General features: G+C 46.4%; 46 protein-coding genes and 1 pseudogene (1 of these 47 running past the window's edge). 14 read left to right on the top strand and 33 right to left on the bottom strand.

Features of this window, described 5'->3' with window-relative positions:
* The 5 genes from ACO1NT_RS08225 to ACO1NT_RS08205 form a co-directional block, all read left to right on the top strand.
* Positions 1 to 505 carry the 3' portion of an amino acid adenylation domain-containing protein gene (locus ACO1NT_RS08225; protein WP_449048080.1) on the top strand. It extends 4778 nt beyond the left edge of the window, so 505 of the gene's 5283 nt are visible here — the last part of the coding sequence; its start codon lies beyond the left edge, outside the window; it ends in the stop codon at positions 503 to 505.
* A gap of 47 nt (positions 506 to 552) precedes the next feature.
* Positions 553 to 1875, top strand: a complete 1323-nt coding sequence (locus tag ACO1NT_RS08220; RefSeq protein WP_449048079.1) for a flippase — start codon at positions 553 to 555, stop codon at positions 1873 to 1875.
* Between the two features lie 146 nt (positions 1876 to 2021).
* Positions 2022 to 3446, top strand: coding sequence for a hypothetical protein (locus ACO1NT_RS08215; RefSeq protein ID WP_449048078.1), 1425 nt, complete (start codon positions 2022 to 2024; stop codon positions 3444 to 3446).
* A 115-nt stretch (positions 3447 to 3561) separates the two neighbouring features.
* The gene (locus ACO1NT_RS08210) at positions 3562 to 4413 is read left to right on the top strand and encodes a glycosyltransferase family 2 protein (protein WP_449048077.1); all 852 of its coding nucleotides are present in this window, start codon (positions 3562 to 3564) and stop codon (positions 4411 to 4413) included.
* 183 nt (positions 4414 to 4596) lie between these two features.
* On the top strand, positions 4597 to 5487 hold the full coding sequence (locus tag ACO1NT_RS08205) for a glycosyltransferase family 8 protein (RefSeq protein ID WP_449048076.1): 891 nt from the start codon (positions 4597 to 4599) through the stop codon (positions 5485 to 5487).
* A 7-nt stretch (positions 5488 to 5494) separates the two neighbouring features.
* Here the strand turns inward: ACO1NT_RS08205 and ACO1NT_RS08200 are convergent, their stop codons facing one another.
* From ACO1NT_RS08200 to ACO1NT_RS08150, 11 genes are all read right to left on the bottom strand, one after another.
* Positions 5495 to 7189 (bottom strand): GMC oxidoreductase, encoded by a 1695-nt coding sequence (locus ACO1NT_RS08200; RefSeq protein WP_449048075.1) that lies wholly within the window; start codon positions 7187 to 7189, stop codon positions 5495 to 5497.
* A complete protein-coding gene (locus ACO1NT_RS08195; RefSeq protein WP_449048074.1) occupies positions 7158 to 8252 on the bottom strand; it encodes a nitroreductase family protein in 1095 nt (364 codons plus the stop codon). The genes ACO1NT_RS08200 and ACO1NT_RS08195 overlap by 32 nt, the downstream gene beginning before the upstream one ends.
* Before the next feature lie 4 nt (positions 8253 to 8256).
* Positions 8257 to 9174 (bottom strand): glycosyltransferase, encoded by a 918-nt coding sequence (locus ACO1NT_RS08190; protein ID WP_449048073.1) that lies wholly within the window; start codon positions 9172 to 9174, stop codon positions 8257 to 8259.
* Between the two features lie 323 nt (positions 9175 to 9497).
* Positions 9498 to 10745, bottom strand: a complete 1248-nt coding sequence (locus ACO1NT_RS08185; protein WP_449048070.1) for a polysaccharide pyruvyl transferase family protein — start codon at positions 10743 to 10745, stop codon at positions 9498 to 9500.
* Between the two features lie 9 nt (positions 10746 to 10754).
* Positions 10755 to 12269, bottom strand: a complete 1515-nt coding sequence (locus ACO1NT_RS08180) for a lipopolysaccharide biosynthesis protein (RefSeq protein ID WP_449048069.1) — start codon at positions 12267 to 12269, stop codon at positions 10755 to 10757.
* Between the two features lie 22 nt (positions 12270 to 12291).
* Positions 12292 to 12894, bottom strand: a complete 603-nt coding sequence (locus tag ACO1NT_RS08175) for a gluconate 2-dehydrogenase subunit 3 family protein (RefSeq protein WP_449048067.1) — start codon at positions 12892 to 12894, stop codon at positions 12292 to 12294.
* The gene (locus ACO1NT_RS08170) at positions 12884 to 14065 is read right to left on the bottom strand and encodes a glycosyltransferase (protein ID WP_449048066.1); all 1182 of its coding nucleotides are present in this window, start codon (positions 14063 to 14065) and stop codon (positions 12884 to 12886) included. Before ACO1NT_RS08170 ends, ACO1NT_RS08175 begins: the two co-directional genes overlap by 11 nt.
* Complete coding sequence (locus tag ACO1NT_RS08165) at positions 14062 to 15261, bottom strand: glycosyltransferase (RefSeq protein ID WP_449048065.1); 1200 nt, start codon at positions 15259 to 15261, stop codon at positions 14062 to 14064. The genes ACO1NT_RS08170 and ACO1NT_RS08165 overlap by 4 nt, the downstream gene beginning before the upstream one ends.
* Positions 15262 to 15374: 113 nt before the next feature.
* Positions 15375 to 16805 carry an O-antigen ligase family protein gene (locus ACO1NT_RS08160; protein WP_449048064.1) on the bottom strand — a complete coding sequence of 477 codons (1431 nt, stop codon included), beginning with the start codon at positions 16803 to 16805 and terminating at the stop codon, positions 15375 to 15377.
* Between the two features lie 30 nt (positions 16806 to 16835).
* Positions 16836 to 18983 carry an exopolysaccharide transport family protein gene (locus tag ACO1NT_RS08155; protein WP_449048063.1) on the bottom strand — a complete coding sequence of 716 codons (2148 nt, stop codon included), beginning with the start codon at positions 18981 to 18983 and terminating at the stop codon, positions 16836 to 16838.
* An 18-nt stretch (positions 18984 to 19001) separates the two neighbouring features.
* On the bottom strand, positions 19002 to 19682 hold the full coding sequence (locus ACO1NT_RS08150) for a TolC family protein (protein WP_449048061.1): 681 nt from the start codon (positions 19680 to 19682) through the stop codon (positions 19002 to 19004).
* Between the two features lie 260 nt (positions 19683 to 19942).
* Between ACO1NT_RS08150 and ACO1NT_RS08145 the strand changes: the two genes are divergently transcribed.
* Positions 19943 to 21550, top strand: coding sequence for a hypothetical protein (locus tag ACO1NT_RS08145; RefSeq protein ID WP_449048059.1), 1608 nt, complete (start codon positions 19943 to 19945; stop codon positions 21548 to 21550).
* A 26-nt stretch (positions 21551 to 21576) separates the two neighbouring features.
* Here the strand turns inward: ACO1NT_RS08145 and ACO1NT_RS08140 are convergent, their stop codons facing one another.
* The 5 genes from ACO1NT_RS08140 to ACO1NT_RS08120 all read right to left on the bottom strand — a co-directional run bounded on the left by ACO1NT_RS08140 (position 21577) and on the right by ACO1NT_RS08120 (position 28992).
* Positions 21577 to 22914: a PQQ-dependent sugar dehydrogenase gene (locus ACO1NT_RS08140; protein ID WP_449048057.1), complete on the bottom strand. Its 1338-nt coding sequence runs from the start codon at positions 22912 to 22914 to the stop codon at positions 21577 to 21579.
* 1103 nt (positions 22915 to 24017) lie between these two features.
* The gene (locus ACO1NT_RS08135; protein ID WP_449048056.1) at positions 24018 to 25061 is read right to left on the bottom strand and encodes a UbiA family prenyltransferase; all 1044 of its coding nucleotides are present in this window, start codon (positions 25059 to 25061) and stop codon (positions 24018 to 24020) included.
* A gap of 22 nt (positions 25062 to 25083) precedes the next feature.
* Positions 25084 to 26058 carry a glycosyltransferase family 2 protein gene (locus tag ACO1NT_RS08130; protein WP_449048054.1) on the bottom strand — a complete coding sequence of 325 codons (975 nt, stop codon included), beginning with the start codon at positions 26056 to 26058 and terminating at the stop codon, positions 25084 to 25086.
* Positions 26059 to 26069: 11 nt separating this feature from the next.
* Positions 26070 to 27278, bottom strand: a complete 1209-nt coding sequence (locus tag ACO1NT_RS08125; protein ID WP_449048053.1) for a glycosyltransferase family 4 protein — start codon at positions 27276 to 27278, stop codon at positions 26070 to 26072.
* Positions 27262 to 28992 carry an ABC transporter ATP-binding protein gene (locus ACO1NT_RS08120; protein WP_449048052.1) on the bottom strand — a complete coding sequence of 577 codons (1731 nt, stop codon included), beginning with the start codon at positions 28990 to 28992 and terminating at the stop codon, positions 27262 to 27264. Before ACO1NT_RS08120 ends, ACO1NT_RS08125 begins: the two co-directional genes overlap by 17 nt.
* A 281-nt stretch (positions 28993 to 29273) precedes the next feature.
* Between ACO1NT_RS08120 and ACO1NT_RS08115 the strand changes: the two genes are divergently transcribed.
* On the top strand, positions 29274 to 30134 hold the full coding sequence (locus ACO1NT_RS08115; protein WP_449048051.1) for a beta-1,6-N-acetylglucosaminyltransferase: 861 nt from the start codon (positions 29274 to 29276) through the stop codon (positions 30132 to 30134).
* 2 nt (positions 30135 to 30136) lie between these two features.
* Here the strand turns inward: ACO1NT_RS08115 and ACO1NT_RS08110 are convergent, their stop codons facing one another.
* The 4 genes from ACO1NT_RS08110 to ACO1NT_RS08095 form a co-directional block, all read right to left on the bottom strand.
* A complete protein-coding gene (locus ACO1NT_RS08110; protein ID WP_449048050.1) occupies positions 30137 to 31228 on the bottom strand; it encodes a sugar transferase in 1092 nt (363 codons plus the stop codon).
* Positions 31212 to 31601, bottom strand: coding sequence for a response regulator (locus ACO1NT_RS08105; RefSeq protein ID WP_449048049.1), 390 nt, complete (start codon positions 31599 to 31601; stop codon positions 31212 to 31214). The genes ACO1NT_RS08110 and ACO1NT_RS08105 overlap by 17 nt, the downstream gene beginning before the upstream one ends.
* 190 nt (positions 31602 to 31791) lie before the next feature.
* Positions 31792 to 35199, bottom strand: a complete 3408-nt coding sequence (locus ACO1NT_RS08100) for a family 16 glycoside hydrolase (protein ID WP_449048048.1) — start codon at positions 35197 to 35199, stop codon at positions 31792 to 31794.
* 19 nt (positions 35200 to 35218) lie between these two features.
* A complete protein-coding gene (locus ACO1NT_RS08095; RefSeq protein ID WP_449048047.1) occupies positions 35219 to 36490 on the bottom strand; it encodes a Gfo/Idh/MocA family oxidoreductase in 1272 nt (423 codons plus the stop codon).
* Between the two features lie 253 nt (positions 36491 to 36743).
* Between ACO1NT_RS08095 and ACO1NT_RS08090 the strand changes: the two genes are divergently transcribed.
* On the top strand, positions 36744 to 37919 hold the full coding sequence (locus tag ACO1NT_RS08090; protein ID WP_449048046.1) for an ROK family protein: 1176 nt from the start codon (positions 36744 to 36746) through the stop codon (positions 37917 to 37919).
* 3 nt (positions 37920 to 37922) lie between these two features.
* Positions 37923 to 38684, top strand: coding sequence for a 4'-phosphopantetheinyl transferase family protein (locus ACO1NT_RS08085; RefSeq protein ID WP_449048045.1), 762 nt, complete (start codon positions 37923 to 37925; stop codon positions 38682 to 38684).
* 10 nt (positions 38685 to 38694) lie between these two features.
* Here the strand turns inward: ACO1NT_RS08085 and ACO1NT_RS08080 are convergent, their stop codons facing one another.
* Together ACO1NT_RS08080 and ACO1NT_RS08075 are read right to left on the bottom strand one after the other, a co-directional pair.
* Positions 38695 to 39882, bottom strand: a complete 1188-nt coding sequence (locus ACO1NT_RS08080) for a glycosyltransferase family 2 protein (protein WP_449048044.1) — start codon at positions 39880 to 39882, stop codon at positions 38695 to 38697.
* 78 nt (positions 39883 to 39960) lie between these two features.
* Positions 39961 to 40428 carry an NUDIX domain-containing protein gene (locus ACO1NT_RS08075; protein ID WP_449048043.1) on the bottom strand — a complete coding sequence of 156 codons (468 nt, stop codon included), beginning with the start codon at positions 40426 to 40428 and terminating at the stop codon, positions 39961 to 39963.
* Between the two features lie 101 nt (positions 40429 to 40529).
* On the opposite strand from ACO1NT_RS08075, the gene ACO1NT_RS08070 reads away from it, so the two are divergent.
* Positions 40530 to 41525 (top strand): acyl-ACP desaturase, encoded by a 996-nt coding sequence (locus ACO1NT_RS08070; protein WP_449048041.1) that lies wholly within the window; start codon positions 40530 to 40532, stop codon positions 41523 to 41525.
* A gap of 13 nt (positions 41526 to 41538) precedes the next feature.
* Here ACO1NT_RS08070 and ACO1NT_RS08065 read toward each other — a convergent pair whose 3' ends face one another.
* The 4 genes and pseudogenes from ACO1NT_RS08065 to glmM form a co-directional block, all read right to left on the bottom strand.
* The gene (locus ACO1NT_RS08065; protein WP_449048040.1) at positions 41539 to 42102 is read right to left on the bottom strand and encodes a DUF1543 domain-containing protein; all 564 of its coding nucleotides are present in this window, start codon (positions 42100 to 42102) and stop codon (positions 41539 to 41541) included.
* Positions 42095 to 43027 (bottom strand): citrulline utilization hydrolase CtlX, encoded by a 933-nt coding sequence (gene ctlX / locus ACO1NT_RS08060; protein ID WP_449048038.1) that lies wholly within the window; start codon positions 43025 to 43027, stop codon positions 42095 to 42097. Before ctlX ends, ACO1NT_RS08065 begins: the two co-directional genes overlap by 8 nt.
* A 16-nt stretch (positions 43028 to 43043) precedes the next feature.
* The gene (locus tag ACO1NT_RS08055) at positions 43044 to 44489 is read right to left on the bottom strand and encodes an arginine deiminase family protein (RefSeq protein WP_449048037.1); all 1446 of its coding nucleotides are present in this window, start codon (positions 44487 to 44489) and stop codon (positions 43044 to 43046) included.
* Positions 44490 to 45002: 513 nt separating this feature from the next.
* A pseudogene (gene glmM / locus ACO1NT_RS08050) lies at positions 45003 to 46385 on the bottom strand (phosphoglucosamine mutase).
* 90 nt (positions 46386 to 46475) lie between these two features.
* Here glmM and ACO1NT_RS08045 point away from each other — a divergent pair.
* Positions 46476 to 47060: a phosphatase PAP2 family protein gene (locus ACO1NT_RS08045; protein WP_449048036.1), complete on the top strand. Its 585-nt coding sequence runs from the start codon at positions 46476 to 46478 to the stop codon at positions 47058 to 47060.
* Positions 47057 to 47800, top strand: coding sequence for a ZIP family metal transporter (locus tag ACO1NT_RS08040; protein WP_449048034.1), 744 nt, complete (start codon positions 47057 to 47059; stop codon positions 47798 to 47800). Before ACO1NT_RS08045 ends, ACO1NT_RS08040 begins: the two co-directional genes overlap by 4 nt.
* A gap of 16 nt (positions 47801 to 47816) precedes the next feature.
* On the opposite strand, the gene ACO1NT_RS08035 is transcribed toward ACO1NT_RS08040, so the two are convergent.
* From ACO1NT_RS08035 to ACO1NT_RS08015, 5 genes are all read right to left on the bottom strand, one after another.
* The gene (locus ACO1NT_RS08035) at positions 47817 to 48290 is read right to left on the bottom strand and encodes a MarR family winged helix-turn-helix transcriptional regulator (protein WP_449048033.1); all 474 of its coding nucleotides are present in this window, start codon (positions 48288 to 48290) and stop codon (positions 47817 to 47819) included.
* Positions 48287 to 49054, bottom strand: a complete 768-nt coding sequence (locus tag ACO1NT_RS08030) for a menaquinone biosynthetic enzyme MqnA/MqnD family protein (protein ID WP_449048032.1) — start codon at positions 49052 to 49054, stop codon at positions 48287 to 48289. Before ACO1NT_RS08030 ends, ACO1NT_RS08035 begins: the two co-directional genes overlap by 4 nt.
* Positions 49055 to 49060: 6 nt before the next feature.
* Complete coding sequence (locus ACO1NT_RS08025) at positions 49061 to 49681, bottom strand: histidine phosphatase family protein (protein WP_449048031.1); 621 nt, start codon at positions 49679 to 49681, stop codon at positions 49061 to 49063.
* A 10-nt stretch (positions 49682 to 49691) separates the two neighbouring features.
* On the bottom strand, positions 49692 to 50900 hold the full coding sequence (gene mqnE / locus ACO1NT_RS08020) for an aminofutalosine synthase MqnE (protein WP_449048029.1): 1209 nt from the start codon (positions 50898 to 50900) through the stop codon (positions 49692 to 49694).
* A gap of 72 nt (positions 50901 to 50972) precedes the next feature.
* The gene (locus ACO1NT_RS08015; protein ID WP_449048028.1) at positions 50973 to 52790 is read right to left on the bottom strand and encodes an ABC transporter ATP-binding protein; all 1818 of its coding nucleotides are present in this window, start codon (positions 52788 to 52790) and stop codon (positions 50973 to 50975) included.
* A gap of 108 nt (positions 52791 to 52898) precedes the next feature.
* On the opposite strand from ACO1NT_RS08015, the gene ACO1NT_RS08010 reads away from it, so the two are divergent.
* Both ACO1NT_RS08010 and ACO1NT_RS08005 read left to right on the top strand, forming a co-directional pair.
* Positions 52899 to 54080 (top strand): pyridoxal phosphate-dependent aminotransferase, encoded by a 1182-nt coding sequence (locus tag ACO1NT_RS08010; protein ID WP_449048026.1) that lies wholly within the window; start codon positions 52899 to 52901, stop codon positions 54078 to 54080.
* 18 nt (positions 54081 to 54098) lie between these two features.
* Positions 54099 to 54938 (top strand): prephenate dehydrogenase, encoded by an 840-nt coding sequence (locus ACO1NT_RS08005; protein WP_449048025.1) that lies wholly within the window; start codon positions 54099 to 54101, stop codon positions 54936 to 54938.
* Between the two features lie 69 nt (positions 54939 to 55007).
* On the opposite strand, the gene ACO1NT_RS08000 is transcribed toward ACO1NT_RS08005, so the two are convergent.
* Together ACO1NT_RS08000 and ACO1NT_RS07995 are read right to left on the bottom strand one after the other, a co-directional pair.
* Positions 55008 to 56957: an OmpA family protein gene (locus ACO1NT_RS08000; RefSeq protein ID WP_449048023.1), complete on the bottom strand. Its 1950-nt coding sequence runs from the start codon at positions 56955 to 56957 to the stop codon at positions 55008 to 55010.
* A 43-nt stretch (positions 56958 to 57000) separates the two neighbouring features.
* A partial coding sequence (locus ACO1NT_RS07995; protein WP_449048022.1) for a PorP/SprF family type IX secretion system membrane protein occupies positions 57001 to 57671 on the bottom strand: 671 nt, incomplete at its 5' end.

Raw genomic sequence — 57671 nt, 5'->3', positions numbered from 1 at the left:
TTTTGCCGACCCGCCAAACCAGCAATCAACAGGCGTTGGAAAATGGTTGCAAAGGGCTCGTGAGCTGTCCATAAAGGTTTTTTACACGAGCTATATGTTGGTTAAAGACCCCCGGGATACGTTCCATTACAAATGGAAAAATATGAAACGTCTGGCTAAACGGACGTACTGGAATCTAACCGGAAAGGCCGATGAGGTGATTGGTGTCTTCGGATACTTAAATAAGATCGATAAGATCAATACAGAAGCGAAAAGACGGTACATTATGCAACCAATAGACATTGAAATTGATGTCTTTCGAGCAAAAACCCAGCGATTTCATGCAAAAGACATGCTGTATCTCGGATGGCGTGATTACGCAAAAAATGGCGTGATGGTGCATAGCATCGATGGCGACCATAATCAAATTTTCAAACCGCCTTATAGCGAAGGACTCGGCAACGCACTCAGAAAAGTAATCGCTACAAAAATTAATTCCAATGATAATTTCGCCAACCGCAAGTAATTTCATATATAGCTATGGATTGAACTTTTTCAGGTAAAAGACAAGTGTTGCGAAAAAATTATTGGATACGTTCAGGAACCATCAGTTTATTGCAGCAAGCCTGTAATTTTATTGTCGGATTCGCAAGTTTCTTCTTTTTGGTGAGGCTAACGTCGAAGGATGACTATGGTACATGGATTCTCTTTCTTTCCACGGCATCGCTTATCGAAATTACACGTAATGAACTTATCCAAAATGCATTGATAAAATACGTTTCCGTAGCTGTGGAGGCCGATCGCGGGAACGTCATCTCTACGTCTTTTATCATTAACGCGGTTATGACCGCGTTGCTTGCTCTTCTATTGGCGGGTATTGCGCCGCTCCTGGCGCACATCTGGAATACTCCGGTAATCCGCGACATGCTATGGCTTTATCTCATCTCGTTCTTTATCGTAGGGATACAAATCCAATTCAATAGCATCGAACAGGCACTACTTAGTTTCAAAAGCTTATTTCTGTCGACTTTTCTAAAGCAATTTATTTTCCTCATCGCCATTATCGCCGCCTATTTCCTAAATTATAGGTTAACGCTTATCCAACTGGTAGAATTCAACATCATCGCTGCCGTCGCCGGTACATTCGCTTCTTGGAGTTATGTGCGGAAGCACTGGATATTCAACTGGAAATTCGATTTTAAATGGGCGAAAAAGCTATTGAATTATGGCAAATACACCATGGCCACTTCCCTGCATGCCACGTTTTCCAATGTGATGGATCAAATGATGCTTGGCGGCATGCTTTCTCCCGGTGCCGTTAGTTCTTTTAACATCGCCAACCGCATCAGTAACATGGCGCATATTCCCACGAACGCCATGGCAATCATCGTATTTCCTCAAGGGGCCATCCGGTTCGAGTCAGAGGGAAAGGACGCTATGAAGGTGTTATATGAAAAATCAGTAGGTTCCGTATTAGCTATCCTCACACCAGCGGTGATCATGCTCTATCTTTTTGCCGAACCCATCATTCATATCATCGTGGGCGAAAAGTATTTGGATGCAATCCCACTCCTTCGCGTCACGTTACTCTACTGCTTCCTCATACCTTACGGCAGGCAAACCGGAACGATCTTGGAATCTACCGGGAATACCAGGTTGAATTTTCTACTGGTACTATTCACCAGTAGCTTTAATATTATTTTGAATATTCTTCTTATTAACAAATTTGGCGTGATGGGAGCTGTGTATGGCGCATTATTGGCCCGGATACTATTTTTCGTGGTCGCTCGTCATTACCTGAAAAAGCTCTTTAAAATCAACCTTTGGGCACCTTGGAAATACGCTATCCAATTTTATCCCGATACCTACCACAAGTTATTTCATAAAGACAAATAGTCGTCAAAAAACCATTCAAGCTATTTCTACTCGTACCGAAACGGCTCGAAATCGCTACTGGGAAGAAAAAAAATAAAATTAAAATTTAAAAAGTTAAATGATTTCTTTTAATTTGTAGCGTTTTTACTACAAATAATTTTTTATCTGTGCGTTACACCCCCTGTAATCTGCTTGTCTCAAGCAAATTTCTCGTCATCACCATCATTTGTGCTACACTAGGTGTGTTGCTTTCTTCGTGTAAAAAGGATGCTATTGCTGCCGAGGAAATTATCGTCGAAACACCGCCGGACACGGAACAAGGAACTACCGATGACGAAGAACCGTCAGCCATTTCCAAGGTTATACTTTCCGGCGATGCAAACGGAAAATTGGTCATCGATGGTAGTCGTGAAGATTACAATTGCCAAACTGCAATTGCCATCAAAGAGGGAATCTACACAAATATCGAGATTAAGAATTTAGAAGGTCAGGAAGGATGTCCGATTCAGATTATTAATGATGGACTAGTTGAGATCGTCGGTTTTCGGGCGCACATGTCCATTTCTAATGTTTCGCACGTCGCTATCCGCGGAAATGGAAATTCTGAAATTGAAAGAGGATTTTTATTCAGGGACAATGATTACCGTGCTATGATATTGAATGGCACGATAAATAATATGGACGTTACCCACATTGCATTTAAAAACATTGGAAATTACGTTATTTCCTATAATAACGAGACGGTATACGATGGCAGTCCCGACTCGTACTCCAGCAACCTTACTTTTTCAGACTTAACAGCTGACAATACGGGGGCATTAATCAATTTCAGTGGAGGAATCAGTGATTCCGCTATTCAGGGGCTTGTAAAAAACCTCGAAATTTCACACATTGTATTTACGAACGCTCCCGCACCAAAGTATGCTGTATACGTCGGCATGGCAGTCGATTACAATATCCACCATAATGAATTCCGAAATGTGAATATGGAAAACGATAACCACAATGCCATGTTTTGCATACGTGGAAATGGTCGTTTCTATAACAATTATATAAATGGCCACCAAGGCAACGCACTCCGCGCGTGGGGAGTCAGTATCGGTTCTACCCCAAAAACAATCTTAATCTACAATAATATCGTAGTGAACTCAAGAAAATATTCAGCCTTTGAAGTGCAATCATTTGCAGATGATATAGTTGTAGGGAAAACCACGTTTGTGAATGCCCAGATTTTCCATAACACATGCGGTAACCTGAATCTATCGCGAGATTGGTATGGTGTCGTGGTCGATGCCTACCGACTCTTTGGCGGATCATGCCAAGTATTCAACAACCTTGCCTTTAATCTGCCCGCGCCCCATCCTGCAAGTAATTTCGTAAGTTTTATGTCTATCGAAGAAGGTATGTTAACCGCAACGAACAACCTATACTTCAATACGTCGGAAGCCGCGGGGATTATCAACGAAAAAGAATTCCGGCTCAACACTTCATCAGAAGCCAAAGGGAGCGGGAGAAAAACAAACCTTACAACTCTTGACTTTTACAATACTTCCCGCAACATCAGTGCACCCTCAATCGGCGCAGTCGAATAACATGGTCGTAGTGTAGTGCTTGTACTACAAACTGGCATTTCTAGCCATTTTCCTGTGTAGAGTAACTATGGTAATAATTACTTTTGAATGGAAGTACCGCAACAATCATTCAAAGATGTTCACCATACCACGCTGGATTCAACAACACAACAATAAATTCCAATCATTCGCGGAGATTCCGGAAGATAAATTTGGCGAAATTAATCGACGGTTAGCTTTACACAAGCGTTCTACAGTAGTCGTTTCCATCCTCATTGCGGCCTGGAATGAGGAAACAAACATTCTAAATTGTATTTCCAGTCTGTCTGTACTCGAAACCCAGATACCATTTGAAATCATCGTCATCAATAACAATTCAACGGATAAGACGCAACAAACATTGGACCGGTTAGACGTAATCAGCCTTTTCCAACCCATCCAGGGCTGTGGGCCTGCTCGGCAATTGGGACAAGAGCAAGCGAAAGGCAAGTATATTCTATTAGCTGATGCTGATTGTATTTATCCACCGTGTTGGTTGGATGAAATGATGGCAGTCCTTACCAAGAAGAATGTAGTATGTGTGTATGGCCGATATTCGTTTATTCCAGAAGTAAATTATCCTCGTTGGAAACTTTTTCTACTTGAACGGATGAAAGACATTATTACCGAAGTAAGGCACTTCAAACGACCTTATCTAAATGCTTACGGTATCAGCATGGGCTATATCAAAGAATTTGGTCTCAAAGTGGGCTACGTGATGTACAAGGTATGGGGGGACGATGGTCGCATCTGTTTTGACCTCATGCAGTATGGTGAGGTGAGGCAAGTAAAGAACAATCGTTCCCGGGTTTGGACAAGCCCGCGGACATTGCATCGCGATGGCAGCTTTTCAAAAGCAATGATTGCACGCGTCAAAAAGGAACTCAAACGCCTTTCTTCGATGATCAGGCCATTACCACCGCACGACACCAAAACTTCGAAAAATTAATTCTCCATATGCCAATATAAAACGACACCTCTAATGGCATTAAGCCATTATTACTCACAAAAATCCTACCTGAGGTCTCGGTACGATGGAAAGAGTCAATTGCTATTATTAAAACTATCCGAGATAGCGATCATTAGATTAGACACAATTGAGACAACTATTTGCAATAAGAAGATACTTTCTATGATTTCTAACCAAACGATTTCCATTATAGTAGCAAGCAACAACCATTATGCTATATTGATTGCAGCGCTTCTTAAATCGATTGATACAAACCACAAAAGGAGCGAACCAATCGATTTCTATATCATCGACGACAATATAACGGCAGCAAATAAGCAAAAACTGAATCAAACAGTTGATCCCAACCGTATTTCTCTAATTTGGATAAATCAGAAAAGTATCGTTCCAAACGGATTGGTGCTGCCACCAGACAGTTCAAGTTTTCCCGAAACCATCTATTATCGCATATTTGCACCATATGTTGTGAATCAGAGCGTGGATAAATTAATATATATCGATGTCGATACTATTGTCAGAGTGGACATAGCTGAATTATGGGACACCGACCTTGGCAAGCACATTGTTGGTGCCGTACAAGATATTGGTAAAACGGTAACCAGCCGTTGGGGAGGAATCCCCAATTATGAACAACTAGGTTTATCAAGCGATACACCTTATTTCAATTCGGGCGTACTGGTCATCGATACTAAAAAATGGCGCGAGCAGTCCATATCCAGTCAAGTGATTGATGTACTTATCAAGTATAAACAACATGTAGTACTCCCAGATCAATATGGATTAAATGTGGTTTTTGCCAATAAATGGCATATGCTTGATTCGCGATGGAACTGGTCAGCTTCCGCCGAACATGAACACCCGTATCTTCTTCATTTCTTACACATCAAACCGATTTTCAGCTCCTGCTACTCAAAAGAACGGTGGAAAAAGGAATTTTTCAGCTATCTTAATCAAACTCCGTGGAAGGGATTCAAACCGATTAATGAATACAGAAGAAAATTACAATTGGCACTTAACATCGCAAAAAAATACTTCCGAAAATTGACTTATTAACCCCTGTCTAGAGTGCCTTATTCTTAATCTGGTCCACGGCATATGCACATGCTCTCGCAGTTAGTGCCATATATGTCAAAGACGGGTTTTGGCAAGCAGATGAACTCATGCAGCTCCCATCGGTAATAAATACATTTTTTACTTCATGCAACTGATTATATTTATTAAGTACGGACGTTGTAGAATCATGGCCCATACGGGCTGTCCCCATCTCATGCACCGTACTACCACCTGGTTTTTCGTAGTTGAAGTCCCTAACGTTTCGAAATCCGGCGTATTCCAGCATTTCCGCACAGCTGCTGCTAATATCGGCCTGCATCGCCAGCTCATTTTCACCAAATGTAAAGTCCACCATAATCCTGGGCATTCCCCATTTATCCCGTTGGCTTTCGTCCAATGTAATACGATTATCCGGATTGGGCAAACATTCTCCCCAGCCCCCCATCCAAACACGCCAATTTCCAGGGGTTAACAATTGTTCCTTAAAGTTCTTTCCAAATCCAAGCTCTCCGTTTCGTTCCTGCCATCCTTCACGGATACCTACTCCCTGTACTTGGTATCCCCGTAAAAAGTCGGCTGATGAGCTACCTTCCAGGTTCCGGTACCTGGGTATAAGGAAACCACCAGGCCTCCTGCCTTTATAAAAGCGATCTTTAAACCCATCATACACCCCTTCCGCACCGGCAGAAGAATGATGGTCCATTAAGTTTCGACCAAGTTGGTCACTATCGTTACCCAATCCATTTGGGAAACGATTCGATTTCGAAGCGAGAAGTAAGGCAGCCGTGTTGATCGTGGATGCATTAACAAATACAATGCGGGAATAAAATTCAACTTCTTCAAGTGTCACCGCATCCACTATGCGGACGCCCGATACCCGCTGGTTTTCTTCATCGAAAATGAGTTCCTTAGCTACGGAAAATGGCCGTAACGATAGGTTCCCCGTTGCAAACGCAGCCGGAATCGTTGCACTGTTACTACTGAAATAACCACCATAGGGACAACCCCGAGCACACAAGTTCCTGTATTGGCACGGACCTCTTCCTTTCCATCCTTTGGTAAGGTTGGCTACACGTGCAACTGTCAATATACGGTCCATTTTGAGGATGCTACCGGCTAAGTATTCTTCTATGCAGTTCAATTCCATTGGCGGAAGAAATTGGCCATCCGGCAATTGAGGTAACCCTTCCGCTTTTCCACTGATCCCTACAAATGCTTCCACATAATCGTACCATGGCTTTAAATCAGCATAGCGGATGGGCCAGTCTACTCCAAATCCATCCAGACTATTGGCTTCAAAATCCAAATCACTCAATCGGTAACACTGCCTTCCCCAAATCAACGACCTCCCCCCTACCTGATAACCGCGGAACCAGTTGAACGGCTTCACTTGGCTATAGGGATGTTCATGGTCATCCACATAAAAATGTTTGGTACTTTCATCAAACCCCGCGCTCTGTATAGGGCTTCTTCGCACATCGTCCAATGTATTTTTAAGGCGGAACCGGAAATCCCAAGGATTCAACATCGCCGTGGGATAATCCACGGGATGTCGAACGTCTCTCCCCCGCTCAAGCACCAGTGTCTTGAGCCCTTTCTCGCACAATTCTTTAGCCGCCCAGCCGCCACTGATACCTGAGCCGATAACAATGGCATCGTAGGTGCGTTGCTTAATCGACGGTAGCGAGATCATGCCCTTCATTATATTTAATCAGTACATCTGGCGCTTTTTTTTGCGAAAAAGGGATCTTACCCTGCTGATCCGCATAACCTACGCCGATTAATAGGAGAGGCCGTTCATCGCTACCCAACGTAATGGTCCCTTCCATTTGTTTTTCAAACTCCTCGATATCGGGCCAATTTATTGGGACGGAACTCAACCCTAGAGTCTCTAACGCCAACATGAAAGACATGGCAGCCAATCCGCCATCAATGTAGATGACATGCCGGTCCCGTTCGCTGAGATACGCACTTAATTTCCCTACAAGCACAACAAAAACCGGAATCTGTTTATGGAAAGGCCTGATTCCCATCGGAATTCCACCGACTTGGTTCTTCATCGATTCTTGGTCGTAAATCCGGAACTCAAACGGTTGGCGATTACAAGCACTAGGTGATAGTGAGGCAATAGACACGGCCTTTTCAATCAGTGCGCGATCAACGTCTCGCGCTTGGTACCAACGAACCGAACGTCGCTGAATTGCAAGGCTTAACAAAGCTTCATAGGTCACCTCGGCGGGCCGCACATCAGCCCTCAAATAAGGAATACGCTGCAAGGTTTCACAACTATCCTGTCTACACAGTGTACCTGTACCATTAGATTCGAATAAGGTCCGTGCAGCGTCGACAGTCGGATGCGTGGCCACAACTGCGAAGTAATTTCGCAATACTTGTTCTGTCCAACGCAGTAAATCGTCGTCAGCGCCAATCGCACCCGTCGCCATATCCGCCGCAATGGTCTTATAACTTCTTACGGTATGTAGGATATAATCAAGGGCGAATAATCCCCTCTTTTCCTTCATAATCAGCCCCTTTTCCAATCGATGTACCTGCCTCCTCAAATGAAAAGCATTCGGGCGCTGGTCCTTCAGCGCTTTCAAATGCATATATTTCCCTTGAAGCACCTTCTGATGTTCCCTAGAAAATTCATTTGAAAAGCATAGGTAATAGAGATCGCTCAGAAACCTTGATTTCCGACATACCGGTATGAGATAATTGTTTTTAACCCATTCCTTTTTCAAGTACAATCGATGTCTGAGTCCCATAAACTTATTTATTATTACAATTATTTTTGAGGAACGGCATTATAATCCCCAACACTCGGTCGGTAATAGAAGGCCAACTGTGTGATCTAGCCACGGACACTCGCCGACTTATGTCATCTTCAGCATTACCATTCGCTAACGCCTCCTCAATTTTTCCCAGAAAATTGCGGTGGTCCTTTGCCAGATATGTCACTTGGCTAAACACCTCCCGCATCACGTTGGTTTCTGTGGCAACGACGGGACGCCCCATGGCCAAATACTCATCAATTTTGAGTGGATAGTTGTCGTTCGTTATAGCGTTGATGCTTTGAGGGTTAATACAAACATCAAAATGCTGTAAATACGCAGGCGTCAACTCGGTATCTTTCTTCCCTAAGAAATAAACATTAGCTAATTGATTCAATACACTGTGTTTAAACGCATCATCCGGTTCGCCGATAAGAATAAAGTTCCACTTAGGGCGGGATTTTCCCAAAAATTCCAATAATGAAATGTCCAACCGCATCTCTAACAACGCTCCTACATACCCAATCACCGGCCTGTTCTTTAGCGGCTCGAGGTCTTTCGGGATGGGGTGATGTATGCTATAATCGAATCGCTCCATATCACAACCATTTCCGATGTAATAAGATTGGGTATTAAACTGAAGTGCCCGCTTCCGAAAACCTAAAGAATTACACAAGATGACGTCTGATTTCCGCATTAATTCGGGCTCCAATTTACCACCATGTCTTTTCCAGTACCCCATCCCAACGATATAGTCCCGATCAAGATAGATATATTGTGATGGCTTCATTATTTCTTTGAGGTAAAAACTCCTGAAAATATCTTTATCGTTAACGATAATATATTCTTGGAAACCAATTTGCTCCGCCGCTATCCGAATCTCCTTTGCTATTCGGGCATTATTTATATGGTTCAATTGTGAGAATAGGGGTGTGAATGGAATCCAGTTTATCGACTCAATGATTCTTCTCGGATACAAGACCCATAGATTATTCCCTAGTTTCTCGACTGTTTTAGTACCTTGACGTATTCGGGCAATATGCTCATTTATAAATTTATCAGTACTCCCTAGCCAATAGGTCCTGCGATCAATCGGCGAATTCACATACAATACGTTATGTCGTTTTGCCAATTCTTTTGCTATACTCGTTGCGGTCGACTCCCGGTCCGTGAATATACGTTGTAGACTGACAAATATGAAGTTAAGCTTTTTATTATCGGTGCTTTGCATAACAAATATCAATCAAGTAAGCCTTTAAACATGTGGTCAATGCGTGCCTTGAGGCCGGGGAGCCTGCCCGCAATCGTTTCAGCGACTCCTTCCCGGTCATCAATAAGCTGTCGAAATTTAGCAATAACCGAATCCTCATCGATCGCATCGGATTCCAGCACATAATGCTCCATATCGAAAAGCCCGAAAAGCTCACGATATTTGTGTGACCAGCTAATGGCCATCACGGGCTTCTGCTCCAAAAACCCAAATATTAAAGCATGGAAACGTGAACTGACCAATAAATCAACCTGTCGGATATGGTTTCTAATCGTCTCGGCAGACGCATAGTGATCAAGGAGTGTGCAACGGTCGGGATCACCAAGCATTTCATAGGTCTGCCGACATAATACACGATCGTCTGTATGAACTACGCCACCCGGAAAAAGTTCATTTGGAATCAATATGACTTCAGCTCCGAGCGTTTCCAAACAATAGCGGCACAGGCTAAGCAAAACGCGCATATACGAATTCTCGCTCCCTTCCCCATCCACCTTTTCGTAAACACGAAGATTCGGCGAAACTCCTATCCGAAGGGGCCGCTTGGTCTCCTGACTAACCATTGGAAATGGCAATTCGTCAGCCCGGTTTGTATCGGCCAACGAGAATACGATATCCGGAAGTAAGGGAATACGTTGGACATCTCTACCAAGAAGCCTGGCAAGGTATGCTTGGGAAACCGTATCCCGTGCGTAGAATCCATCGGCCCGCTCCAGCATTTCGCGCGCAGATCGGGCCACTCCCGGAGATTCGAATGGCCCCCACGCTTGCGGTAGAAAAAAAGTTTTAACCTGCTTTCTCCTGGCCATTGAAATCAACCGAATGGTTTCGTCAATCATTGGTTTTCCCCAAGAATCAGCATAAGCAAATCCACTGACGTCGATAACGGCGTTCAGCCTGTCCATAATCCTTCCAATTTCCGGGAAAGGGAAAGGAAAGTACCAAGGACGATTTTTTCCCGTAAGCAGCTTGTGAAGTTTACCCTTTACGCGATATAAAAAGCCGTCGAATTTACGCCGGTAAGGATGCTTAGCACTAAATACCGGTACAAATCCATTAGAAACCGCCAATTCGCGCTCATATTGCCTACATACCATGTAACAGGTTACGTGTTCGTAGTTCCGCTCCAACTGTTGCTTAACTACTTTCAACATGGCCTCAGCCCCCTTATTGGTGAAATTGGCTCCAATTATTAACACATTGATCTCTTTACTCATCTCTACACGTTATTTCCCTATAAACTTTCTAACTTCCATAATCAGTTTCATTTTGCTACGAGTGTATGCGGTAAAACTCCACGGAAGCAAATAACAGGCTCCCCCAACTACCGCTCCCAAGGCTAATAAAACCACCGGTTGAAGGTCCGAAAACACTTGTTTCATAACGAAACAAGCGATACCGCTGATCACCGATAAAATAAACGGCAAACTAATCTCACGAAAGAAGAGCGACACGGAAACCGGGGTTCCCTTGAAACAATAATACAGAGAAGGCACCAATATCCCATAATTAGCAACCGCATACGCCAAGACAATTCCATCGACCCCCCAGTTCATTCCAATAAAAAATGCCGCGACAGTAACTACGGCATTAACAACTCCCCAAATAAAATATCGGTTAGTATATCCCATCGTAATCATAACCACGCCTTTTGTTCCCGCAACAGGTTGTATCAATGACGTCATGGCCAGCACTTGGAATATGCGAGAAGCTTCCAGCCATCTTTCCCCCAAAACGATTAACACCACCTCTTTCGAAAAAACCACAAGAAACGCAACCAACGGCATGGAGAAGAAGGCCAAAATAAAATTATATCGCGCATAGAATTCCCGGTACTTCCGGCGTTGGTTCTTCAATGAGCTGAGTGCCGGCAAGGCAACTGCATTCAACGGATCCCTAAGCTGTGTGATGGGCAACATCAACAATTGATAAGACTTACTGTAAAAACCCAATGCCGCCGAGCCGAACTGTCGCCCAATCAGCATATTATCCGCATTTCTCGAAAAGTAATTCACAATATCAAAACCGGTGACCCCCACACCGAAACGCATAATACTTTTCACACGTTCAAATTGGAAGTAAAAACCGGGGCGCCAATCACAAAACAGCCAAAGCATAAGGGTATACGCTACGGAATATGCTACGGAAATACCGATTATCGCCCAGTAGTCAAACTTCAGCAATGCCATCACAATACCTGTGACAATACTTATAGCAGTGGCTGACAAATGAATGGCTGATAGTCTTTTGAAACGCATCTGTCTTTTTAACAAAGCACCGTGTTGCAATACAGAGCCCGTAAGGAAAACCGTCCCCGCCAATACTAATGTGATGTGGAAAAGACGAGGTTCATTGTAAAAAGAAACCAAAAATGGCCCAATCGCAGCGATAATGAGTGAAATCAATAATGAAATCCCCAAATTGAGCCAAAATAGTGTACTGATTTGCTTTTGGCCAATTACCGTGCGTTGTACCACCGCCGAAGTGAGGCCAAGATCCTTGAAAATCAAAACAAACCCGGTGAAAGCCGTTACCATCGCTACCAAGCCAAAACTCTCCGGTGCAATAAGCCTTGCCATTATGGATGTCGACAACATACTCATCCCGAAAGACAAAAATTGGGAAAGCATCGTATTGAAACCACCCTTGATGGATTTCCTCTTCAGATCTCCCGTCAAATGCCGTGTATTAAACCATTTTGTATACTTGGCCCGATCCCGAAGTTCCACCATTTCTTTCATCAATATCGCTGTCCTTTCTTATTCAAGTCAAAGCCCAAGAACGCTGCTTTTCTCCCAGCTTTATGCAACCGGTATATGATCCCGGTATCGGATCATAGACCAGCGCTAACGTCGCACCCTGCATCGAGCGACAGTAGCAAAGCACACAAAGCTCCTTGGCCAAAATGATAAAAGGCTTACCAAACAATCGTTGCCTAACTTTTGTTACCAACCAGCCGCCAAAAGTCGCTCTTGACTCAAACACGTATAAGGTGCTTAATCTTTCCTTTTGTCCGCAAGAGACAAAAGAAAGACCAAATTTGTCTTTGCAATAGTTATCCAAGTCTTGCAATCCTTTTAAAAATACCGACTGGTCTCGCCCATTCAGGCAATGCTCTACCAGCAGGAATACCGAAGCCGCCACTCCGGCTGACTTCGCACCCGGCGTTTCCGTTTCCGGAATCATCGTTTCCGATAATTCCTCCATACATCGTTTAAATAGAGACAATTCTGATAAGTCTGCTTTCGAGTTTCCAGACCAATTAAAAAATTTAACGAGGAAGGCACCGACCGCTCCTAGTAGGAGCAGTGCTAATGCTAACAGCACTTCCCTTCGTTTCATCAATTGGCCTTTTTTATTCCACATCTTCCATGTGCTTTTGCTGATAATGCCGCGTAGCTACCGAAATCTTATTGGCCTTACGTACGTTAATCAGTGATATCAATTGATAAAACATAAATAATGGAATACCTACCAACGCACGATAAATTCTGTGATCGGCATGGGAAGCCAACAAGGCTATAAAAAAACCGATGATAAAGACACCCAACGCCATTACTCCAATTATCGCATGCATCTGATTAATGAAAAGATTGAGTACCGTGAACGCAACGGAAGCCAATAGAAATAAGAAAAGCGGCGGCCGGAGTAACGTCAACCCAAACACCAACTGGTTCCAATTGAGGCGCCATATACCGCGGCCTATCAACTCAAATCCCAAAGAAAAGTATTTGAACCATGTGTTTATCCAGCGCGCCCGTTGATTAACCAACTGCGCCGCGTAGGCGGTTTTCTGGTCATAAACCACCGCTTTATCTGCATAAGCGATGCGTTTGCCCCGATTGACGATCTCAAACTGCAAAACTTTATCAAAGCCAGCGCCCACAATATCCAAATGTGCCAAACAAGCTTTATATAGCTTTACCGTAAACGCCATTCCAGAACCTGCTAAAGTAGCTGAAGAACCTATACGGAATAGTACCTTCCCGTCATAGAAATGGTAGTAGATATCACGCGCAGCATCTAGCCCTGCAAAGAGTCCATCCATATTCTTCGCCATACGTACACCCTGTATAGCTTCAAAGCCACGGGCAAAATAACGATCCAATTTATTCAAGTACTCGGGGTCTACCAAGTTATCGCTATCGATGATCGTTAGGCGGTTATGTTTCCTCTTAAAGCGATTAATCGCATAAAAATGCGATTTAGTATTACTCGACAAGATTTCTTCAGGCCGCAACAAAACAACCCGCTCATCATTGAAATGCAGGTCAGAAACGTCACAATTATCTGCTACTACATAAATCAGATACCGGCTATGCCTAAGTTTCAAAAGGGATGACACCACAGCAGGCAGCATCGCCGTTTGTTCGTACGCGGTCACGATAATCGCATAATCCCCTTCATCGGCCTTGGTTAACTCGTTCTTTTTTTTCGGTAATAGCCAACAAAAGATGGCTAAAAAGACCGGCCCCACCAAATTAATCCCAATGACCAATTGGATAATTATCCATAACGTATATAGGACTTCGCTCATGATAGTTGATGCTTTGTTTTCAAGATTGAATACATCATTTCCACCGATTCCGTCCAGGTATGATGGGCTACGAAAGCAATTCTTTTTTGCCGGGCCATTTCGTTATCTTCTTTCAATGCGCGTTCAATAAGGTCAACATATTCAGTGTTGGTTCGCGCTAAGTACGCATAATCCGCAAACAACTGCATCGCATGCGTAGACAAGGCGACAACGGGCTTCCCAAAGGCCAAATACTCATCCACTTTCCTAGGGTAATTTCCGACCGTTAATGGTGTAAGAAATTGTAGGTTTATACACACGTCAAAGCATTGAATGTATTGTGGCAATTGATTTATAGGCTTCATACCCAAGAACACGACATTGGCAAGGCGATGCAATTTACTCTGCTTAAACGCATTATCTTCGGGACCTACAAGTACCATCGTCCATTCGGGGCGACGCTCCGCAATGCGGACCATGGCATCTAGGTCGAGCCTACTGCTATGGAGAACACCAACATAACCAATAAATGGCCGACGCAATCCGATTAACTCACGAGGCATTTCGATGGTTTCCGACACCCGAAAAAGCTGGGTGTCAAAGCCCTGCCCCACAAAATGCACATTTGGGTTATACTGCTTACAATAATTCATTAAGTAGCTCGAATTAGAAAAACACACATCACTCTTTTTGATCATAAGTGGCTCCAAACGCGGGCCGTGTTTATTCCAATAGGGCGCTCCCACGATAAAATCCCTCGAATAATAAATGGTCAAGTCAGGCGCTAGGTACTCTTTCAGGTAAAAGCATTTCATGATCTCGTTATCGTTGAACAGCACAAATCCGGTATCGAAGCCAACCGCTTTAAGTTTTCTTTTAATAGCCGCGGCAAATCGCCTGTTGTTTAACTTGTTAAATAAATCAAAGGCCCATATATTATCCAGCCAATTAATTGACTCGACAATGCAATCCGGATAAAGCACCCATAAGTTATCTCCTTCTTTACGAAGGCCATTTTCTTTTCCTGCAATTACGCGCCTCCGGAAAACTACATCTGCATCCGATTTCCTTCGAACAGACGTTGCCCGATCCAATGGTGAATTAACGTAAAGTACCGTATTCCGCTTACTGAATTCAACGGCAATGTCCTTGCAGTTACTTCCCAACTCAGAATCCCATGGTTGTTGCCCAACGATCAGAATATTTTTTCCGGTCATCTACGTACTCCTACTCTATTTACGAGTTTAGCTAACACCCGATTTCTTTCCCCGAAAGAAACCGATGAGAAATAAAATCAACCCCGGGATAACGAACAATTCAAATGGCATAACTATGATGATTGTTTGTCCCACTTATGTGCGTTGTAAATAATCGCCCACGACGTAAAGACCAATATGGAAGAAGGGGTGCGATTAATAACTTCATTGCCATAACTGGCTACGAAAATGCCAATAGCACCTGAAATGAGTGCAATCAACTTGATGCGAAGATTTGGATCACGGATACGCCAGATAATCCCACAGCATCTACCCATGATATACATATTCATACTGAACCAAATAATGAGTCCCACGATCCCATACATGGCCCAGACTTTCACCCAATAACTATCCGGTTCAATGGATGCAAGGAAAGTTCCTGCGTTGTATTCTTTCCCATTTCCGCCGATGGTTCCCAGTCCCCCACCGAATGGGTGATATGCTAAATAATCTGCCAGCTTCATCTGGGAATTCAAGCGCACCATGAACGAGGGATCATATTGCGGGTTTACTGCCGACCGCAGCCGCCGTATCTGATAACTACCCTGGCCGATACCGGTAAATTTAAGAAAAGAAAAAAGCATTCCGATGGCTAACAGGCCAACAAAAAGCAACCGGAAGTTTTTCGTCAGGAACAAACCAACCAATCCACCCGACAAGACAAAGAGGGCGCCCCTGGTTCCGGAAATCATCATAGCATAAAACAATAGACAACCAATTCCAGCCAATAGTAAGCGTTGCCATAATTTGAAAGGACCCATGGCCAATATCCACGAAACTAATGCAATATGACTCATGGACGCCCCAAACTGCCCGGCATCCGTATAAAATGAAAATACACGAATCACCCCACGAATGAGATGGGTTCCCAAATTTTCCATCAGAAACCGCTCCTCACCCGGAAATAATCCGATATGCAGCTGTTTAATGCCATTTAATCCGCCAATGACCGACCAACCGATCACGATGTAAAAGAAAATATCAAGATAGCGCTTACGCTGCATCACGACACATCCCAGCGGAACAATCAACAGCATATTTAATGCCGTCCCACGGATTTCATTGGCCCAGCCAACTATACTTGCTCCAGACGGATTGGCAATCTGCAACACGCTGATGACAAACCATATGACCACAAGTTTCACCATATCATTGTTGGCATCGGCCCAATTCGTTCGATGCTTATTGAAAAAGGTGATAACCAATGTCAGTATCAATATGATTTCGAGACCGACCCCCCACGGAATTTCAATCATCAGCTCCCGCCCTATTATCGGCAGAATGAAACAATAAGCAACAGCCCCCATTAAACCGGAAACGGGGTACTTAACTAAAATAATCAAACAAACTACCAACAGCGCAGACAATCCAAGGGATACCGGAAATATGACCCCGACGGCTACCGTATAATATCCGATTAAAACGGCTAGCACCACGAGCATCACGATCAATACGGGCTTGGCCTTGGTATTTTGTCCGATATCGTATATGATCTGTTTCATTTGGTCCGACCTTGGTGGTTAAGCAGCTATTCAGGCAATTAACTTCACCTTATTAAGCACCCAACCCAAAAATCCTGCGTGCCCGTCTAAGTAATTAATCAATTCTTTATCGTTAGTTGACACTTCGTCGCCCGATTCAAATACACCTATACTAACATCCGAGAACATCAACCACTCCTTCACCTGGTTAAGGTTTTGACAGCTATCCGTATCGATGATGATGATGTCAAACGCATCCCGGAGAAGGCCAAACCCAGTCAATAAGTTCTCCATATCCTGCAACTCCATCAATGAATTCTGCTGCGTATTTCTTGTCAACGTTGTAATCAAATCCTCAATCTGAATCTCGCGTTTCATCAAAAACTGTTCGAAATTCTGTGCCTCTTGCGCCGTTTTATCAGCGTTGCCAAAAAAATCATAAACCTGCTCACCGATTAACAATACTTTTTTACCGGTAACCGCAAACGCATAAGCTAAGCTTACGGCCAAAAAAGATTTTCCAGCACCGGGCGACAGACTTGTAATCCCCAATACGCGCGATTTATTGATCGTTAACTCGTTATTCAAATCGAATCGTAACGACCGCAATAAGTCCTTATACATCACTGCATCAACGTTGGTATTGTTATCCCACACCGCCCGGATGCCTTTATAGGACCTGTCCAATGAATTAATTACACCGAGTACCTTCCCACCGGTCAGCGCATCAAGTTGGGCTCTGGTTACGACTTTGCGATCCAATAAAAACAATAACGCAAAAGCCGACAGGCATAACATACTCGTTGCAACACCGGACAATCCAACATACAGCAGGCGCTTTGAGGGCATCTTTATCCCCGGCAGTCCGGTTTCTACGATACTCAGACGTAAGCCGACATTTGATACAAAACCCGCCTGATTCGTTCGATTTAGAATTTCCATGTATTCCTGTGTGGCGATATCCGCTTCACGCTGTAGGTTCTGTAGGCCAGCATCCATCGGAACCATGGCCTGGTGCCGGCGCCGTGCGCTCGCCAGCTCCCTTTCGATTGAAGTAATGCCATTTTGGGCAAGTGACAATGCGGTTTCAAGCTGGAGCAATTCAGCTTCCAAACTCCTTCTATTCGCCTGCACGCCACCGTTGCCAGCTGCGCCGGGAACGGAACCAGCAATTTCATTTCGCTTACGCTGTAAGGAATCAACCAATTGTTTATCGACTGGGTTGAAATTGTTATCGATATACCGTCTGTTCGCAACTTGCAATTGTTGGTCGATTTCCAACAACTCATTATTCGTATGCGAGCCGGTCGGCCGCAGATAGTCACGGGTCGGATTGCTCAACTGGGCTTTAAGATCTTTAATGGTACCCTGCAATGACTGTATTTCGGTCAATCGATCCGCACGCTGGCTTTCCAACGATGTAATTTGTTGGTACAAACCCGAAGATTGCGCCGAGGCATCTACAATGCCTTGGCTTACACGGTAATTTTTCAATGCATCGTTGCGCGACAGCATGACGCGTTCTTTCTCCGCCAATAAAGAATCAAGCAACGTAACCGATTTGGTTTCGTTTACGGACCGAAAAGTATGGTAGTACTGGATAAACTCGGCCGAGAGTGTATTGACAACAAAAGCGGAAAGCTCGGGGTTTTCAGACGTAAACCCTACCGTGATAAACTCACTTTCCCCCTTACGACCTATCGAAAGGTTTTCCTGCAAGTCTGCCTCACCATAGCCCATCCACTGAACGACATCTTTTAACTTCACTCCTGAAACTTCGTCCTTATCGGTTAGGATAACGTTGCCCGAGACCAATCGATTTTCCAGTTCAGCAAGAATATGCTGCCGAGCTGTCTTGTCCAAAGCATTTAGATTCTCGGAATAGGGCTTGAAAGCATTCCCTTCATTCTGAAGATCATGAACGGCTAACGCATGTGACACCATGCCCAGTACCCGTTTCATCGTCATCATGCTCATGATATTACCATAGATCTGCCTGATCTGCATGTAATTAGAAGCCTGACTATCGTCGATTTTCGCTAAGTCGGTGATACCTGTGGATATTTGGGTTTCCGAGTAGTAGGAATCTGGCAAATCATCGGTCAAGAAATAGGTCACGCCAACAGCCAACAATACAATGGCCAAAATGAGCCACCACTGCTTTAATAAATACTTGAATAAGCCACCAAAATCAATCATGGGGAGTATGTTTATGAATTATCGATCAGTTATTTCTTCCAGCGTAGTCCCAATGAGTGCCTCTAGCGCATCTTTTGCGACCAAGAACTCCACTTCCGTCTGGATTAAGCTCGATTTCGCCACCGCCAGTGCAGACTTTGCCACATTGTATGTTTCCAAGTCAATCTCACCGAGTTCAAACTGCCCCTTCATCTGACTCAACATCAATTGGTTGTCTTGTACGGATTGTGTATTGATTGCCAACTGGTTATTGAGCATCACGTAGCTATAGTACTGAGACTTGACTTTATTTGCCAAACTAAGCTCATATTCCTGAAGTTCCAGTTCGGCAATTGTACGCTGTTGTTTCGCTTGCTTCACAAGCCCCGGTGTACGAAATAAGGTAGACAGGCTTAAACTGGCACCCAGTTGAAACCCATTCACCAGATAAGGGTTTCCTATATTCATAGAAGGCTTGTTATCAGGACGATAGAAATACGAAGCATGGAACATATCCAGATACGATGCTTTGGCAGCGGTCACCCCCACCCGCGCACTGACTTCCGTTGCTTCGAATATTTGCTTCCGAAGATCATTCTCTTTCGCTAATTGAATCAACTTTTCCAAATATTGATAGTCGATTTTACCAATGACCGATTCTTGTGCGTTTACATTGGAAAGGAATGTTAATGCGAATAAAATGAATATCCAATTCTTCATAATTTTTAATTTGTTTTCAAAGACAAATACAATGTGTTTTTCGTAATAGCGAAAGCAAAAGTATCTCAAATCCGAATTACTTAATTACTTTTGGATGTACATAATTAGGGATTGTAGTTTATAAACTACAAAGTCTGGACGTCGGCTCGTATGCAACTAATCATTCTTATTTTAGAATAAATTTCTTATTCTTATTGCTATACAATTAAAGAAAATAAATTTCGTTATTATAAAAGCGAACAACAAAATTGTGCATAAACATGAAAGTTTTTTCTCCATCCTTGAAAATATATATCTCTTTGCTCGGTATACTTTTCATCCCCATCTTAGTAAGTTGCTCGAAAAAATCAGCAACCAACAACGAGTCCATCGATAAGGTACCCAATGGTAAACCATCGAAAGTCAAATTCAATGACATGTTAGGGGTAAATGCTTTCGAGTGGAATTTTGGGACCCAAAACAATCCCACTGATCCCGAGAGGTCGCGCTTTTTTATGCCCTTTTCAAACGTCAGGCATTATTTAGATTGGCGACAAATTGAGCCGGAGAAAGGTAAGTATGGATATAATCCGACCCCCCGCGGCGGTTGGAAATACGACGAAATCTATGAGTGGTGTAAAACCAATGACATCATCGTCCTCGCTTGTATTAAAACCATACCCGACTGGTTATTGGAAACCTATCCGGAAGACAAACGTGATGGAGAAAATGTACCTGCGCCGTATGGTGCTGATTTGTCTGACCCTGCCTCGTATATCGAATTCGGAAAATTGGCATTTCAATACGCTGCCCGATACGGTAGCAATCCCGATGTTGATCCATCGCTGGTTCATGTGGAACCCGTACCCCACTATAATCCGAATAAAAAGAGAATAGGTACGGGGCTTGTAGAATACATGGAGTGCAACAACGAACCGAACCGTTGGTGGAAACCCAATAAGGTTGCTCAACAGACGGCATCAGAATATGCTGCAAATCTTTCGGCATTCTACGACGGCCACCAGGGCAGGCTTGGAAAAGATGTCGGCGTGAAAAATGCAGATCCGAACATGAAAGTTGTTATGGGTGGAATTGCTGCTGCCGACCCTGCATTTGTGCAAGAAATGATTGAATGGTGTCGAAAACATCGGGGCACCAAGTCCGATGGCACCGTGGACTTATGCTTTGATATTATCAATTACCATCATTATTCACATAATCGAGACGAGGAAAAAAATCGATCTAAACAAAGAGGTGTCGCTCCCGAACTTTCCAATGCAACAGAGTTGGCGCAACGTTTTGTTTCGATGGCTGAACAAGATGCACATGGAATTGAGGTATGGAACACTGAGGTAGGATATGATGTTAACGAGTATAGCGTACAGAAGGCGATTCCGATTAAAAACAAATCAGCGCTCATTACACAAGCCGATTGGAATCTCAGAAATGCCCTACTATACGCACGGAATGGCGTCAGCAAGCTGTTCTTCTATATGCTTCATGATCTTAGCGCCACCAGCACAACACAATACGCCTCTTCGGGATTTGTGGACAAAGAAGGTGCCCTGAGCGCCAAACCATCCTGGAACTACTTAATACAGGCAAAAGATATACTGGGCGACTTCTATTACCAAGCCACCATTGATACTGACCCGTTTGTAGACGAATATAAACTCGATGACCGGGTAATCTATGTGTTAGTTGTTCCCGATGAAATCGGCCGCACGGTTGATTACCCATTGGAAGTAGGCAAGGCAACGAAACAAGTAAAGGTATACCAACTTCAGGCAAATAGTACCACGGCAACGACCGATATAAAACCGGTATCGGATGGAAAAATCTCACTAACGGTATCGGAGACGCCGATTTTTGTAGAACTCCTACGGTAAAGGGCTAGCGTGGGTTCACCGCGTCATCATAAAGGCTTCCCTATTCGGTAAATACGGCCTTCTTTTGTGTCCGTGATAACATACAACGCACCATCGGGGCCCTGTTGCACGTCACGTAGCCTCAACCCTACGTCTTCCATCAACCGTTCTTCCCCCACCACTTTGTCACCTTCGATAACTAATCGGGTCAGGTAATTACTAGATAAGCCGGAGATAAAGAGGTTGTTCTCCCATTCAGGTATGACGTTGCCTTTATAAAAAGTAATTCCACCCGGCGCAATACATGGATCCCAGTAATAGCGAGGTTGCTCCATTCCATTTCGTGAAGTGATGCCGCCCCCGCTCAGGTTCCCCATGTCAAAGCGATACTCCTCCCACGGATAGTCCGACTCAGGGTCAGGGAAAATACCGACACCCACAGGCTTATTGTCGTAGTATATCCCGTAACTAATAAGGGGCCATCCATAGTTCTTTCCACGTTCTATGATATTAAGTTCATCACCCCCTAAGGGACCGTGCTCCGTTTCCCACAACACACCGGTGGTTGGATGAAACGCCAATCCCAAGGGACTCCTGATCCCTAGGGCCCATATTTCAGGTAATGCACCGGGAAGGTGCTCAAAAGGGTTCCCGGGAGCTGCGTTCCCTTCCTTATCCAGGCGAAGAATCTTGCCTATCGAGCTATTCAGGTTTTGGGCCATATAACGTGAATCGTCACGGTTCCGCTCACCGGTAGTCACCATTAAATAACCATTATCATCAAAAACCAAGCGTCCACCGTAAACAGCATTGCCTGCTGTGTGGTGCGATACTTGATAAATTTCCTCCACATTGATCAACCGGTTCTCTTCAAGTGCCAAATTTGCTTTGCATATGGTCAAACGGTTGGAAGGCCCCACTCCTTTCGAATAGGAAAAGTAAATGAGGTGATTAATCGAAAAATCCGGATCTAACGCGATATCAAAAAAGCCTGCATTCGATGAAGATCTGCCCGGGTTAAGCTCGCGCACGTCGAAAAACACATCTTCAGGCAACCCCTTAATCGGTTCCCTTAAGGCAATACCGCTCAATCCGAAATGCAATATCCGCAAATTCCCATCTTTTTGCGCTATCAATATGTCGTTATCCGAAATGAATTTCAAACTCCAGGGCTTATATAAGGTAGCGTCCTCAAGCAGTAAGGTGGTTTCAACAGGTGTGGTTGTTTCTATGCCCGCAATACGGGTTTGGCCCACAAATGCCGGCTGGAAACCGGCCCCGTTGCCCGGCAATGTTTCAACGGGACCTTTCGCTGTCGGCTGTTCTTCACCACGACCTTCATCGACTTCAGGTACGCTTTTTTCGCATGCCGAGGTCAGCAACATAATGAAAACAAGCGTAATATTTCCCCATTTTACGAGTGGATTACAGAATGCTCGGAGGACTGTATTTTGCATTAACCTTTCCATCGCCATTTGCTATTTTGTTTTTTCTTCCATTGATTGACAAGCAAATCTAAATGATCGGCGCCTTGCTTCGTAGCAATCACGGCCAAGAAAAAAATAAACGTAGCTTTAATCCTACATATTTCTACAGCCCATCTACTATGCCCCGAACGAGGAGGCAGTCGGAATGGCATTAAAAGATTTGTCGGACAAAGACACCACAAGTACCCATATGCGGTAAAATCTATTCGCCCGCGGTTTATACTTCCACGCCGCTTGTGTTTACTTCCTTGCAGAAACGGTTTGCATCCGCCGCATTTGTAATCACTTACGCCGCATAAGGAGTTACTTCTTACTAGCTTGTGTTTACTTCCGAGTAGAAACCGTTTAGTTATTGCCAGAAACTATTTACTTATGCCGCGCCGGTATGCACTTACCACCAAAAGGTATTAACTTCCTACCAGCTTGTGTTTACTTGCTAGTGGAAGTTGTATATTTCTTGCTGGGATCCGTTTCCCTACGCCGTGCCGATAAATACTGGTGACCAAGAAGTGTTTACTTCCTACTATAAACTGGCTACTTCTTACACGGAACCGTTTCACTATAACTTCACCAGTAAACACCGACCACCAGGAAATAATTACATTCTACTGGCTTGTGTTTACTTCCTACCAGCTTGTGTTTACTTCTTACCAACTTGTGTTTACTTCCTAGTAAGAACCGTTTACCAACACCGTGTATATAATTACTTACGTGGGGTAGGTAAACCCCTACCCGACGTATTAAAACGAAAGCGCGGCGGATTGAAATACATCCACCGCGCTTGGGCTTACTTCCGCCGTGGAACGAAATACCTTCCACAAACTTGTAAATACTTGCCGCGTATAAGTGTTTACTTAAACGGCCAAAGCCGGAACCACCTGAGCACAGACAATGCCGCCAGCCCGTGGTAACCTGACACTACGGATATTCGACCAAAACTCAACTCCAATTTTGACATAAGCTCACAAATACCAGCGGACGTTATCAAAATCATATTCTACTCAGGGATATATCATACCCTTTATGGCAAGCAGGAATTTCGAGTATCCCCACCTAAAAACGGTGGAAAAATCCCGCACCACAATGAAAATAATTTTATGAAACAACATGATATGGATAACCAACACAACCCACGCCCATGGTTGTACACGCACAGCAGAAACCAATAAGCCCATTGGAAGGAAACATTGATAAAAGTCAAGCATCATCATTTGCCACGGTCTATCCTGTGGAGCGATTATAGAAATTGGAAGTTGGTTATACTTTTTGAATCGTATACCTACTAGTACAAAATATACAGGAAAAAGGAAGAACAAAACCGGCTCGGAAATGTATACCAACATGATCATCAAAGCAGTTAACTCGATGGTCATGATCAACGCTACCATTCGGCGAAATCGGTGCACGTCTACTTTGCTTGCCAACGTCGTGGTATTGGTCTGAATATCATTGGCTCTGTCCATAAATTGGTGCCACAAGATGCCGCGAAGGCCAAAGGTAAACGCCCAGATTCCGACACTGGCAAACCACACCATCGCGATTGACTGGTCAGTTACAACACTAATTCGGGAAACGACAAAAAGCGTAGGAAACAAATGGGCTCCGGAGGCGTCTGCCAACACACCCAATACACCTCGGCTTTTGAAACGAAACGGTGGTATAGAATACAAGCTAAACGCAACCCAAGCAGATAAATAAAGCACTAATGATAGTTTATCTGGCCACAGAACATAGGAGAAAACACCACCGGCCGTCAAACACAGACCAGGAATCAACCATCGGTACTTTGGAGAGATACGTGCCATGTGGTTCCGCTTACCTATTGCTAAATCCTCTTGGATGTCCGTGATGTCATTTATCACACTGACATATATCGCTCCTATAGCCAGCGCAACTAATAGGAAAATGAAATCGGGAGCAACCTGATAAAGTGGCGTATCTGACAACATACTTGTCGCGTAAGCAACAGCCAATATTCCCGCAAGCTTGTAATCCCACCAATCGTAGGCCCGGACCGAGCGGAATAGAATATTTAACTTCCTCATCTCGTTACATACGTTATTTGCTTCACTTGTGCGAACGTAACGAGTCTACTAATGACCGATATCGATTATTAAAAGCATACCATGCCAGTCTATAAGTAGCAGATAAGGTATGCTTTGTATCGATGGAAAAAGACTGCTTGAACAATTTCCAAGCACCAGCTAGATTTCGCTCTCTTACCACCACATGCTTGGCCATTTCCACCAATCCTCCCATATACCGCTTTTGTAGCATGTCCATTTCCTCAGTAGTTAACCTCGCACCGTATATATTCATAATTTCCCTCGTATCCTCAACAAGTAGAAGTTTGACTATCTCGTTACGCTTACGACCATCGTAAATATTTTTCCCATCAATGCCTTTATGCCACAATTTCTCCAAGGTAAAGGCCGCCCTACATGACCTAGACAAGATCATATCTAAGTAAAGGCACCAATCATCACCGATATTAAGTTTTTTATTCCAACCAGAAACTATAGCCGATCTACGCATAACCAGAGAAGAGGAGGGAGATGGACATGCTTGCAGGTATAAATCTCGCAACTCCTTGCTATCCAACACAATCCATGGAGAAGAACTCCGTTTGATATAGGGCTGTAAAAAGGGGTCTTTACTAAAAAAATCTGTCCACTCACCGTCCGGAGTTGCTTGGAACCAATTTGCAAAAACAAAATCAAAATCATTGTTTTCCAGCACGCTTACACATTTCTCCAAAAATTCAGGTTCCCAATGATCATCCGAATCCAATGAAGCAAGTAGTGTTCCTTTAGCCCGTGCGAACCCTGAGTTACGAGCTGCCGCTTGCCCCTGGTTCTCCTGATAAATATATTCCAGGCCTTCCATCTGGCGTATCAACTCCCGGGTGTCATCAGTTGATCCATCATCAACTACAACTAATTGAACATTGCGGTAAGTCTGCGACCGTACACTTTCAATAGCTTTAACAACCGAATCCTGTCTGTTATACGTCGGAATAATGACCGTAACCAATGGTTCCATCAACATTAGATTTATATGAAAGTTAGTAAATCGTCTACAAAATTCTTTTCAGGAAACTTTGGAAGCACAGAGGCGATATGATTTGATGCATTAGCACCTAACGTCTCCCAGTACTCGCGGCGTATCCAAGCTCGCTCCAACGTTGTATCAATCGAATCTTCGTTAGGTTGTGCAATAAATCCATTGACCCCGTCTGCTAAAAGTTCAGCGTTCCCTCCCGCATCTGTTGCGATTGTTGGCCGGCCCGCTATCATGGCTTCCACGATGGTCAGCGGTAACCCTTCACTTCGAGACGGAAGAATGAGCGCGTGATGGTGTTTCCAAACCTCCTCCATATCTTGTATCTGTCCCAAGAAAGAGACATTAGTCAATTCTAAAAAATCAGCCATCTCTTTCAATCCAACCTCATCACGTCCACTTCCAACAAATGACACATGCAGCCGCCTTTCTTTCCATTTGGGTCTGCTAAGCACCCTGAGTAACATATCCTGTCCCTTATCCAGCACAAACAACCTGCCTATACAACACAACTTCCATCCCGTCGCATGACTAGCTGGAAAGGGAATTTTCTTCGAAACTTTTATCGGATTAAAAATAACTTCTCCGTGTGGCAGTCGCAATCCAAATTGCTCTTCTGTGAGCCTTTTATTATGGGCCGAGACAAAATAGCAAGCGCGCGCGTGTTGAAATACCTGTCGCATAGTCGCCCGATCGCCGGGTTCCGGCCAGTAAAAATCAACTGCTTTATGACACACAATGACATAAGGTATGTTATAAACATGACAAACATAACCATAGCCCAGTCCGTCAAAATTAATTGCTTGAGAAATAATGACTAATCTTGGGCGTAGGTTTTTTATCTCTGCCTCAAAATTTTCAACATCATTGCCATGCAAGAACCAAGGCCGCTCTTTATTGCTCCCTGAGCCACGAACACTCTTATTATTAGAAAAAGCAGCACCGAACTGACGGAATATGCCCTTCTTCCGACGCTCGTCGGGTAGCAATGACTTCAATAGGACGCCCTTTTCATTCAAAAGATCGAATTGATATTGTCCTCCTGGAATTTTCTTCTTAAACACCGTGACTTGAAGTCCCTTCGATTGAATAAACCCGATGCTTCGAAACCACAGTTCCTCACTCCCCCCCCAACTATCTTCACAAGTGGATACGATGGCAATCATATCATTAGCCGACTGAGCGTTAAATTTCGTTCTCATTTAATAAGACGTCATTTTGAAAAATCGAGGTAAAAACTCCCTCCTTTAGGCTTAATTCCTGACAGGTGCCTTCTTGAACAATTTCACCATTGGATAGCACATAAATATAATCCGCATGCTTAACTGTCGAATAGCGGTGACTAATAACCAATGCACCCCGATTTCCCAAGTTTGCTTTTAAAGAATCGAAAAGGTCATGTTCAGACCGGGCGTCCAATGCACTCGTTGCCTCATCCAGTATAAAGAATTGTGCCGGACTGTAAAATGCCCTCGCTGTTGCCAATTTTTGCCACTGACCGATACTGATCTCACGCCCTCCTTCGAACACTCGTCCCATCATGGTATCGTACTTACTTCCAAACTGTTCAATAAATTGATGTGCTCCGGCTTGTTCTGCAGCGTACATGATGTCCGCCTCGTCATGCCGTTGCCGCTCTACATCGCCAAGGGATATGTTCTCTGCGACCGTAACATTATACTTGTAAAAATCTTGAAATACGATACCAATCCGCTTCCTGTATTCTTCCAATTTGAAATTAACGATATCCACTCCGTTCAGCCTAACAGACCCCAAGTCGGGATCATATAACCTGGCGAGCAATTTAATCAACGTAGATTTCCCGGAGCCGTTCAGCCCTACCAAGGCAACCACTTTGCCTTGAGGTATAATCAGGGAAATATTGTTTAAGACAACCTCCTCGCCATGGGGATATCGGAAAGTAAGGTTTTTTACCGATAGGCTTCCGCTGCCGTTATCGACATGCGGTATCGGTAGTGGATGTCCAGCTTCAGGCAACACGCTTTTCAAATCGAATAGATCAAAGATATATTTCACATAAATATTATTCGAATAAACAGTGGTGATACTTCCCATCAACCCCTGGAGATATCCAAAAAACATCGGAAACATTAACAAGAAAATAGTAATATCACCAGGGGTAACACGCCCCTCAATCGCACCCATTGCGATGAAATAAATACAAACGAAGAAACTCAAGCTGATTAACGAACCCAAACCCGCTTCGGAAAATGTACTCTGTAAACTTATACGTAATCGTTCAGCGACGAGTCTCGTCCGGATTCGAAAGTATTTCTCTTTGAAATAACTTCCCAAACTATAACTTCTAATTTCTTTTGCAGAGACCTCCGAAGTGATGAGCTGCCCGAAATATGAAGCTTGACGTTCAAGTGGCGTGTTCCTTACCCGTAATGCGTTTTGTTTCTCAGAGAAATAAATCCGAACGGCTAGCATCGGAAGGATAAATGCAAGTAGTGCGGGCAATAACCGCCAGTCGATAGTAATGATGATCATCGCCGTAGCTGAGATTTTAAGCACCCCGCTAACCACATTGATTAAACCCATAATGATTGCGTTGGGACGGCTGCCCCCTGCCTCTTTGGCCAACTTTAGGGTGTTGAAATATTCAGGGTTTTCGTAGTATGCCATGTCTAGACCCACAGTATGATGATGGATCCGATCATCTATTTTCTCAGAAATTATGGTAGATTGCAGGTCGGAAAAATAGCTGGAAAATGAATTGATGATACCATGGAGTACCGATGCGCTCCCAGCAAGGATCACTTGTTCAACGATGCGTTTCCTATATTCCAGTGGCTCCAATTCGAAATCAGAAACCACATCAACTAACATTTTTAGCGCATACAACGAAACAAACAATAATGCCGTCTCAGCAACGACCAACAAGATAACCAATACCGTCTTACGGGGTTCAATGGACCACACTAATCGAAGTGTACGACCGAACCGCAAGTCGGAAATACGAGCGTAATAATATGAGAGTTTGCTTCGAACCATTCTCCAAAATACAAGACTGACGATTATGACACCTATTCTAAAAATGAAACAGCAGGTAAAACACGGTCATATAACCAGCGACAATGCAAATGTTATGATAATATCGTATATATATATGAAGATGTCGGGCAGATTTTTAGTTTTGTAGCGCATATGCGACAATCATAATTCGTGGAAGAATGTCTAGTAGAATTGCTCACTTAATTCTCGGATACCGTTATCCGACACAACTAACGCGGTTAGTTCGTCAACTATGCCACCCTAATGCCACTGTTTTCATTCATATAGACAGCAAAGCATCGCTAAAAGATTTTGACTCCTTGACCGGAAATATGGGAAACATAAACTTCTTATCCCGACGTCGGAGCATAATCTGGGGCGGGTATAGCATGGTGCAAACTACCATTGACGCATTTAATGAAATTATAGCCTATCATCGAGACTTCGATTTCATCAACTTGTTAAGTGAATCCGACTACCCGCTAAGAAACGCCACAACCATCCATTCCTACCTGTCTGCAAACTTAGGAAAGTCTTTCATGGACATGCGTTTTGACGATTCCCCCTGGTGGCAGGAAGCGCAACAGAAAATTAGAAAATATCACTTCGTGGATTATCGACTTCCTGGTAAATACTTGGCAGAACGAATCGTCAACGCGATAACTACTCAACGAAAATTACCCCTTGATATGGCCTTTACAGGGTATTCCCAGTGGATGACATTATCAATAGAACATGTCAAATACATCCTTTCATTTGTTAATAAAAACCCGAAAGCCATTCAGTTTTTCAAACATACTTGGGGACCGGATGAGTTTTTCTTCCAAACGATACTGTATAATTCCCATTTTCGAGAAGAGATTATCAATGAGAACCTAAGGTATATTAAATGGGGCGAAGGCAAACATAACCCTGAAATTTTGACACGAGAGGATTATGCTACATTAGTCAATTCCGGAAAGTTATACGCCAGGAAATTTGATATGGATAGCGACGTGTTAGATTTAATCGATGATTGCCTGTTACAAGACAAATCGTAACATCATACCTTCTCATTTTGGAAAAGGGCAGGTACCGTTTTAAACAAAATCTTCAAATCCATCCAAAAGGAAAAGTGACTGGCATAATCGTTATCCAACTGCCTCCGTTCCTCATCAGACATCTCACTTCTACCCCGCTTGGTCACCTGCCACAACCCCGTAATACCCGCAGGCCCCAAAAACCGCTGGGACCATTCGTCGGATGTCAGCTGCTGTGCTTCATAAAGCGGCAATGGCCGGTTTCCCACCAGCGACATATCACCTTTCAATACATTCACTAACTGTGGTAACTCGTCCAAACTCGTATTACGCAAAAACGAACCGAGCGGGGTTATTCTCGGATCATTCTTGATTTTAACGAAAGCAGAAGAACCGCCGTTCACAGCGTATTGATTATGTGCCGAAAGTTTAGCGAGTTCTTTATCGGCATTCTCCTTCATGGAGCGGAATTTATAGAAATTGAAAATTTTATAACCCGTCCCCGCACGTTCACTTTTGTAAATAACAGGCCCTTTAGAGTCTATTTTTATCAAGATAGCAATGAGAATCAATACAGGCGATAGCAGCAACAACATCACCCCCGACACCAGGATATCGAATACGCGCTTCGTACGCGGTAAAGCATACCGGTCCCCCCCAATATCGTCCCATTGGGGCAACTGGACGTGCTTATTACAGGTAAGCTTAAATTTGATGAGAAACTTAAGCCGTTCTTCAATATTCGTAACATTAAAAGGATAGCAATAAATATCACTCACATCGCGTGCAAACGTCTCGTTCAGCGATGAGCGGTTATTTTTGAAGCCCAGCAAGATAATGCTGACGGAGCGGTATGCCGGATTAGACTTTATGCGCTTAATAAAGGAGTATAAGGCACCGAATTCGTCTCCCACCTCCATGATAAGGAAATCAGGTACCGTTAAAATAGATTGTCGTTCGATGTGTTTTTCGATATCCGGCAACTGCTCGAACCGGACTACATCAATCCGATCATTGAGTTTCTCATCCAATTCATCGACGAATTTTGTTCCGAGATAGGCAATCGATATGGTTAGAAATTTAGACGCCGGTTTAACTTCAGTTAATAAACCCATAGGTGGAGGCATTAAATATATTTCCAATAGCAGTTTTCAACGTCCGTGGGTCAAAGGGCTTATGCAAGCAATGGCTTATCGGATACGGTAAATTATCCAACTCTTGCCGTATACTCTCCGACGCCGATAATACAATCACCGGTATCTCGCTATACAATCCGCTTACCTTCAATAACTTCAAGAAGGTGCCCCCATCCATCTGTGGCATCATCCAATCCATGATGATTAAATCAGGAATATCCTGCCTCTCCATCCATACAAAAGCCTCAAAACCGTTGGCAGCCGAGCGCACATCAAATTCTTTCGACAGAATAAAATGGAGTAATCGGTGTATGGTGGGTTCGTCTTCTACGAGGAGTATTTTTTTCTTCATGCTGTTAACTGAATTCACCTGATAAATTCAAGAACAAATCTCCAAGTTTTCGGAAGAAAACAGGCAGAAAACCGCACAATAAACTGCGTTTGTAGCGAATCCACTACAACGTGAGGAAGAGGTAAAAAAACAAAAAGCCGATAACACATTTGTACCATGCGTTATCGGCCAAACAATGCTGAAAATGCCCTTACAACCGCTTCACCCGGATATTCCGGAAATGTACTTCCGAACCATGGCCGAGGAAACCGATATGACCAGACGTACGTTTCAGTCCCGGATGTTCTTTATGATCCAACGTTCCGTTCTTGGACGCTTCTGCCAAATCGCCATCCACGATCACTGTCCCATTCAGCGTCACCTTGATTTTGTTACCCTTAATCCAGATTTCCTCCGTATTCCACTCACCCATTGGCTTCAGGAAGCCACGCTTTGCCGGAATAACCCCGTAAACCGAACCATGGTACTGGTACTTCGCTAGGTTCTTGTACATATCCGCGCCATTGTCGAGCACTTGTATTTCCATACCATTATACGCGGCATCGCCCTCCATCGGAGCCCGAATGCCAATGCCATTGTTCGCACCGGGCGTCAACCGGAATTCAAACCGATAAACAAAATCATCAAACTCTTCCTTGGTGTAGAGGTTGCCCCCCGACCCTTCTGTTGGATAGATGGCTAACGTGCCTTCGTCGCTCACTTGGTATGCCGTGGTGTTACCGGTCCATGAATCCAAATTACTCCCGTCAAACAACACCTCGAAACCTTCCGCTTTTTCTGCTGCGCTAAGCGTAAACGTTTCGCGGCGAGGAAGTTCCTTTACATAAATATCCCGATAGAGCACATGCGTTCCATGGGCCTGCAACTCAAGCTGTTCTGTCGGGAAAATGGGCAAGTTTCTATCCCAATAATTCTCCAGTACGACACTATCGGTCACCAATTCACCATTGAGGTATACCGTTACCCGGTCGCCCACCATGGTAATCCGGAACGTATTCCATTCCCCAAGTGCATTATCGGCAACCTTAAGGGGTTTACTTTCATGTTTTTGGTTGTTATACAATCCGCCCGACCCCACTTGCGCACCCACATTCACCCGTGAAGTATCCCATATTTGTACCTGTGGTGTGCCGCGCAGATAAATGCCAGCATCTCCCTCCTTTCCTTCTTTATCGAGTTTCCAGTCAACCAGCATTTCGAAATCACCATACTGCTTCACCGTAGTAATGTTATCACCATGACCATTGAAATGCAATACGCCGTCTTTCGCGTACCAGCCTTCACGCATTACTTCGTCAGCTTTCACTTGCTCAGCCGCAAGTGTCTTGGCGTCCATCTCAGCGCGCTTTATCGGATTCGCTACAAGCCCTTTCCATCCATCTAAGTTGTGGCCATTGAATAACGACACATAGCCCGGACCTTTGGGCAATCCGTCGATGTGCTTCTGAATAGCCTCGCGTTGGTAGTTGCTCTCGCTTCCAGACAAACGCGCGATTGCTTTATTCAGTAATCGAGTAACCTCCGCACCGTAATACTGCTTGTTTTCCAATGCAATATTTATTACCGCATTCGTTGCGGTGGCGCCCAGTTCTTCATCATCCATAAACTGCCCGGCAAACAGCAGGGCCTGGTAGGTCTCCTGACCTTGTAACGCCTGTAATACCGCCTTACGTTGATCGCCCGTTTGGGCAACCTCAAATGCATCACGTAGATACAGCACTTTTTGTTCGGCCGGTACGTCGGCTATTCCGATAACACGAACCAGCCCGCCGATTACTTCCGCCAGTTGGTTTGTGTCCATTACTTTTTTACGGCTCAATTCGACCAGCTTCGGCAATACGCCTTCGTCCGTCCAACCCGACAGTGCTGAGGTGGCCGCGCGACGCAATGTGGGATTGTCTCCATCGGCATAATCCGAAACGATGGCTAAAGCACTCGGACCACCGATTCCAGCTAGAATGGGAAAAAAATGAGGTTGCGAGTTGACGCTAGCATCCTGAAGGCTGGCAATGACTTGCTGTATTTGGTCATCAGCATCTGCGCTTCTGTCTACGGCCACAACAACCGCGTTTTGGACATGTCCGATATAACGTTCGTCTGCTTTAACGAGTAAACCCAACAAATCGTCCAGATCGTCAGGACGAGCAATTTTCGGCAAGGCTGCATAAGCGGCCGCCTTGGCTTCGTCAGATGCATCACCATTGATAATATCCAGCATTACTGGTATATGTTCACCTGCACCACGTCGGCCCAGCACATCAATCAGCAAAATTCGCACGTCGTCGTCTTTCGTTGCCGCAAGTGCCGAAGCGACGGTTTGCGTAAGCTGTGTATGTTTCGATATAAGCAATACATCCTTGATAGCAGCCCTCGTTTTGTCGTCATTGTTCTCCAAAAGCGGGATCAATTCCTTCGCCGCTGCATCACCATCCAATTGATGGATAGCCCTCACCCCTGCTATACGCACAGCGGGTGACGCTGAATGGAGCGCTTTTCGGACGGCTGGTAAAGCAACCGTTTGCTGCTGATTTCCCAAATACCGAAGGATGTCCACTTGTGCTTGTTCGTCGCCCTTGGCGGCATTACGAACCAACTTGGCTGATGTCCGGTCATTGAGATAAGGCGTCAAGAGGCCTAGTGTTGCATTCCGGTACACGGAATTATCATTTCTGACCTCCCTTAACAGCTTATTTGTCTGTTTCTCGCCGTTGATTTTCGTCAGCAGTTCCAGCGCTGCGAAATGGCTATGGACTTGACTAGCCGTATGGGTATTCTTGAATAATCGTGTTGCCAGTTTGCTAGCAACCTTTGCTTCGCCCGAATCGGCAAGCCGATGCAGATAGTTGATATAAGCCGCCATCGCGTCCGTGGGCTCGTGTACATAGTCCGCTGCCCTTGCAGCATCCTCCAAAACCGATCCGGACGCCGTTCCGGCGATGCGCGAAAGTGCATACCATACCACCTTTTGCAAATTCACATCGGTGGCCTGTGCTTTCGCTAAAATAGGCTGTTCAGCAGGTGCATAAGCCATGAACCCAAGTGCGTTGATAATGTTTATCTCCGCCACTCCGGTCGCTTGTGGCAACGCTTTCAGCAACGCCGTCCCCGCCGCTTCCGTAGCGATACGGGCAAGCGCACGTGCCGCCTTTTCACTCAAATAAGTATCGGTAAGATAGCCGCTAAGGGCATCCACCGCCGTATCGTCCCCGGCATTTTGCAGCAGCTGGATGACGAATCCTTTATTGTCTTTGTTATCAAGGGTGGCCAACGCTGCGGCAGCTCCTTGTATAAATGTTGTCCGTTGCTGATTTTTACCCGGTAACAACACGTGATAACTATAGCTGTTTGTTGCGTACTCAATCCCCGCATTGTCCCCTTGTCCTGGGGGGGTCAACTGGGAAAGCAAAGCCGAAATATCCGAAGCTGTGAACCGCTCCAACTGTCCCATCGCATCGTTAAGCCGTTGCGATGTCTCTGACGGCTGCAAGGCCAATATATCGGCTATCTTGGTGGTCGTTGTACGGGTGTCGCCTTGTTGGGCGTATAGGGGTGCTTGCAATATAAATAGCGCTAAAAGCGCAACTATGGACCTTATCATGGATCTATCTTTTATAAGTTTATAAAGACCAAGGACCCCGCATGGGTTGGTCAAGTAATCTGTTCGCCGCTTCGTCATCAATGAATACTTGCTTCCCGGAATCGAACTTAAGCGACCTTCCTAGCCGCAGCGCCGTTAATCCCATATTCACAATGGTACATGACCGAAAGCCGTTCTCTTCATTAAGCGCGAACTTTTGGCGCGTTTTCACCGCTTCCACAAAATCGGTCATCTGCGGCTCGGGGTCCGGAAACGACGCCAGTTTTCGTTCCATGTCCGGGATGTCCGACTTGAATCCTCTATATAATTTCCCTTTCGGCCCTTCGATATAAGGCATCCCTACATCTTTACCTTCACCGTCGAGAACAATCTGGCAGCCATCGGCATACGTAAACGTAATCCTACGCCATGTGCCTACAGCATCGCTATGTTGTTGCGGCGCATCTACCTCCACGGTGATTGGGCTCTCCCCGTCTTTATTCAGGAAATACTGAACCGGGTCGATGTAGTGTTGCCCCATATCACCCAATCCACCACCATCATAATCCCAATACCCACGGAATGTGGTATGTACGCGATGTTCATTATACGGCTTGTAAGGAGCCGGTCCCAGCCACATGTCGTAATCCAACTCCTTCGGGACTTCCTGTACGGGCAAATTCTCGCGGCCCACCCAAAAGAACTTCCAATCGAATCCTGTATGTTTGCTGATTGTTACCTTCAACGGCCACCCCAGCATCCCTGAATCAACCAGCTTCTTAATCCGTTTCACAGGCACGTTCATCCCGTAAAAATTAGCATCAAAACGGAACCAGGTGTTCAAACGGAAAATGTTTCCCCGTTGCTTGATCGCCTCTACCACTTTCTTGCCTTCTCCGATGGTACGGGTCATCGGCTTTTCGCACCAGATATCCTTGCCCATACGTGCCGCTTCAGCGGCCATAAGGCCGTGCCAATGCGGTGGTGTCGCAATATGTACGATATCGACCTCCGGAAGTTGGATCAACTCACGGAAATCCGCTAACTGCTTTACCCCACTGTCGCCCAACTGCTTCATGGCCAATGCCAAGTGGCGCGTATCCACATCGCATATCGCTACCGTTTTGGTACCCGCATAGCCGAAATGCCCCCGCCCCATGCCACCTACCCCGATGACGCCTTTCGTAAGGTGGTCACTCGGGGCTAAATAGCCCTGGCCACCTAAAACAAAACGGGGGACAATGCTGAATGCCGCTGCCCCCACTAATGATTTCTTAATAAACTCCCGACGGGACGTGTTTTTTTTCTTCATGATTATTCTGATTTCCAAATCGGTTCCGAAGTCACAAATTTATTATTTCCTTAATCAACACCAAAACTTTTTGAATTTTTTTCAAGAAGATTAGAAATATCTGCAAATATGTAACAAAACTGTATCGAAGTTCGCTAATTATGCTTATTTTTGGTTACTAATTTAAAACGGAATGTCCCCGCTGTTTTCATTAAATAATCTAGCGCGCAAATCGCGCATTGAGCGAAAAAACCACGGTTTTAAGTTAAAGCTGGTGAAGGCCTTGGTTGCATCAAACGGGATGACCAATGCCAGCATTTGCAGGCACCTCAATCTCAGCGCCCCGAAAACCCTCGAACTCATCAACGGCTTAGCAGATGCCGGAATATTGGAACAAAAGGAGAAAGGAAGCTCCATAGGCGGCAGAAAGCCGATCCTGAACAAGTTGAAAAGCAACACATTCTTCGTGTTATGTGTAGAAGTTGAACTTTTCAAGGTCAAAATGACCATCGTTGATAATACGAATCTGTTTATCCACACCGCCTCCTCGCCGTTCCTATTAACAAAAGACTGGTCCGCAGCTGACCAACTCAAGGAACGGATCGCCGACTTTATGGCCGCTTCAGGTATGAATTGGAGCTCCATATTAGCCATAGGCATCAGCATGCCCGGACTCATCAATAAAACGGATGGCCGCAACCACACCTACATGGCCAACAAATGGGAAGAACAGCCACTACAGGATTTTATGGCGACAGCTTTTGGAAAACCCGTATTCATCATCAACGATGTAAAAAGTGCCGCCATTGCCGAATTGAAATTTGGCTTGGCCGAAGGCCGGAAAGATGTATTGGTTATCCTGATGGATTGGGGTATCGGGTTGGGGATCATCATGGATGGCAAACTAAGGGATGGCGCGGCGGGGTTTTCGGGGGAAATGGGGCACATGCCTTTTGTCGATGAGGGCATCTTGTGCTATTGTGGAAAAAAGGGCTGCCTGGAAACGGTGGCCTCCGGTGTCGCATTGGCAAAAATGGCCAAGGAAGGAATCCAATCGGGCGAAGATTCGCTCCTCAACGATCTTTCGGAGCGTGAAATTGAAAACATCGAACCACAGTTGGTCATCGATGCCGCAAACCGGGGCGACCAATATGCCATCAATATTCTATCCACTACAGGCGAAAAACTAGGAAAAGGCATCGCCACGCTGGTACAGCTATTCAACCCGGAGTTGATCATTTTGGGGGGTAAAATCGCAGCCGCAAATGAATACATCACGATTCCGATCCAACAGGCCATCAACACCTATTGTATGACACAACTAAAGGATATCGTTACCGTAGAACGCTCCCGATTAGGATCTGATGCCGGCGCCAAAGGCATTGCCCACGTCACCTTCGAGCGCTATTTCGACGGCCTCATCGCACATACAAATGTTCATAGAGGCTAGCCGATGGGAAGCACGACAATTATATCAACCTGGATAAATGAACCGCAATGGACCGACGGCCGGTCAATTGCACAGGGCTCCCGCTGCGCTCCGTACCCGAGCTTATGGCTAATTGACCCGGAGCGGGCCAACGATATACTTATCGATCGGCACAATGTAACATTGGGTAAGGATGAATTGGCCCGCGCAGCCCGATTCCATCAGCCTCGCCATCAAACCCGTTACAAAATGGCCCACACATTGCTGAGGATTTTGCTTGCGGATATCACCCACTCAAAGCCTTCAAGCCTCCAATTTATTGCCGGGCACCACAACAAGCCGAAGTTACTGAATGAACAAGCCCCTTCGATTGCCTTTAATCTTTCCTACACCGAAAACAAATTGATGATCGTGATCGCCGATGGGGCCGATGTGGGCGTTGATATCGAATGGTTGCACCGGCCCATTGCCATTGATGACATGTTGGAGGCATGTTTTTCAAGCAACGAAATCGACTATATTAATTCGAAACAACACGGCGTGCGTAATCGATTTTTTACCTTATGGACCCGGAAAGAAGCCATACTGAAGTTGACCGGTGAGGGTATTGGCGAGCATCTCCCTTTATTCGAAGTCCTTGATGGCACCTGCATAACGAAGAAGGAAATTATCGGTGGTAACCCGCCGGATAGGATTCACCTTTATTCGTTTGCTATTGACGATGGATACATAGCCTGCTACGCGGCATCCGAACCATTGGATAAGGTACCGGTCTACCTTATATGAAACATTCCCCTTACGCAGGCGATTGTTTACGGCTTGACCGTTCCCAGACAGCGCTTTGGCCGCCACCTAAATGCCTGATGATACCAGCCATTACCGCATAATTCATTACGCAAAAGTAGTAGGGAATAAACAACACCTTCACGCGCAATGCCCTTCGTTCAAGCAACAACCCCACAACAGCACATAAATAGAACGCTAATTGCCCATAAAACAATAGGGAGTACAGTCCGCCGGCACCACGGCCATACAAGAGCGCATTGAGCATAAAAACGACCACAAGCAATATCGGTGTCACCGTCCAACGCAATACCCGGTGGCTGACATATTGGAACGCCAATACCGGATCGAAAAAAGGATTCGGTGCGTGCCGTAAACGCAGAATGGACTGAATACCACCCGCAGCGATACGGATTTTCCGCTTCAGCTCTTCTTCAACGTTCTCAGACGCCATTTCAATCGCATAAGCCTTGGGTTCATAAACCACCCGGTATCCCCGCTCAGCAATACGCATGGAAATCATAAAATCATCCAAAACGGTATCGGCCGGAACAGGCTCATACAAGTCGCTTCGTATGCTGAATAGTTCACCGGCACTTCCCACCACGGTATGCAGCGCTGAGTCCCAACGCTTTAAAGCCGATTCGTACTTCCAGTAAAACCCTTCACCAGCGGCGCTGGCATCCGCCTTCGTGTCCGCGTATACCCTTTTCTCGCCAGCCACCGCACCGACTCCCGGGTCTTGATAAAGCTTGCAGAGTTCCAGCAAAGCGGTATCATTCAATAATGTGTTCGCGTCTGTAAAAATGACAATATCAGTGGTGACCTGCTGCATCGCCCTGTGCACGGCCGCAATCTTTCCGCCACGACCATCGATATGCAGCAATTTGATCTGCGGAAACCGCCTCACAATGGCCGGCGTCGCATCCGTAGAACCGTCGGTAACAAAACAGTACTCGATTTTCCCACTTGGATATTGTAATGCTAGCGTATTGTGGATTTTCTCTTCAATAACGGACGCTTCATTATATGCGGCTACAATAATGGTACACGATGGCAATCGTGCGCTGTCGCCGGCCAAAAGTATTTCCTGTGCAGGCGCAATCAGCTGTTTCAACCGCGAAAGTATGTACAGCACCATGCCATAACCGATATAGGTATAGCCAATGATAAACAGACTAATCCAAAAGAAAATTTCCATCGACACCGCTTTATGAATAACAGCGCGAAAGTATCAATTTATCCGGTGCGACGGTGCTATTTGAGGCTCGCTACCCGTTTAAAAATGTAAACCGTGGCTTTTTTCCGACAAAAACACACGCCAGGCGATGCGGTCCATCTCAAAGGTAAGGTCCCCTTCGTTCAATTTGCCGACGGGTATCCAGCGAAACACCTGGTCAATGGGGTTACCCACCTCAAAATCGAATGCTTTCTCACTGAAACGGCAATTGAATGGGGTTTTATTCTTGACGAGGTAATACACGGCAAGGACTTGGCTGTCGTTAAACGCCGATTTTATAAACACATCCGTGGTATGAATGTGCCGCAAAATATCAATCTCAATATGGCACTCTTCTTTAAACTCCCGCATAAGTCCATCCGCGAGCCCCTCACCATATTCCAACCCACCGCCCGGAAACTTGCTAAATTCCATACCATATTCACGTTCGTCACTGATCAGTACCTCCCGGCTCTCATTCACCAAGATGCCATATACGCGTATATTGAAAAGACCATTCATCATCATTACTCAAAACTACAGTTTAATTGTGATTCTTGTCATATTTTAAATATAATCGAATGGTTAAAAAAACATTTCCATCCCATTTGCCTATCTTTGCATAGACTATGCAATTGACACAACAAATACCTGAAGGATCGCGGAAAGAGGTAATGGCTTACTTGGAGCCGTTCATGCTTCATGACATGAGTGAGTACCTGAAGCCCGTAGAACAAATGTGGCAACCCGCAGACCTGCTTCCCGATTCTTCGCGCGATACGTTTTTCGAAGAAGTAAGGGATTTACAGGAAAGTGCCCGGGAGCTATCCTATGATTTGGTAGCCGTACTGATCGGCGACACCATTACCGAAGAAGCCCTGCCCACCTACGAGTCATGGCTCACCATGGTCGAAGATGTCAACAAAAACGAACAAGGTGGGTGGATGAAATGGGTGCGTGCATGGACCGCTGAAGAAAACCGGCATGGCGATTTGCTTAACAAATACCTATACCTCTCCGGACGCGTAAACATGCGGGAGATGGAAATTTCCACCCAATACCTGTTGCAGGATGGTATTGAAATCGGCACCGGCAACGACCCGTACCGCAATTTTATCTATACCTCTTTCCAGGAATTGGCCACCAACGTATCGCACCGGCGGGTAGCAGCCTTTTCGAAAAAGGATGGTGATAAGCTTTTGGCAAAGATGTGCGGTGTGATTGCTGCTGACGAAGCTCGCCATGCGAAAGCCTACATGTCGTTCATTTCCAAAGCAATCGAAGTAGACCCCAGCGAAGTTATGCTGGCATTTGAAGACATGATGAGAAAAAAAATTGTCATGCCTGCCCATATGTTACGCGAATCGGGCGAGCCGCAAGGGGAAGCCTTCACCCATTTCTCAGACGCTGCCCAACGACTCGGCGTATATACCGCCATCGATTATGTCGACATTCTCAAAGAGTTGCTCCGCGAATGGAAGGTCGAGTCGGTCAAGGAATTAAATGAAGCCGGTGAGCGTGCCCGCGACTACCTTGTGCGTCTGCCCGACCGCTTGCTACGTCTCGCCGACAGGATGAAGATCCCTGAAAAAAGCTATAGCTTTAAGTGGATACATGCGAGGTAGGGTTCCGATTTTCTCAATGGCTAACCAATTTGCTCAGCTTGAGGTACCCCGGGTGCAGTTCATCTGCAACTTGGGTAGAACTGGACGGTTCGATTATGACCACATATTTTTCTTTTAAGTGAGACGCTAATACTTCCTCGATTTCGTAAACGTCATCTACGTCAATCCCGTATTTATCATCGATATGGGATGAAATGCGATGTTTCCAAAAGGTTTGCTCCTTCGCTTGCCGGATAGCCACCGCGGCCGTTAGGCCCACCGACAGGCATTTATAATGGTATTCTTCAAAATCATTTTCTTTATAACCTCCTAGGTTAATAAAGAACAGTTTCCGTTGGTCTTCGGCTTCCAGCACACTGCTTCTTAAACCAATCGAAACGCTATAGTCATCCACTGCGCTCACTTCGCGCCAAGCATCGATATGGATCTCGCCGGCAGCCTCCGGCCAAAAATCGATCATATCCGGCACCAGATCGTTCAACGAGTTTCCTATTCCGAAGAAAACATCGTGTTGTTCGGTGTGTCTGCCCCGGGGCTTGCAGCCAAGCAACAACATGTACAATTTCAAATCAGCCATGTTCAACCATTAGAGGTAAATAAACTTCAGCCATCATGCATCTGGCGCTACCGCCACCATTTCGCTCAATCGTGTCCAACGGCGAATGGATGATGGGATTGAACGATTCCAGCAAGTTTACCTGCTTTGGCCAAAGCGAGCCAAATGCCTGCGATGACATAACAAGGTAATGCTTACCACGGTTATTTTCAACTTGCAGCATGTTACCTGCAAAAGACGTCATTTGCTCATGGCTGATGGTTACAATCGTTTTCCCCGACGCCGTCAACGTATCGGCAACCCGTTTGCGGTCGGCTATGGAAATAGCTCCCTCGTTGAGGACCACATACCTATCGGCCACACACATCATTACATTGGTGTGGTAGATGGCGGTGCCACCGCTATCTGCCGCATCGAAAACAATTGGTGTATACCCCAACCGTCTACAGACGTCCCGCAATAACGCCTCGTCGGTACGGGGTGAGCGGCACGCATACGCCACCCGATTTTCCCGGTCGAGCACAAAGCTACCGGTTCCCTCTAGAAACCGCCCATCGATTTCGTTCGTACTGAGATCAATCTCCTGTTGCACCGAAAACCGGCTTTTTATAGCAGATATTACTGCCCGCTTGCGTTCCAACCGCCTGTTTTCTGCGAACATCGGGTATAACACCATCGAACCATCACCATGGAAAGACACCCAATTGTTTGGAAAGATGCTGTCTGGTGTATGCGGTTCTGGACTGTCCTGCACAACCATTACATCGATATCATGCTGCCGCAACTTTCCCACGATGGCATCAAATTCGTGAAGCGCCTGCTGCTGTATAGCGGCGGCGTTTTGTTCGGGGCGCCGCTGGAAGGCATTATTGCCTGCGGTCTGTGAATTGTAGCCGAATCGTATCGGCCGAATCATCAGTATCGTCATCGTGTTATTTCTCCTCATTACCCCGTGCCGCAAATCAATCTCGTAATAACGGCATACTCATGCAGTGGAACCCACCCCTCGCCCGCGATAATTCCGCAGACGGCATCAGCACCAACGTATCGGCTAAGTCGCCCGCCTTCACCCTACCCGACTCCAGGTCGGCCAACAAATCGTGGACGTCCACGACGTCAAATCCAATTGCCCGGAATGCCTCCGTGGTTTTATCATTGCGGTCATACCCCAATACCACTCCCTCTTGGATAGCAAGCACGTTGCAGCTATCGGTCCATTGCTCACGGGCATCGTATGGGAATTCATTGTTCCCCGACATAATGATGCTGACACCCTCCGGTGCGGAGCCGAGGTCAGTGACACTGATGTCTACCAGCAATGCTTCCAGCGATTGGAAACGCTGCGGATTGGACAAATTCCCTTTTTCAAATTGCAAAATCTCCAAATCATCGGCACGGTGCTGCTGGATACGCAGGGCCCGATGCACAGCATCCGCCTGCGAACCGGCCATGCTTTGAGTCGAAAAATCACCCAGCATGACCCAAACATTCCGTTTTACCTGCGTAAAAACCGTGTCGATATGCATATAATCGCGTTTGTGCGGGATTTTTACGATGGTCGCTTTCTGTACAACATCCTTGTCAAACAAGCGCCGCACCGCTTGTGCAGCCGCCTCACGCGTCGTACGTTCACTCACCCCAATCAATACGTGGTTAGGGCTAACCACCATGACATCCCCCCCTTCCAGTGTCACGCGCTCCATCTCGGCGTCATTGGGCAATAGGAAATGGTGCTGCGTATCGGTGAGCTCGATCACCTTATCGTGATAATTAGCAAAAAGGGGATGGTGATAAAAAATATACTTGGCGATCAACGCCTCCCGTTTGCGGGCTTCCTTCATCGGCTTGTTGAGCAGGATATGGTCATTGATGACAATGCCGATATCCCGGGTAAAGATAAAGTTAGGGATCGGTGGGAAAATCATCTCTCGTTCGTCGGGCGTTCCACTGAAGAACACTCGCGCCAGCGTGGCGGGGGTATACCCCATCAGCTCCCTTTGCACATCGTAACTACAGGCTTCGATAGCGCAGACAGAAGCGACCAACTGGCTTTTGATGGATGTTTCAGCAAGGATATCCGCCAGCAAGACCTGTAATTCGATGACGTGCCGGGAGTTGTAAAAATCCGGATGATCGGGTTTGAAGAAATTGCGATGGTAGCCGGGCGCATCGATTTCTGCCAATCGCCCCTTGATCTTACCTTCATCCAAAAAATATAGCAGTAGTTTGATGTAATAATCATACTCATTCCGACGGATGGTGTCTAAATGCACAATGTCTTCGAACAACCAGTCCTGTGCTTTGGAAGGTACAACCTTGCCGAGGCCGCTATCCGGACTGTGCACCAGCACTTTTCGCAATCGACCGGTTTCGGAAGAGACATTGAAGGTATCGGTGTATCGCTTCATAAGGATTCTTCAAAAAACTGCAAGATACTAAAATTTATATTTTGCCTCTGAAGGGCAAAATGAAATATAACATCAGCGCTATGTCGTATCTCATGAAACCTATGTAATGTGACACAAAACTTATGCAGTATTACATGAGGACTATGCTGCATTACATGATACCTATGTCGTATTACATGATACCTATGTCGTATTACATGATGCCTACGCAGCACTACATGAAACCTATGTCGTATTACATGGAGCCTTTGAAGTACTACATGAAACCTATGTCGTATTATATGAAAGCTATGCGGTACTACATGAAACCTACGTCGTATTACATAAAAGCTATGCGGTACTACATAAAACCTATGTAGTACTACATGAAACCTATGTCGTACTACATGAAACCTATGTCGTACTACATGAAACCTATGTCGTACTACATGAAACCTATGTAGTACTACATGAAACCTATGCTGTACTACATGAAACCTATGTCGTATTACCTAAGCGCTATGTCGTATTACCTCACTGTAAAATATTCTCGATTTCCGTGATAATGCGCGATGCAATCGCCTCCGCACGTTCCGGCGTAGGGCCTTCCGAGTAGATCCGGATAATCGGCTCGGTATTGGATTTGCGTAGGTGCACCCACTCTTCCTCGAAGTCAATTTTGAGTCCGTCGATGGTGCTATGGGGCGTGTCCTTATATTTCTGCTGCATCTTAGCCAGCAGGTCGTCGATATCCAACCCCGGCGTGAGGGTTATTTTATTTTTTGACATGTAGTACTGCGGGTAGCTTACCCGGAGTTCGGATATGCGCTTGCCGCTTTTGGCCAAATGGGTGAGAAAAAGCGCGATGCCAACCAAGGCATCCCGTCCGTAGTGGACTTCCGGCTAGATCACCCCCCCGTTACCCTCACCGCCAATCACAGCCCCTACGTCTTTCATTTTCGTGACTACATTCACTTCGCCCACCGCGGCGGCATGGTATTGCCCACCCCTATCAGCGGTCACGTCACGCAATGCCCTTGTGGAGGAAAGGTTGGATACCGTATTCCCCGGTGTATGCTGCAGAACATAATCGCTAACGGCCACCAAGGTGTATTCTTCACCGAACATCTGGCCATCCTCCATTACAAAACAGAGCCGGTCCACGTCAGGGTCCACCGCTATGCCCAAATCGGCATTTTTTTCGATAACCAACGCCGACAAATCCGTCAGGTTCTCTGCCAGCGGCTCGGGATTATGTGGGAAAATCCCATTCGGATCGCAATGGATTTTATGGATGGTTTCAACTCCCAAAGCGGTCAGTAAAGCAGGAACAAAAATCCCTCCGGTAGAGTTGACCGCATCGACCGCAACCTTAAAGCCGGCCGCGCGTATGGCATCCACATCCACCAAAGGCAACGATAACACCTGGTCGACGTGCTTTTGTAAATAACTATCATCTGTGGTAACCTTACCCAAACCACCCACTTCGGCAAAATCAAAATCCAAGCTCTCAGCAATTTCAAGAACGCTCCTACCCGCCTCATCATCAATAAACTCGCCTTTGGCATTGAGCAGTTTCAACGCATTCCATTGCCCCGGGTTATGGCTTGCCGTAAGGATAATACCACCCGCCGCTTGCTCTCCCGGTACAGCAACCTCCACTGTCGGCGTGGTGGAAAGCCCGAGATCCACTACGTCCATCCCAATGCTCTGCAAGGTTCCGACAACCAGGTTTCGTACCATCTCTCCCGAAACACGGGCATCTCGTCCCACCACCATTTTGTTCGACTTAGACTGCCGTTGGATAAAGCGACCGAATGCCGCCGTGAATTTAACAATGTCGATTGGGGTCAGTGCGTCGCCCGTCCTCCCACCAATGGTTCCTCGTATGCCTGAAATGGATTTGATTAATGTCATGTGAAATATCAAGTTTGAGTGTGTAAAAATAGGAATATTGCAGGAATTTAAAATTTATTTTTACTTTTGTTGCAACTTTGTTTAATTTATATGATCGACCAACTTCTATCGTTCGACCAGGATGCATTCTTGGCGATCAACCAAGGGTTGAGCAATGCATTTTTTGATTGGCTGATGCCGATTTTGCGGAATCGCTACACCTGGGCGCCCCTTTATTTGTTCATTATTATTTTCTGCATCAGGAACTATAAGAAAAACGGCCTATATATCATCGCTTTCCTATTAATCACCTTCGGCATTACCGACCACGTTTCCTCGTCCATTATTAAAAAATCGGTGGAGCGGGTACGCCCCTGCCGGGATGTCGAATTTAAAGATCAGGTGAATGTGCTTGTGCGATGCAGCGGTGGTTATAGTTTCACATCGTCTCACGCGGCAAATCATTTCGCCATTGGCGTGGCATTGATTATGGTCTTTTACCGAAGGTGGAAACACATCCTTTGGCTCGGCCTTTCTTGGGCTGCAATCATTAGTTTTGCGCAGGTTTATGTCGGGGTCCACTATCCACTCGATATTATCGGGGGGGCTTTATTGGGAAGCACAATAGGATACCTCACAGGTCTAGGTTTTAGGTATTTAGTTCCCAACCTAACGCCGGTCAAAAACGAAGCATGAGTCCCATTGTCATTATCGCCACCCTGTTTATCTCGGCATTTGCAAGCGGGATAGCTGTATTTTTCGTTAAACGCGATAACACCAATCTGTTGAAGCTGGTTCTTTCATTCAGTGGTGCCTATCTGTTTTCCATTACTGTGCTTCATCTGATTCCGGAAGTCTACCATACCCACAGCTCACATGACCACACCATCGGTTTATTTGTGTTGTTAGGCTTCCTCCTGCAGCTTGGCCTGGAGCAGCTATCGCATGGGGTGGAGCACGGACACATCCACCATTCGGAAAAGGAACACCACTTATTTCCGTTGGGCATCATGATCAGTCTATGCCTGCACGCAATATTAGAAGGTATGCCGTTGGCCGCTGGCCATCAAAGCGCGTTGACCTTCGGGATTGCATTGCATCATGCCCCCGCGTCGTTTGCACTCGGCAGTTTGCTACTCAACACATCGCTGTCGAGAAAAAAAATCACCCTGTTGTTGGCTCTTTTTGCTATTATGACACCATTGGGATACCTCTTCAGTAAAGCAATCAGCTCGGGCGACATGGGACATATCGAGCAGTATTTCGACCGGATTATGGCTGTTGTGATTGGTATCTTCCTTCATATATCCACGACCATCCTGTTTGAGTCGGGATCAGCAGATCACCACAAATTCAACAAAAAGAAAATGGTTGCTGTTATACTAGGTATTTCCGCGTCGCTCTTGAATTTCGTGTTTGCCCCCCACGCGCATTAATCCACACAGGTAGTGGTCAATTATTGACGCCCGTAGAAACATGGCCGCGTAATTTGTCGAGCAGGTTATTCAGTATCCGACATTCCGCTTCGGTAATATTGCCTTCGAGGACATCCATCATGAGCATGCGCTCATCCAAGTCCGTCAAGGTATCCAGCCCTTTCTGGGTAATCAACACATCGACGGCACGGCGATCGATGGAAGAGGTTTTTTTTGACACCAGCCCCTTGGACACCAACCTGTCAACGATACGCGACACATCAGGCGTCTTATCAAGCATGCGCTCCTTGAGCAGGCAATTGGTCGCTGGCGAAGGGTATTGCCCGCGCAGGATGCGGAGGATGTTATATTGCTGCAGCGTAATTTTATGCTTAACGGCCCTGTTTTCCAAAATATCTGTTATCCAATTACTTGTAAACACCACATTAATCGTTGCTTTATGCCGCTCATTGTGAAATTTGCTCGACTGGATTTCGTCTTCGATCTTCATTTGGGTAAGTCTCTCTTGGCCAGTGATTCGGCGGCTTTAGGATCTTCTAATGACTCCATCAATGATAAAAACAGCGCCACCGCTTGTTTCTTTTCCTCATTATACCCATAGTCAATATTCTCCATTAGGTATTGTCGGTAATCGAAATCAATTCTAGGGGGTAATTCGGCGATCAGCGCATCACGTTGATCTAGCCCGAACGCCAACGCATCGTTGAATGCTTGGATAAATGACGATTCCAACGGTTTGTTGGCCACCCATACCGCGAAGGCAAAGGGCAGTCCCGTGAACGCTTGCCAATGCCACGATAAATCATACACATACGGGTGGGCATGTTGCTTTCCAAATGTGCGGTCACCAATTTCCACATAAGCCTCGGCCCCTCCGCTTACCAAGGAGACGGTTTCATTTTTCCAATAATGGCGTAGCAGTATTCTAGCCAAAGTATTGGAGGTTCTAGATTGTCCATCCAAACGGAGCGATTTTATTGCTTCTATCGGCTTCTCACTATAGATAAAAACGGAGTTCACGGCACCGGTTGCACCCAAGCAGTAATCGGAAACAATTTCTGCGTGCGGAATAATTGGCAACGCAGCTACCGGCACGATGCCTAAATCGGCTTCGCCCTGGATCAACTTGTGTGCGCAGGTGCTAGGCACGTCAAGGCTCAACGAAATCGCATCCATCACCGGTGAGTGCTGAAGCCCGTATATAAAGGGCAGCGTGTTCGTGTAGGACACGGCAGATATCTTCACTTTTCCCATAATTAACTATTCCGTAAGCATGTCTGTTAAATGCTCGATATTATAAGCATCCATGATGGAAAACGCTTCTCCATTGTAATGCACTTTGTACAACGCTGTATTGGTATGGGGAAACTCATCCATGGCTGCAATATCCTGTCCAATCAACAAGCACAGAAATACCCGCATCGCCCTACCGTGCATGCATACCAGTACGGTTTTTTCCTCTGGCCTGGAGAGGATATGGTCAAGTGCTTTGCGTTGCCTAGCTGCCAACTGGTTGGGTGTTTCTCCTCCTTCCACCGCCCGGTCCAATTCACCCGTTCGCCAGCATTCCGTCAATTCAACGAAACCCTCCATAATATCGGGGGTTTGCTCTTTTCCCTCGTAGATGCCCCAGCCGATTTCATCAAGACCGGCCAGTTGCTCCGTAGGTATGCCCACGAAGGGTGCCACCGTTTGATGGGTACGCACCAATGTCGAGGTATAAATCTTATCGAAACCTACATTCCGATAGTGGGAATAAAATGCTTCGGCCTGTTTTTTCCCGATTTCGTTCAACGGGGAATCAATGCCCCTACCCTGAACAATCCCCTTTAAATTAAAATCGGTTTGGCCGTGGCGAATAATGTAAAGTGTTTTTTCCAAAAATATGTAGTTATTTATCGTTCAGTACGGGTAATTGATAATAATGCGCTTGCTTGTCAGGGATATCATCGTCAAAGACTACCCCATTGTAATCCGTGATGATATTATACAACGTATCTCGTTCAATGGGGTGTCTCCCCGCTTGTTTAATCAGCATAACCAGTTCCCGCGTCGTCATTGCCGGATGCTGTTCCTCGGCACCGGCCATGGAATAAATCTTTGTCGTATCGTCGAGCGTACCATCGATATCATCCACGCCAAAACTTAACGACAATTGAGCGGTCTCCCGGCTGATCATCGCCCAGTAAGCTTTGATATGCGGGAAATTATCCAAATAAATGCGGCTAATGGCATAATTACGGAGGTCTTCCACCACGGTCGACTCCGGCACATGGGCCATCTGATTGTCCTTGTTACGAAACTTCAATGGAATGAACGTCTGGAAGCCCTTCGTTTTGTCCTGCAGCTGCCGCAAGCGTTCCATGTGGTCCACCCGGTGCCCATACTGTTCGATATGGCCATACAGCATCGTCGCATTGGAGTGCATGCCCAACTTATGCCATTCTTCATGGATCTGCAACCATTGCTCGGCATTGCATTTATCCTTCGCAATCTGGTCCCTGATTTCGGGGTGGAAGATTTCCGCCCCGCCCCCAGGCATAGATTCCAAACCCGCATCTTTCATCATGGCCATACCCGTTGCATAATCTACCTTCGCTTTCTTGAAGATATAATGGTATTCCACCGGTGTCAGCGCCTTTACATGCAGGTTGGGACGGTGCTTTTTGATCGCCGTGAACAGGTCCATGTAAAATGCCATATTATACTGCGGTAATACCCCACCTACGATGTGGACTTCTGTAACCGGCTCCTTGTCGTACGACCTCACGATGTCCAACATTTCTTCCTTCGTCGCTTCCCATCCATCGGCCCGTTCCTTGATGAGTCGCGAATATGAGCAGAATTTACAATCATATACGCACAGGTTGGTAGGTTCGATGTGGAAGTTCCGGTTAAAGTAGGTCACATCGCCATGGAGGCGTTCGCGGATGGCATTTGCCAATACACCGAGATATCCCAGCTCGCCACGCTCGTAGAGCAAAACACCGTCTGCCCGGTCAATCCGCCTACCGTCACGCACCTTAGCCGCAATAACTTTCAAATCATCATCCAGATACTTGTCTTCAAGAAGAAATTTGAGCTTGTTTTCGGCTTCCATACCTCGATATCTTTGACAGCAAAATTAATCAAAATACGGGAGGCATCCAAGTCACGGAATTGCCATATCGGCTCATTCGCCAAACTGCTGCATCTCGATCAATCGTTTGTAAAGCCCCTCGTTGGCCAATAATTGCTGGTGATTGCCCTCTTCTACTATGCGCCCGGCCTCCAACACAATAATATGATCGGCATTCTGAATGGTGCTGAGTCGGTGGGCAATTACCAACGTGGTGCGGTTCTGCATCAGTTTCGCCAGTGCTTCCTGCACCAGCTTCTCCGATTCGGTATCCAAGGCAGAGGTCGCTTCGTCTAGTAACAGGATCGGTGGATTTTTCAAGACGGCTCGGGCAATACAAATCCGCTGGCGTTGACCACCCGATAGCCGCACCCCTCTGTCGCCAATGGATGTCTCGTACCCATTTTCCGTCTCTAGGATGAACTCGTGCGCATTGGCAATCTTGGCCGCCGCGATCACGTCTTCCTGGGTGACGTTATCCGAAGAGAAAGCGATGTTGTTGAATATGGTATCATTAAACAGAAACGAATCTTGGTTTACCAAGCCGATAAGCGCCCGTAGATCGTCTGTAACAAGATCTTTTACATTCACACCATCAACCAACACCTCGCCACCGTCTACATCCATGAACCGTGGAATCAAGTCCATGAGTGTCGATTTCCCACCACCGGAAGGACCGACCAATGCCACCGTCTGTCCTTTAGGTATCTCTACGTTGATGTGGTTAAGCACCTTGCGTTCACCATATGAAAAGTCGACAGTTCGAAGTTCGATTTTTTCACTGAATGCTTTTATGGGTTGTGCGTCTGGTTTTTCAGGAAGCAAATTTTTCTGGTCAATCAAGTCCAGTACACGTTCCCCTGCAGCTATTCCCGAATTGATGTTACTGAATGAATCGGTAAGGGCTTTGGCGGGACGCATGACCTGCGAAAAAATGGCGATGTACATGATGAACGCTTCCGGAGGCAGCTCATCAGACCCGCTCAGTACCAGGTTGCCACCATAAAGCAATACAATGGCAACCATGGTTACCCCCAATAGTTCCGAGACCGGCGAACCCATCTGTTGCCGCCGAACCATCCGCCGGCTTATTTTAGAAAACCGGACATTCTCATTATGGAAGCGGTCTTTGATAAAACGTGTAGCGTTGAACGCTTTGATGATTTTTATCCCCGACAGCGCTTCATCCAGGTAACTAATCATGTTGCCGTAAACCTGTTGAGCCTGGGTAGCCTGTGCTTTGAGCCGCTTAACGATGCGTGAAATGATAAAAGCGGAAAGCGGGATGACTAATACCGAGAACAAAGTCAGTTTGGCGGAAGTCAGAAAGAGGGCGATGATATAAAACATCAACGTAAGCGGTTCTTTAAACAATACCTGCAACGTAGCTGTAACGGAAAACTGCACCACTTGTACATCGGAAGCGATCTTCGAAATGATATCTCCTTTACGCTGGCTGTTGAAATAACCGACATGCAGGTCCATCACGTTATCGAACACAGCCCGGCGTAAATTGAGCAACGTATGAATACGTAGGTTTTCCATAATCCGTTGCGACAGGTAGCGAAACAGATTGGCAAGAAACACCGAACCGATAATGACGAGGCATACCCTTTGCAAGGCTCCATAGGGACCATAAACCTCGATGGCTTCCGTTGCGTAGTACTTGAAGTAAGCCACCATATCTAACCAGCTATCGGGCTGGGTGACATCGCCCCCCTCACTTCCGTAGAACAACGTATGCAGTAGGGGCGCAATCAGTGTGAGGTTAAGCGTAGCAAAGAGAATGCTTAATAACGTCGTGGCCGCGTAGGGAATGGCAAATTTCCCAAGCGGTTTGGCATATGATAGTAATCGGAAATATGTCTTCATCAAGAACTAAACAAGCCGCAAAGCTACCAAAAAAAGAAAGGCCAGCCGAAAAAGCGACCGCTATTATTAATTGGATTTTGCTTAATTTAGTCGCCCAAACGTAAAAAAATGCAGATACAGGTAGCCCAGAGGCTTCAACATACCGAAGAATACTATTTTTCAAGGAAACTACGTGAAATCGAGGCATTAAACCAAACAGGTGAAAAAGTCATCAATTTAGGCATCGGCAGTCCGGATTTGCCTCCGCATCCGACCGTTATAGAAACCCTCAACGAATATGCTTCACGGCCGGACACCCATGCGTATCAGAATTACAAAGGCATCTTACCGCTTCGGCAAGCTGTGGCAGCATGGTACAACCGATGGTACGGCGTATCGCTAGACCCCAACGCCAATGTGCTCCCATTGATCGGCTCTAAGGAAGGCATTGTGCATGTATGTATGACCTACCTACAGGAAGGCGATGAGGCGCTATTTCCCAATCCAGGATACCCGGCTTACGCAGCCGCCGTGCGACTGAGTGGTGCAACGGGCATACCGTATCGTTTGGAAGAAAAGCACGGCTGGTTGCCCAATCTCGATGAATTGGCCAAGCAAGATCTCAGCAAGGTGAAAATAATGTGGTTAAATTATCCGCATATGCCAACGGGAACACCTGCAACAGCGGCCTTTTTCAAGGAGGTGGTTGCCTTTGCGAAACAATACAATATCCTGCTTTGCCACGACAATCCTTACAGCTTCATCTTGAGTGGACAGCCCTTGAGCCTGCTCGCTACCGAAGGAGCGATGGATGTGGCCATTGAGCTCAATTCACTGAGCAAATCATCTAATATGGCTGGTTGGCGAGTGGGCATGCTTGCAGGTGCCGAGGGTCGTATCCAGGAAATCATCCGGTTCAAGAGCAACATGGATTCGGGAATGTTCCTTCCCGTTCAGATGGCAGCAGCGAAGGCGCTATCGTTGGGACATGAATGGTACGAGGAGCTGAATGCCAACTACCGGCGCCGGCGGGAAAAGGTATACCGTCTGTTGGACGCATTGGGATGCACCTATAGCCTTCAACAGGTCGGCCTGTTCGTGTGGGCGAAAATTCCCACTATGCATCCCGATGGGTATGCCCTCAGTGATACCATCCTGCAGCAATCACGGGTCTTCATCACACCCGGTGGTATTTTCGGGGATGGCGGGACCGGTTACATCCGGGTGAGTCTATGTGCTACACCCGCCGTACTGGATGAAGCATACAGCCGTATCGTTCATGCACAGGCAAAAGCGGCCAATAGTTTATAAACGAAGTACAAGATAGCAATGAATATAGCCATTGTTGGCGTAGGGCTTATCGGAGGGTCCATCGCCATCACCCTGAAAGAAAAACAAATCGCCTCGCGAATCATCGGCGTCGACAAAAGCGAAACCAATCTAAAAAAGGCGCTCCAACTGGGATTAATCGATGAGGAGATGACATTGGAAGATGCCGTGGCGGCATGCGATGTGATATTGCTTACCGTGCCGGTAGATGCTATCCTTCATCTGCTTCCCGGTTTACTTGACCAAGTAACCGATCAGGTAATCATTGACATGGGTTCTACCAAAGAACGTATCCTCCAGTCCATCGCAGACCATCCGAAGCGGGGCCGCGTCGTCGCGGCGCACCCCATGGCCGGCACCGAGTATTCCGGACCAGAGGCGGCCGTACCAAATTTGTTTGCTGGCAAGGTGCTGGTATATGTAGATGCCATGAACAGTGATGAAGATGCTTTCGAAACCGTAGACCTTATTGCGGAACAACTAGGCATGCAGACGACTTTTATGAGCGCACATGAGCACGATGTACACACGGCCTATGTGTCACATATTTCGCATATCACTTCGTTCGCACTGGCACTCACGGTACTGGAGAAAGAAAAAGCACAGGGACGGATTTTCGAGTTAGCTGGCTCGGGATTTGAGTCGACAGTGAGGCTTGCCAAAAGCTCTCCTGACATGTGGACCCCTATTTTTATGCAAAACCGGGATAACGTACTTGAAGTGTTACAGGAGCACATCAACCAACTACAGCATGTGCACGATGTGCTTAAAGGTGAGGACTATGAAGCCTTTTACAAACTAATTAAGAAGTCGAACAAAATCCGGCGGATTCTGAAATAAGAATACCTATCATTATAAAGGGGCAGCTGATAACACTGCCCCTTTCGGGTTCCTGGTTGATTGAATTCCCTAATACGCCAACACGGTCACTTCTGTGCGTCGGTTGGCTTGGTGTTCGGCGCGCGAGCAAGGAACGCCATCGGCACATCGGTTTACCAACCGCGTTTCTCCATACCCCTTGGCCACCATCCGCTCGCGTGCTATGCCTCTTGATACCAGATAATCCACGGCCGATTGCGCCCGGCGTTGCGACAGTGCCTCGTTGTAAGCGTTGCTACCCCGGCTATCCGTGTGGCTCGATAGTTCGATTTTCAGTGTCGGGTTGTCGCGCAACGTGCGTACCAATTCGTCAAGTATCACGGCCGCATCGGGCCGGATGTTATGCTTGTCGAAATCGTAATAGATATTTTTCAATTCGAATGTCTGTCCCACTTGGAAGACGGGCTCCAACAGCAATGCCACCTCCAGCGTGTCGGATTTGGTGATGCCCATCGTACTCACCTTGGCCGAATCGGCATGGTAACCTTCTTTTTGGCCCAATACCGTATAGTCCTTATTGCGATCGAGCACGAATTCGAACGTGCCCATGTCATTACTGGCTTTTTTCGCAACAATCTCGCGTACACCATCAAATAGTGTCACGGCCGTGGCCGGCAAACGCTCCCCGGTTGCTTTATCCGATGTGGTCCCTTTCAGGATGATGACGATCTTCGGCTTTTCGTAAGCGAAGGAATAGATGTCATCGCCCCCCTTGCCGCCACGGCGATCGGACGAGAGGAACCCCCGGTATCCGGCTCCGTCTTCTTCGTAGATGAGGTAGGCAAAATCATCGGCGGCGCTATTGACAGGGTAACGGAGATTTTCCGGCGCATCCCATTGGCCTTTGCCGCCGTTGGTGCTGAACACATCGAGCCCACCCATACCGGCTAGGCCATCCGTCGAATAATACAGCGTACCATCGGGCGCAATATTGGGAAATAACTCATCCGCTGCAGTGTTTATCACAGACCCCGCATTCACGGGGACACCCCATGAACCATCTGCTTGCCGCTCGCTGTACCAGATGTCCGTGCCTCCTTGCCCACCGGGCCTATCACTCACGAAGTATAGCACGCTTCCATCGGGCGATAAGGTTGCATGCCCCACAGAATAGGCTTCCACATCGTTATAAGCGAACGGTTCGGCCACCCAAGCGCCATCCATTTTACGGTAGATGTACAATTCCAGCGTGTTGGTCCGGTAGCGGTTCCCGGCCTCTTTCTGTAATGCCACGTCCTTACCTGCGTGTGTGCGCGTAACATACAACGTGTTTCCGTCTTTCTCAGCGGCAACCGGGCCGGCGTGGTATTTCCCATCGTTGATCTCAGCGGATGCCAACGAGGGGTCGCCCAGTGTTCCCGCAGCCGACAATGGCGCCGTGTATATCCGTAAAAAGGCGTTCCCTGTCCAACCATACGTAGCGGCCATGGATGCGCTTGCGGGTTCACCCGCGTAATACACCTCCCCATCCGACGGGAAAACAGAAAATTCGGAGTTGGCTGTGTTCACGGCTGCTTCGTTGCGCAACCTATGCAATGTCGGCGTGGCCAGCCAACGCAACGCCGAATCGCAACCAGCGATCTGCAGGGCCACCGATGACGGATCCCCCGTCCTGGCCGCATAGGCCTCCAGTTGCCGCTTTGCCTCGGCATACTTCCCGTTCACCTTGAGCACCTGCCCGTACATGAGCAGGTTGCCAGCCGATGCCCCTTGCTGTTGGACAACCCGTGCATACCAGTTCTCGGCTGATTCGTAATCATTCATCCGCCAGTAGCTGTCAGCAAGCCGCTCCAGGTCATGCAGGCGTGGCTTACGCGTATCCACCAGTTTTGCATACAGCTTGGCCGCATTCGCGTATTCATACTTCCTGTACAGCTCGTCCGCACGGTCGCGCAGGCTCGGCTGTTCCTGTGAACGGGCGGCTCCGCCCATGCAAAGCAGGACCGTCAGAAAAAACAATTGTTGTAGGTAATGTTTCATGGTAACTGTCTAATGTCTGATATCTGATGTCTCCATATCTCCCCTAAAAAAACCGTGGGCTGAGCACGCGTTGCTCCCTGCGGCCGAGGATAATCCCCAGCGTGATTTCGTGCGAACCGTTCTGTACATTACTCAGCCGGCTCACGATGTGGTCGTAGGAATAACCCACCCGCAACGCATCCGTCAGGTAGAGCTGCGTGATTGCCGAAAACGAATTCCGCCCGCTCAGGCTGTTGCCGCTCACCCGGTTGTACTCCCGCTTGAAAACCGTAACCCCCGTGCGCCACCCCGCACCCAGCCAGAACCGACGGCCGAAGATGAACATTGCGTTCACATCCAGGCTCGTCGGCCCCTTGAAATCCTCCTTCACCAGCAAACTCGGTCGGAAGTCCAGCCCCTTGCCCACGTTGAACAGCGCACCCCCGATGAAGTACAGGTGCCGTTTGCGGCGCAGGTTGTCCGTGGTGGTCCCTTCCCAACGGAAGATGTTGTTGCTCTGGTCGCCCGAAAGCAGGTCCATCACCGATACCCCGGCATACCACTTCGGATTGTAATAATACACCCCGAAGCGCACGTCCGGCACCCAGTTGCTGATCTTGCCTGCCGGGATCGCTTGGTCGCCCCCGTCCACCGGGTCCAGCACAGCCCCATCCAGGCTGTACTGCGTCACCCCAGCGCCGATACCGAAGCTCAGCCGCTGGGTGTCTTCTTCGT

The organism is Parapedobacter sp. (genome assembly GCF_053550995.1).
This window is presented reverse-complemented; position numbering and strand designations above follow the sequence as displayed.

Coding starts and splice junctions, on each gene's coding strand:
- ACO1NT_RS08210 (WP_449048077.1), top strand. CDS start 3,562: ATGTTCACCATACCACGCTGGATTCAACAACACAACAATAAATTCCAA.
- ACO1NT_RS08205 (WP_449048076.1), top strand. CDS start 4,597: ATGATTTCTAACCAAACGATTTCCATTATAGTAGCAAGCAACAACCAT.
- ACO1NT_RS08200 (WP_449048075.1), bottom strand. CDS start 7,189: ATGAAGGGCATGATCTCGCTACCGTCGATTAAGCAACGCACCTACGAT.
- ACO1NT_RS08195 (WP_449048074.1), bottom strand. CDS start 8,252: ATGGGACTCAGACATCGATTGTACTTGAAAAAGGAATGGGTTAAAAAC.
- ACO1NT_RS08185 (WP_449048070.1), bottom strand. CDS start 10,745: ATGAGTAAAGAGATCAATGTGTTAATAATTGGAGCCAATTTCACCAAT.
- ACO1NT_RS08180 (WP_449048069.1), bottom strand. CDS start 12,269: ATGAAAGAAATGGTGGAACTTCGGGATCGGGCCAAGTATACAAAATGG.
- ACO1NT_RS08175 (WP_449048067.1), bottom strand. CDS start 12,894: ATGTGGAATAAAAAAGGCCAATTGATGAAACGAAGGGAAGTGCTGTTA.
- ACO1NT_RS08170 (WP_449048066.1), bottom strand. CDS start 14,065: ATGAGCGAAGTCCTATATACGTTATGGATAATTATCCAATTGGTCATT.
- ACO1NT_RS08165 (WP_449048065.1), bottom strand. CDS start 15,261: ATGACCGGAAAAAATATTCTGATCGTTGGGCAACAACCATGGGATTCT.
- ACO1NT_RS08160 (WP_449048064.1), bottom strand. CDS start 16,805: ATGAAACAGATCATATACGATATCGGACAAAATACCAAGGCCAAGCCC.
- ACO1NT_RS08155 (WP_449048063.1), bottom strand. CDS start 18,983: ATGATTGATTTTGGTGGCTTATTCAAGTATTTATTAAAGCAGTGGTGG.
- ACO1NT_RS08150 (WP_449048061.1), bottom strand. CDS start 19,682: ATGAAGAATTGGATATTCATTTTATTCGCATTAACATTCCTTTCCAAT.
- ACO1NT_RS08145 (WP_449048059.1), top strand. CDS start 19,943: ATGAAAGTTTTTTCTCCATCCTTGAAAATATATATCTCTTTGCTCGGT.
- ACO1NT_RS08140 (WP_449048057.1), bottom strand. CDS start 22,914: ATGTTGCTGACCTCGGCATGCGAAAAAAGCGTACCTGAAGTCGATGAA.
- ACO1NT_RS08135 (WP_449048056.1), bottom strand. CDS start 25,061: ATGAGGAAGTTAAATATTCTATTCCGCTCGGTCCGGGCCTACGATTGG.
- ACO1NT_RS08130 (WP_449048054.1), bottom strand. CDS start 26,058: ATGGAACCATTGGTTACGGTCATTATTCCGACGTATAACAGACAGGAT.
- ACO1NT_RS08125 (WP_449048053.1), bottom strand. CDS start 27,278: ATGAGAACGAAATTTAACGCTCAGTCGGCTAATGATATGATTGCCATC.
- ACO1NT_RS08115 (WP_449048051.1), top strand. CDS start 29,274: ATGTCTAGTAGAATTGCTCACTTAATTCTCGGATACCGTTATCCGACA.
- ACO1NT_RS08110 (WP_449048050.1), bottom strand. CDS start 31,228: ATGGGTTTATTAACTGAAGTTAAACCGGCGTCTAAATTTCTAACCATA.
- ACO1NT_RS08105 (WP_449048049.1), bottom strand. CDS start 31,601: ATGAAGAAAAAAATACTCCTCGTAGAAGACGAACCCACCATACACCGA.
- ACO1NT_RS08100 (WP_449048048.1), bottom strand. CDS start 35,199: ATGATAAGGTCCATAGTTGCGCTTTTAGCGCTATTTATATTGCAAGCA.
- ACO1NT_RS08095 (WP_449048047.1), bottom strand. CDS start 36,490: ATGAAGAAAAAAAACACGTCCCGTCGGGAGTTTATTAAGAAATCATTA.
- ACO1NT_RS08085 (WP_449048045.1), top strand. CDS start 37,923: ATGGGAAGCACGACAATTATATCAACCTGGATAAATGAACCGCAATGG.
- ACO1NT_RS08080 (WP_449048044.1), bottom strand. CDS start 39,882: ATGGAAATTTTCTTTTGGATTAGTCTGTTTATCATTGGCTATACCTAT.
- ACO1NT_RS08075 (WP_449048043.1), bottom strand. CDS start 40,428: ATGATGATGAATGGTCTTTTCAATATACGCGTATATGGCATCTTGGTG.
- ACO1NT_RS08070 (WP_449048041.1), top strand. CDS start 40,530: ATGCAATTGACACAACAAATACCTGAAGGATCGCGGAAAGAGGTAATG.
- ACO1NT_RS08065 (WP_449048040.1), bottom strand. CDS start 42,102: ATGGCTGATTTGAAATTGTACATGTTGTTGCTTGGCTGCAAGCCCCGG.
- ctlX (WP_449048038.1), bottom strand. CDS start 43,027: ATGAGGAGAAATAACACGATGACGATACTGATGATTCGGCCGATACGA.
- ACO1NT_RS08055 (WP_449048037.1), bottom strand. CDS start 44,489: ATGAAGCGATACACCGATACCTTCAATGTCTCTTCCGAAACCGGTCGA.
- ACO1NT_RS08045 (WP_449048036.1), top strand. CDS start 46,476: ATGATCGACCAACTTCTATCGTTCGACCAGGATGCATTCTTGGCGATC.
- ACO1NT_RS08040 (WP_449048034.1), top strand. CDS start 47,057: ATGAGTCCCATTGTCATTATCGCCACCCTGTTTATCTCGGCATTTGCA.
- ACO1NT_RS08035 (WP_449048033.1), bottom strand. CDS start 48,290: ATGAAGATCGAAGACGAAATCCAGTCGAGCAAATTTCACAATGAGCGG.
- ACO1NT_RS08030 (WP_449048032.1), bottom strand. CDS start 49,054: ATGGGAAAAGTGAAGATATCTGCCGTGTCCTACACGAACACGCTGCCC.
- mqnE (WP_449048029.1), bottom strand. CDS start 50,900: ATGGAAGCCGAAAACAAGCTCAAATTTCTTCTTGAAGACAAGTATCTG.
- ACO1NT_RS08015 (WP_449048028.1), bottom strand. CDS start 52,790: ATGAAGACATATTTCCGATTACTATCATATGCCAAACCGCTTGGGAAA.
- ACO1NT_RS08010 (WP_449048026.1), top strand. CDS start 52,899: ATGCAGATACAGGTAGCCCAGAGGCTTCAACATACCGAAGAATACTAT.
- ACO1NT_RS08005 (WP_449048025.1), top strand. CDS start 54,099: ATGAATATAGCCATTGTTGGCGTAGGGCTTATCGGAGGGTCCATCGCC.
- ACO1NT_RS08000 (WP_449048023.1), bottom strand. CDS start 56,957: ATGAAACATTACCTACAACAATTGTTTTTTCTGACGGTCCTGCTTTGC.